This window comes from Arthrobacter sp. ov118 (genome assembly GCF_900116495.1).
In the GTDB taxonomy this organism is placed as follows: Bacteria; Actinomycetota; Actinomycetes; order Actinomycetales; family Micrococcaceae; genus Arthrobacter.
This window is the reverse complement of the sequence record NZ_FPAY01000004.1, coordinates 1-54,684: the sequence shown is the minus strand read 5'-3', so window position 1 is coordinate 54,684 and position 54,684 is coordinate 1. Positions and strand designations below refer to the sequence as shown.

Sequence of the window (54,684 nt, the reverse complement as noted above, 5' to 3'; positions counted from 1 at the left end):
GAACTGCGTGCCGACATGGCCGGGACCGTGGTGAAGTGGCTGGTCGAGCCGGGGGCGGAGGTCTCGGCCGGGGATCCGGTCCTGGTTCTTGAAGCCATGAAGATGGAAACCCAGGTCGCGGCGCACCGGAAGGGCACTGTCACGGACGTCCGCGCGGAGGCCGGGGGAGTGGTGGCCGCCGGGACGGTGCTGGCGCTGATCGGCTAGGCGCACAAACGCCCGCCCGGGTTACCCGGGCGGGCATCTACTTCTCCGCAGCCTGTGAACAACGGCTACAGCAGGCTGGTTCCGATGTCCTTTCCGATCCGGCGGAGCAGGGCCGCGGAAAGTTCGGGGTCCTTGGACGAGTCCCGGTCCGTGTACTCGGCCAGCGTGTAGACGCGGGTGAGGTCCATTTCGGACCACCGTGCCTGCGGCAGCAGCGAGCGGCCGGCGACGGCGATGATCGTACGGGATCCGGACCGCCGGGCAGTTTGCCGCCAAGCGTCTGCTCGTCCAGGCTGCCCTCGCCGGTGATCACGACGTCGCAGCTGTCCTTGCGGGCATCGAAGCCCAGCAGGTCCAGGAAGTAATCGGCGCCGGAGACCTGCTTTGCCCCCAGGAGCAGGCACGCGTAGCCAAGTCCTCCGGCGCTTCCTGCGCCTTCATGCCCGGCCAGCCGCGCCGCGTCGGAGAACCCTGCCGCCGTCATCTTGGCAACGAAATGTTCGAGGCCCTTGTCGAGGGTTGCGATCTCCTGGGGGCCGGCACCCTTTTGGGGGCCGAAGACCGCCGGAGCGCCCTGGGTGCCGAGCAGCGGGTTGTGGACGTCGCTGGCGACGACGAGCTCGGTGTCGGCCAGTTCGGGGAGGGCAGTCCGCTGGACGCTGCTGATCTGCGCCAGTGCCCCGCCGCTGCCGTAGAGCTGGCGGCCTTCGGCGTCGCGGAAGACGTAGCCGAGGGCTGTCAGCATTCCCATGCCGCCGTCGGTGCTGGCGCTTCCGCCCAGGGCCAGAACGATCCTGGCCGGCTTCAGGCTGAGCGCGAACAGCACTGCTTCGCCGAATCCGCGGCTGGAAGCGCTCAGCGGCTCCAGCGTTCCACCCGGCAGGAGCCCGAGGCCGCAGGTGTTGGCCACCTCCACGACAGCCGTGACCCCGTCGAACGCGATGCTGGCCTGGACCGGCTGGCCCGTGGGCCCTGCGACGGTGTAGCTGCGCCGGCTGAAGCCGGAGGCGACGGCGGCGTCAACGCTGCCGTCCCCTCCGTCCGCCAGGGGAAGCAGCTCGCAGTGGACCGTCCCGGACCTGCCGGTGGAAGATGCGCTCCGGAGCCCTGCTGCCAGGGCGTCAGCTACCTCTCCGGCCGTGAGGCTGCCTTTGAACTTGTCGGGGGCGATGAGGGTTCGGATGCGTTTCGGGGCGGTGGCAGGCATTTCAGACGCTTTTCGAGTAGGCAGGGTGGCGGTCCTCGCTGGACGCCAGGTCGACGGCGGCCGGTTCTGCGTGGGTGGCGTCGGTGGCCCCGGGTGTGTGGTGGTGCTCGGTCAGGTCGGCAGCGATGTCCGTGAACTCGTCGAGCGGTGTTGGATCCTCGCTGGGCAGCGGTTCCACGGCTTCGCCGTTGAAGACGCGGCGGACACGGTCCGCGTCCAGCGTCCGGCCCCCCAAGCGATAAACAGGGTGGCGACGGCGTTGCCGGTGAAGTTCACCAGGGCCCGGCATTCGGACATGAACTTGTCGATGCCGAAGATCAGCATGATGCCGGCGGCCGGGATGGTGCCGATGGTGGCCAGGGTGGCGGTCAGGGCAATGAAGCCGCCGCCCGCGACGCCGGCTGCACCCTTGGAGGTGAGCAGCATGACGGCGATGAGGCCCAGCTGCTGGGTGATGGACAGCTCGGTGTTGGTGGCCTGGGCGATGTAGACGGCGGCGAGCGAAAGGTAGATGGCGGCGCCGTCGAGGTTGAAGCTGTAGCCGGTGGGGACGACGAGACCGACCGTTTCCTTTTTGACGCCAGCGTGCTCGAGCTTGCGCATCAGGCCCGGCAGTGCGGGTTCGGCGGTGGAGGTGCCCAGGATGAGCAGGTATTCCTCTTTGAGGTGGCGGATCATCTTGAAGATGTTCAGCCTCAGGAAGGCCATGACGGTTCCAAGGACCACGACGACGAAGAGGATCGACGTGGCGTAGAAGAGGGCTATCAGGCCGCCCATGCTGGAAAGGGATGAGACACCGTACTTGCCGACGGCGAAGGCCATCGCGCCGAACGCGCCCAGGGGAGCGGCCTTCATGATGAAGCCCAGGATCTTGAACATGACCCCGGTGAGGCGCTGGACCCCGTCCAGGACGGGCGCCCCGACTTTGCCCATGGCGTTCAGCGCGATGCCGAAGATCACGGCGATGAAGATGATCTGGAGGATGTCACCCTCCACGAAGGGCCCGGCGATGCTGGTGGGGATGATGTGGGTCAGGAACTGCCACCACTCCTGGTGGGCGCCGGTCTCGATGAGCTTGGCCGCGGAGTCCGTGGTCTTGATGGTGCTGGCGTCGGCGTTGACGCCCTCGCCGAGGCGGAAGATGTTGATGGCGACGAGGCCAAAGAGCAGGGCGAAGATGGTCCCGATCTGGAAGTACGTCAGGGCCTTCAGGCCGGTCATGCCGACCTTTTTCAGGTCCGCGACGCTGGCGATGCCGCCGACGATGGTCAGGAACACGATCGGACCGATCAGCATTCTCATGGCGTTGACGAAGGTGGTGCCGATCGGTTCCAGGGCGATGCCGGCGGCCGGCGCAAGCCAGCCCACGAGAATGCCGAGGACGATGCCGGTCAATACCCAGAAGTACAGCTGCCGGTACCAGCGTGACTTGGGGGCCGCGTTCTTAGCTGCCGCGGCTGTGACCGCGGGGGTGATGTGTCCCATGATTCCTACCTCATTGTGGAATGTGAATGGAGTGCTGCTTGAAAAATGTCAGAACTGAGTCGGGGCGGGCAGCGGCGTTACGCGGCGCCACCCGCCCCTAGCATGGTCGGGCTAGACGGCAGCCAGTGCGTGGCTCAGGGCCTTGATGATGGCGTCGGTGACCTCATCGGTGTCGGCTTCGCCGCCGACGTCGCGCGTCAGGTGGCCAGCGGCGGTGGTCTGCTCGATGGCGGCCTCGACCAGGCGTGCTTCCTCGTGCAGGCCGAAGTGGTCCAGCATCAGGGCGGCGCTGGCGATCGCTCCGATCGGATTGCTGATGCCCTTGCCGGCGATGTCCGGGGCGGAGCCGTGGACCGGTTCGAACATGGACGGGAAGCGGCGTTCCGGGTTCAGGTTGGCGCTGGCTGCCAGGCCGAGGCTTCCGGCCAGGGCCGAGCCGAGGTCCGAGAGGATGTCCGCGTTCAGGTTGGAGGCGACGACGACGGAGAGGTCTTCCGGGTGCAGGATGAATTTGGCGCTCATCGCATCGACTAGGACGCTTTCGGTGGCAACGTCCGGGTAGTCCAGGGCCACTCGGCCGAAGGTCTCGTCCCAGAGGACCATGCCGTACTGCTGGGCGTTGGACTTGGTGACCGAGGAGACCTTCTTCACCGTGCGGGTGCGGGCGAGGTCGAAGGCGAAGCGCATGATCCGCTCACAGCCCTTTTCGGTGAACAGGGCGGTCTGCAGGGCCACTTCGTTGCCGGGGCCGCGGCCGCTGAGGTTCCGTCCGCCCAGGCCGGCATACTCGCCCTCGCTATTTTCGCGGACAACGATCCAATCGAGTTCCGTGTGGTCCGCCTTGCGCAGCGGGGACTGAATGCCGGGGAGGAACTTCACCGGGCGGATGTTGGCCCACTGGTCAAAGTTCTGCGTGATGTTCAGGCGAAGTCCCCAGAGGCTGATGTGGTCCGGGACGTTCTCCCAGCCGACGGCGCCGAAGTAGATGGCGTCAAAGTCCTTCAATGCCTCCAGGCCCTTGGGGTCCATCATCTGCCCGGTTTTTTCGTAGTAGCCGCAGCCCCAAGGGAACTCGGTCCACTCGAAGGCGAACTTGCCGAGGGAATTCCGTGCCAGCGCATCAAGGACGCGCTGCCCGGCAGAGACAACCTCCTTGCCGACCCCGTCCGCGGGAATCGAAGCGATGGTGAATGTCTGGGTGGTGCTCATGTGCTGTCTCCTCGTTGAGTGTGTAAGCAGCGTCACACTGCTTGTCCTCTTCAAGTAGACGGTCCGGCGTCGGCCTGCGTCCAAGACCAAGATCCAATTCCGTAGATAGGTTGCGCCTATTGATCGGTCTGCCAGCCGGGCGTTTCTGAATGTGCGCTCCCGTCCGCGGGTCCCATGGCGACGTGCAATTGCGCCACTTTCAGGAAGGCTTGGGCGGCGGGAGTGAGGCCCTCCCGACGGCTCAGGACGGCGACGTCCAGATGGGACACCGGTTCAATCAGGAGGGTCCGCAGGCCGGCCTTGTGGGCGGTCTGTGCCCAAGCGGACGACATGACCGCGTGGCCGACGCCGGCCAAGACCAGCGGCAGGATTGAGGTCCGATGGGCGACCTCGACGACGATTTCGGTGTTGACGCCCTGAGCCAGCGCATCATCGACCAGCCAGCGCATAAGGGATCCTCGCTGGCTTGCGATCAGCCGGTGCCCGCCCAAGTCCTCGCGTTGAATGGCCGGGCCGGCGGTGAAGGTGTCGGCCTGGGGATTGACGATGAGGATCAGCGGTTGGCGCTCCAGCTCCAGGACCTGGACTCCCGGAACCCGGATCGGTGTGGGGGATCCGGCGAGGCCGATCTCCGTGCTGCCGCTGCGCACGGATTCAATGACTTCTTCCGGCGTGAATGCGGCGCTGACGTTGAGCCGGACCGACGGATGTGCACGGGTGAACCCGGCGATCATGGACGTGAGCGGCTCGATTCCAGGTGAGGGCATGGTGATGATGTCCAGTCGCCCGCTGCGCACCCCACGCAAGGCTTTGACGGCAGACTGCGCGGCGTCAAGGTCCCGCATCACGAGCCGTGCCGGTCCCACGAGCTCTTTGCCGGCTTCATTGAGGACTGCGCGGCGGCCGATACGGTGAAAGAGCGGGACGCCGAGGTCCTTCTCCAGGGAGGCGATGGTCTGAGAGAGGGACGGCTGAGCGATGAGCAGATGCTCCGCAGCCCGGTTGAATCCGTCGTGGTCAACGACCGCCAGGAAATACTTCAGCTTTCGCGTGTCCACGCCTGCTCCTTAACCTCTCCCGTCCATGGGCTTACGGCGCGGCAATAGTCGGCCCTCGGGGTGGAAAAGCGCGCGGCGCTCAAGCATAAATAGCCTACGCCTCTCAGCCGCTGGTCATCCCAGCGCGAGGGGGAGGATCACAATGCTGCCGACGGCGCGTTCGCGACGGGTCCGGCGTAGGTGACGGCGTCGGCCGCATCCAGCACCTCGAGTGCGGTGAGGTGTGCCGCTTCGGCCACATCCTTGATGGATTTGCCGTGCGTGACGGCGGTGGCCACGGCAGATTGCAGGCGGGCCGCTTTCTCCTCGCTGTTCTCCTCGCCGGCGTGTGATGATTCGAGCCGCGCGGCGGCCGCTTCCACAGCCAGGATTTCACTATCGATCACGGGGTGGTCCTCCAGTTCCGTCTCTGCTTCATTGCAGTTAAGCCGGGAAGCGTTTTGGCGCCCGATAACGGGCCGCACCCGGCGGTCACCCAAAATAATATCGAAGGACCGACCAGTCTGTCTCGCCCCCATGGAACTCGCGCACTTACCGGATAGCATCTTCCCTGTCCGCTGCGCTCAGCGGGAGGGGCAGGCTGGCGGTGCGGAGGAGCGTTCCAAGCAGGGAGCGGGCGTCGCCCAGCAGGGCGCTCACCCCGGGGCAGGCAAGCTCGTAAAACAGCCGCCCGTCCCGCCGTGCCGGGACAATCAGGCGCTGGCGGCGCAACACGCCGAGATGCTGGGAGAGATTGGAAGGCTCCAGTCCGGTGTTCTGGCGCAGCGTGCTCACGGCGACGGGGCCGTCGGCAAGCATTTCCAAGAGCTGGATCCGTGCAGGGTGGCCCATTGCCTTGAATAGTTCGGCTTTCACATCGCTCATGACAAGACCTGCGGGCACGTCATCCGTCATGGGCCTCTCCTTCGCATTCGATATTCCTCACCCAGGACCTGTGCCCAACCCGTCCGAGGAAACTTGCGCGAGCGAGACAGAAAAGTCTGTCTCCCCGGCTGTCCAGCCCACCCTCGGCCACCTACATCCTAACGCGGGACGTCCTTCCTGTCGCCGATGGCGGCATGACGGGGGGCCACCCCTTGCGCAGACAGCGACCGTAGTTCAGACTTTCATGAATTCATCAATTGGATTCCGCCCTGCGAATGGCCGGCATCTTGCAGATGGATTCAGGCTGCCCGGTGACAACGGCGTCACCGGAGCAGAATGATTCTCGTCCGGTTGCGGAGGAACCCCCGGGCATTGGGAGACTGGGGGTTCTTCCTTGGACACAAAGCCTGCTGCCGCGGGGCAGGTGTAAAATTTCTCTTACGATGACCGCCAACGAAGCTGCCAGTCCCACGTTGTTGCCCGCCGCGGCAATGGCTGGCCGCGATGATCCAGCAGACCGCATTCTCGCCACAGCGTACGAGTTGTTCTCGCGCCGTGGTATCCGCAGTGTCGGTGTCAATGAGCTGATCGACAGCTCGGGAGTCTCCAAAGCGACTTTCTACCGGCACTTTCCGTCGAAAAATGCGCTGGTGCTTGCCTTCCTGGATCTGCGCGACCAGGTCTGGACTGTGGATCTCATCGTCTCCGAGGCCAGACGCCGCGGCGACACAGCCGAGGAACAGCTACTCGCGATCTTCGATGTTTTCGGGGACTGGTTCCAGCGTGATGACTTCGAGGCGTGCACCTTTATCAACGTCCTGCTGGAGATGGGTCCGGAACACCCCTTGGGGCAGGCCAGCATCGGATACCTCAGCAGGATCAGGGGCCACATCCAAGCACTGGCCGAGGAAGCCAGGCTGAACCGCCCCGAGGAATTTGCACGCTCCTGGCACATCCTGATGAAGGGCTCCATCATCTCGGCGAGCGAAGGCGATCTCCTCGCATCCAAGCGCGCCCAGCAGATGGCCCGCTGGCTGATCGAGCATCACCGGAGCTTATAGGGCCGAGGTTTCGGTTGTCCCTGGCCTCCGACGGACTTGAAACCAAATAGGGTCTTTAGTCCCTACTCACGGTCCTCGCCACGGAATGGACTTAAATGGTGCTCCGAGCAACTATTCCGGAGAGACATCGGCTCATACGACCCGGGCTGGCCGCTACTTCCGGCTAGAGATCTCGGTGAGATAACTCCACGATTTACAACGTCTGCTTCCCGGCCCTGCGCCGGCGACCTCGACAACAGATCCCGAAAACCGGCCACGGCGCCGTGCCTGCCTGTGTTTGTCGGCGAGGAATTAGGAGCGGGCTTCTTAGGCTTCTGTTAAGGAAACAAGATCATGAATAAGGCTCTTCGCATTATCGCAACTTCTGCCATGACGGCGGCTTTGGGTATGGGTGCCGGTGCCCTGCCGGCCAGCGCGGCCGTCCCTGCCTCCACTGCCACCACCAGCTCATTTGATCAGTCCTCGTTCCAGCACCGGCACCAGATGAGGGACTCCACCCGTCATGACACGGTGCACGGCTGGTTTGACCAGGAAAGCCGATGGCACAACCGGGCCGACGGCAATGGCTGGCGAGATGACCATGGCAACTGGCGCAGCGATAATGACCACCGCGGCACCTGGACGGGCCGAGACGGCTGCAGGCACGACAAGGACGGGTTCTGGGATCACCACGGCCACCGGCATAATCACCACAAGGGCCATCATCATGGCGGGAAGTGGTGACCGGCCGCAACCAGACGCGCCAGCGCCTCAGGATCTGACGGCGGCCGCCTGGGTCAACGCCGTGTCGTTGGGCACGGCGTTGACGCTTGCTTGCGCCCCGGCGGCAGCGCCGTGTGCGGGCCGCGCTGGTGTTGACGCAAAAAGGGTGGCGCGGAGCTGTCCGCGCGGACGTATGCTTTTTCTATCGGTTCAGCAGTGAGCTACGTGCTTTGATCTCGAGCGTGGAACATGACCCAAGAAGCTGCAACAGACCGCAGGCCCGAGCCGCGGGCTGCCTTCTGGGACACGCATTTCAACGACCCGGTCGTCGGTGCGTTCCTCAGCGAGCTGGTCAGTGAGCTCGTCGACGAGATCGGCGGTCCCAGCCGGGCGATCAGCTGGGCGATCACCATTCTGAGGTCCGGGGAGACCTCCACCCTTGTCGCGGGTAGCGCGCCCTCGCGCGCCGCGGACGAAGCGCAGCGTTCCTTCGACGACGGGCCGGCACGCACGGTAGTTCGTAGCGGGGAGTTTGTGTCCGTCGGGGACACGTCTCTGGACCGCCGCTGGCCCGGGTATGCCAGCGCCGTCGCTGCCGAGGGAGTCCGGTCGCTCTTATCGGTACCGCTGGTCCCCGCAGATGTTTTCTGTGCTGCAGTGAACCTGTATGCGCCGTGGCCGCACGTCTTCACCAGCGCGGACATCACCGCAGCGGCGCGGCTGGCCCGCCAGGTGTCCAGTGCGCTGCGCCTGGTCCAGGAGTGGGCGCTCAGGTACGGCGGGACTGCCGATCTCTCCTCGGCCCAGCTGCTTCGGGTGCTGGCCGGCCTGGCACTGAGGACGCTGGTGCGCGACTACGGGTTCACCGAAGCGGGAGCCCTTGACTATCTTCGGAAAGTCGCGGGCGGCCCTGCGCCGCAATTGGCCGGTACAGCCGATACCACGGTCCCCGTGCTCGTCCCCGTTGCGGGACTGGGCCAGGAAGAGCCAGAGTCCAGTCCTCCCGCCCCGGCACCACACGCCGCTGACTCTCCCCCCGTCCGCCGACGGCGGCGGAAGGTGGAGAGCCCCGCCTAGCACAGCATGACTGACTGCCTGGCCCCGGCGCGGATCAGGCAGCCATGCCGGGTTCGTGTCCGTGGGATTGGTCGGGGCGAAGGACCTTCAGGGCGCCGGCCCACGCGATCACCTGGTCAAACAGGGTCTGCAGATTCATCTCCGCGGCCGCCGTCGGTACGAAAGTGCGGTAGTTTTCGAACTCCGTAGCAAGGGGCAGCGCCACCTGCGCCCGGACGCCCGCCAGCTGTAGCTCCCCGGCCACTGCCCGGAAGTGTTCGACGGCGCGGATGCCGCCGCTGCTTCCGTAGCTGACGAACCCCGCCGCCTTGTTGTTCCACTCCTTGTACAGGTAGTCCAGAGCGTTTTTCAGTGCCCCGGGGATCGAATGGTTGTACTCCCCGGTGACGAAGATATAGCCGTCGAATCGGTCAACAGCCTCGGACCAGGCTTTGGTGTGCGGCTGGCTGTACCGGCCCAAGGAGGGCGGCAGCGGCTCGTCGAGGATCGGGAGCCCGAAGTCTTCGACGTCGAGTACGTCGAAGGTGGCATCGCCGCGTTCTGTTGCCCGTGAATACGCCCAATCGGCAACGGCCTTTCCGAGGCGTCCTGGCCGTGTACTGCCGAGCACGATAGCGATGCGAATCATGGCGGGCTCCTTTCCGGAGACTTTTCCTACTCACTCAGAACAACAACCCGGACCGCGCGATACTTCCGCGGGGGCTGGGCAGGGACGGAGATAGTAAGTAGGCTTTCATTGCGGGGTCTGATATGGCCACCGCAGGGCACATCCGCCCTAGTCAAGCCCGGCCGGTGCCTTGCCATGGCGGCAAGGCGACCGCGGAATCGCAAGGAGAAACGTCATGGCAGGGAACCTTATTGCCCGATCCGTTCACGACCTGACTGCCGCCGCGTGGTTCGGCGGCTCCCTAATGGGTGCCATCGGCCTCAACGGTGCCGCCGCCGCGGCGAAAGACCCGGCCGAGCGTACCCGCCTGTCCAGCCTAGGATGGGGACGCTGGGCGCCCGTGCAGGCCGGCGCGTTCGCCGCCCACATCCTCGCCGGCGTGGCCATCATTGCCGAAAACAAAGAGCGGATGGCAAGCCAACACGGAGTCAACCGGCTGACCGTGTACAAGACGGCAGTGACTGTCCTGGGCGCGGCGGCCACCCTGTACGCGGGCATCCTGGGAAAGAAGGTCGACGAGTTGGCCGAGGCCGGCGCCGAGGGTGCCACCGAACCCAGGGCCGATGCACCGGCGGCGCTGCAGTCGGCCCAGAAGCAGCTCAAGGTCCTGCAGTGGAGCATCCCCGCCTTCGCCGGGACCGTGATCGTGCTGGGAGCCAAACACGGCGAGATGCAGCGTCCGGCTAACGTCTACAAGGGGCTCCTGAGGAAACAGAGCTAGTCACAAGAAGTGCATGGCGACCACCGGCCGTCCGGCCCCGGCAAACCGGGGCCGGACGGCCGGACAGGTCACGGACTTCGTGTCTCCGCGGCGGGTGCGAACGCCCGGTTGTGGTCAGGTGCACCCCTTACAGCGACTGCGGGGACTCCGGGGACTGCGGTGGCTCCGGCGGGCGGTAGCCGCCCCGGGAGACCCTGATCTTCGTGGCGGCTGGTCCGGGCTGGTCTGGAACCTGAACCCGGATTTCCAGGACGCCGTCGACGTAGCTGGCTTCCACGCCTTCCGGGACGGCCCCGCGGGGCAGCGGCACGGTGCGGGAGAAGACCCCGTATCGGAGCTCGCTGCGGTACCCGGGCTGATCCCGGTGGCCGGGGTCCTCGCGCCGGGCCTCGATGTGCAGGGCGTCGTCGGCGACGGTGATGTCGACGTCGTTCTCGGGATCGATGCCGGGCAGATCGGTTCTGACCACCAGCGTGGTCCCGTCCCGGTATTCCTCGATCCGGAGGCCTGTCTCCGACTCGCCCTGCAAGAAGCGGCGGACCTGCTCGGGGACTTCGAAACCGGTGCGCGTGAAGATGTTATCCATGCCTGCCTCCTATGTCGGCTCGGTTATCCATAAGGACACGTTACGACGAAACCCACCGAGATTTGAGGGGGTCTGGCATAACCCGTTTCAGCAGAGCCCTCGCTAGGTTTGCCAACAGCCGGTTTCATAGAGATAGGTTCCAACAAACCTAACCACCGAAACAGGAGAACGATGACTACCGTCAACGCCTACGCTTCCCCGTCCGCCACCGAGGACCTTGTCCCCACCACCATCGAACGCCGGGACGTCGGCCCGCACGACGTCCTGATCGAGATCAAGTACGCCGGCATCTGCCACTCCGACATCCACACCGTCCGTGGCGACTGGGGCCCCCAGTCCTACCCTCTGGTTCCCGGCCACGAAATCGCCGGCATCGTCACCGAGATCGGCTCCGCCGTGACAAAGCACGCCGTCGGCGACCGGGTCGGCGTCGGCTGCATGGTCAACTCCTGCGGCGAGTGCGCCAACTGCCAGAAGGGCGACGAACAGTACTGCCTGAAGGGAATGACCGGTACTTACGGCGCCGTCGACCGCGACGGAACTGTCACCCAGGGCGGCTACTCCACCCACGTCGTCGTTACCGAGGACTTCGTGGTCACCATCCCCGAGGGCATCGAGCTCGACGTCGCCGCACCGCTGCTGTGCGCCGGCATCACCACGTATTCGCCGCTGCGCCGGTGGGGCGCCGGCCCCGGCAAGAAGGTCGCCGTCGTCGGGCTCGGAGGGCTTGGCCACATGGCCGTCAAGCTCGCCTCCGCCATGGGCGCGGACGTGACCGTGCTGTCGCAGTCGCTGAAGAAGCAGGAGGACGGCCTGCGCCTGGGCGCGAACAGCTACTACGCCACCAGCGATCCGGGCACGTTCGAACAGCTCGCTGGCAGCTTCGACCTGATCATCAACACGGTCAGCGCTTCGATCGACATCAGCTCCTACCTGCAACTGCTGTCCCTCGACGGCGCACTGGTCAATGTCGGTGCCCCCGCGGAGCCGCTCCCCGTTAACGCGTTTGCGCTGATCGGCGGCCGCCGGTCCTTCGCCGGTTCCATGATCGGCGGGATTCCCGAAACTCAGGAGATGCTCAACTTCTGCGCCGAGCACGGCCTCGGCGCCGAGATCGAGGTCATCCCCGCCGACAAGATCAACGAGGCCTATGAGCGCGTCCTGGCGTCGGACGTGCGGTACCGCTTCGTGATCGACACTGCCACCCTCTAAACGCCGCGTCTTCGCCAGGAGGCCCTGTCGGAAACCCTTTCCGGCAGGGCCTCACCTGTGGCGTGGCAGGAGGGCGATACTGGGCAGGGAGCGGCCGCTCCCAGCGACCGCTTCCAGCGGCCGCAACGAGTACGACAACCACGACGGGGGTTAGCAGACATGGTGCGCGTTCTGGTCACGGGTTCCACTGATGGGCTTGGTCTCGCTACGGCGGAAACGCTGCTCGGCGACGGTCATGACGTGATCGTGCACGCCCGATCCCGTCAGAGGATGGCGGCGGTGAAGCACCTCATGGACCGGGGCGCGCACTGTCTCGTGGCGGAGCTCGCCGATCCCGTGGACGTCCGGCAGATGGCCGAGCAAGCGAACCAGATCGGCGCGATTGACGCGGTCATCCACAACGCGGGCGTGCTGAACGGATCTGCGGTGTTGCCAGTCAACGTTGTGGCCCCGTACGTGCTGACGGCGCTGATCCAGGGGCCGCGGCGACTGATCTACCTGAGCAGCGGCATGCACCGCGGCGGCGACACCGGGTTCAGTGGTCTGGACTGGACAGGGCGTTCCGCGACGGCGTCCTACTCAACGAGCAAGCTGCATGTCACCGCGCTGTCGGCAGCGGTGGCGCGCCTGGCGCCGCGCATTGTCAGCAGCGCCGTAGACCCCGGGTGGGTGCCCACCCGGATGGGAGGGCGGTCAGCGCCCGACGACCTGCGGCTTGGACATCGCACCCAGGAGTGGTTGGCAACCAGCAATGACCCTGCCGCGTTGAGCACCGGGGGCTACTGGTATCACCAGCGCACCCATACCCCGCACCCGGCCGTTCGGGATCAGCGGTACCAGGAGGCACTGCTGGCGCAGTTGGCGGAGCACACGGGCGTCACGCTCGAGGCGCTGGCCTAACGGCGGAACATCAGCGGACATTCCCGCGGGAGGCCCGGTGCGGGTAATGCCCCCGTGCGTGCGGCATGTCAGCGCGCGCTGACCGCCTGGGTGGCCCGCTCCACGACGTGTTCGGTTGCCGCCCAGGATGCGAGCAGCTTCAGGGCCTGTTCTGTGGGGCTGCCGGGCACGGCCGGGTAGACCGTGAGGGACTGGCCGGAATCTTCCTCCAGTTCGAGCTGCTGATAGATCAGCTCGAGCGGACCCACCACGGGATGGTGAAAGGACTTCGTCCCCGAATAGTGACGGCGAACATTGTGCGCCGCCCACCGGGTGCGGAACTCATCGCTGCGCATGGACAGCTCGCCCACCAGTTCCGCAATGCCTTTGTCATGCGGGAAACGGCCGGCCTGGCGGCGCAGGATCGCCACGTTGATGTTGGCGGCCCCCTCCCAGTCGGGATAGAAATCGCGGGCCCGGGGGTCAAGGAAAATGTACCGCGAGTGGTTCGCGGGCTGTGACGTGCCACGGTACATGTCGAAGTACATCGCAAATCCCAGCGCGTTCGCGGCGATGATGTCCATCCGGTTGTTCGTGATGAACGCCGGTGCTTCCGTGATCGCGTCAAGAAAATATTGCAGGGCTGGCGGCACGGTGTTCGCCGGCGGCTTGGACCTCACGCGGGGGGCCTTGTTGGCCGTGCGGGCGAGGTCGTGGAGGTGGTCGTGTTCGGCGCGGTCGAGTTCGAGCGCGCGCGCAATAGCGTCCAGCACACTGTCGGACGCGCCGGACAGGTTCCCGCGCTCCAGACGGGTGTAGTAATCGACACTGACCCCGGCGAGGCGGGCGACTTCGTCGCGGCGCAGTCCCGCGACGCGGCGCCGCGTCCCGACCGGGTCGATCCCTGCCTGTTCAGGGGTGATCCGCGCCCTGCGGGAGATGAGGAATTCCCGCACCTCGGCGCGATTGTTCATGGTCATGATCACTACGTTACGTCGTTCTTCCGGGAAACTTGAGAGGTTCTGCTGGACCCCGTTTCACCAGACCTCCCCCTACCTGCCCTCGCTCCCGTGGACTGGGCATGCCCACGGTCACACGGGATGCCGACACACTGGACCGAATCCCGTATGGCGGCTGCCAGAGCGTCGTCAAGGGCCCACCGGATTTCAATGTGATGCTTGACATGCCTCCGCAGCCGCCCCTAATGTGTTGCCAAGTCGATTTGGCAAAACGGTTTTTCACCGAGAGACTTAAGTTCCCGAGCCCCATCCCATCCGTAGATTCCGTCCAAATGAAAGGGAGTCGACAGTGATGTCCTCTCGAACCACGATTTTCCGGATCGCCGCTCTTGGCGGGCTGTCCACCGCGGTGCTTCTGGCAGCAACCGCCTGCGGCGCGGGGGGCCCGGCTGCGACGTCGGGTAGCGCCGCGAGCACCGTCAACGTCCTCGTCGAGGCCGGTGGCCACGCCGAACTGACAGGCGTCGCCGAACAGTGCAAGAAAGATACAGGCATCACCGCCAACTTCGTCGAACTGCCTTACGACGGCATGTTCAACAGGCTCTCCAGCGAGTTCTCCTCCGGCAACGTCTCCTTCGACGTCGCCGCGCTGGACTCCGTCTGGCTTCCCAGCTTCAAGGACGCGGTCCAGCCCCTCGACGAGCTCTTCACCGACGAGGCGAAGAAGGACATCTTCCCCGCGCTCGTAAAGGAAGCCAATGTTGACGGGCACTTTATCGGCATGCCGGCCTGGACCAATGCCGAAATCATCCTGTACCGCAAGGATCTCTTCGAGGACGCCAAGAACAAGGCCGACTTCAAAGCCAAGTACGGTTACGATCTCGCTGCTCCGACCACGTGGAAGCAGTACCAGGACATCTCCGGATTCTTTACGAAGGACGGCATGTACGGCACTGACGTGAAGGGCGGGGTGGAAACCGAATGGCTGGCCCATGTCCTCCAAGCCGGTTCCCCGATGGTCCTCGATGAGAACAACAACGTGGTGATCGACAACGCAGCGCACAAGGACGCGCTCGACTTCTACACCAGCCTGGTCAAGTCCGCCCCTCCGGGTGCCGCGCAAGTGGACTGGGCCGCTGCGCAGAACCTGTTCAACCAGGGCAAGACCGCGATGACCCGGTTCTGGGCCCACGCCTACCGCCAGATCCCCAAGGATTCCCCGGTCGTGGGCAAGGTCGCCGCCGCTCCGATGATCGGTGGCTCCGCCGGTGTTGCCGGTGTTCCCGGCCCTTGGTACCTCTCCGTGCCCAAGGCAACCAAGAACAGCGACGCTGCCAAGAAGTTCGTCAAGTGCGCCTATGACCATAACGACCTGGGCATCGAATCCAGCCTCGGCCTGGCCTCGCGCATCTCGGCCTTCGAGAAGTACCAGGACAAGGCGGGCTACGGGAGCTTCAAGCCGCTTATCGAGACCCTCAAGGGCCAGGCAACGGCCACGCGCCCTGCCACTGCCAAGTGGCAGCAGATCGTCGATACCGTCCTGGTGCCCCTGCTGCAGAAGGCCGTCGCCGGTGGTGACTCCGCCACTCTCCTGGCTGAGGCCAAGAAGCAGATCCAGGACCTCCTCAAGTAAGACTCCGCGGCCGGCACCGAACCACTAGTGCCGGCGCGGCCCCAACCATCGGAAGAGAAAACCGTGCGTATCTCCGATCGCCGCTTCGCCCTGTACCTCATGGCGCCGGCGGCCCTGTTCCTGGCAGCATTTGTGGCCTACCCGCTGTTCCGCCTCATGGCAGACAGCCTCTTCAAGATCTCCCCGATCGCCGGGGGCCCCCGCGACTTCGTCGGCCTGGACAACTACGTCCGCGCCTTCGCCTCCGAAGCATTCATGGGCGGGGGCTGGCGCACCCTGGCCTACACCCTCGTGGTGGTCGCCCTTGAGTTCGCCCTTGGGCTTGGAATGGCCCTTCTGTTCACGGCCCTTGGCCGGAAATCCGAGGTCTGGCGGACGGTGTTCCTCTACCCGCTAATGATCGCGCCCATCGTCGCCGGCCTGCTGTGGAAATTCCTGATGATCGACAACTTCGGGCTCATCGGCACCCTCCTGCACCAGGCGGGAATCCTGCAGAACCCCAACCAGATCGGCTGGCTCTCCAACCCGGACATCGTGCTGTTCTCCGTGGCCGTACCGGATATCTGGCTTACCACCTCCTTCATGTGCCTCGTCCTCTTCGCCGGCCTCCAGAACATCCCCGGCGACCTCATCGAGGCGGCCCGGCTCGACGGCGCCAAGGCCCCAACCCTCCTGTTCAGCATCATCCTGCCGCTCCTGCGCCCAGTCATCGCAGTGGCATTGGTTGTGCGCGGCATCGACGCAGCCAGGGCCTTTGACACCATCCTTATCCAGACCAACGGCGGCCCGCAGTCCGCCTCCGAAACCATGAGCCTGCTGATTTACCGCACCATGATCCGCTTCGGCGATCCAGGACTGGCCAGCGCCATGGGCACCATCTACCTGCTGGCCATGCTCGGCGTCGCGTTCTTCGCCGTCGCGACCATCTGGCGCCCAGGGAAGGACAACTGATGAGTACCGCCGAAACCCCCATCAACGACCGTTTTGCCGCTGAAGCGCCGGCTTACCCCCGGCACGCGGGCCTCGCCGCGGCCATCCTGGCCACCGGCACCAAGGCGTCCGGTGCCACTGCCGGTGCTGCCCCCACCGGAGCCCTGACGGTCGAGCCGACAATGCCCACTCCGGCAGTCTCGGGCACGGGCCGTCCCCGCCGTAGGAATCACCACGCCGAAGGCCTGGAAGCCGGCAAACGCGGCACCCGCATCCTGCTGTGGATCGTCCTTGCAGCGGCGATGGTCCTGTACGGGTTCCCGTTCCTCTACCTGCTGTTCACTTCCTTCAAAACTCCGATCGACACCATCGCGGTGCCGCCCACCATCCTTCCCAAGGAGTGGACGCTGGAGAACTACGCCAATGCCCTGGGCCGCAGCGGAGTTCTGGCCTCGTTCATCAACAGCGCCCAGACGGCGGTCATCAGCACCCTGCTTTCCCTGGTCCTGGCGGTTCCCGCGGCGTATGGGATCACCCGCTACAAGACACCGAGTGGGCGGGTGTTCATCATGGCCGCACTGGTCACCCGCATGGTGCCGCCGGTAGCCATCGGCATTCCGTTGGCATCGATGATGTCCTCCGTGGGACTCGCGGACACTCCGATCGCCCTGTCCATCGCGCACACCACCATCTCGCTGCCACTGTCCATCTGGCTCATGTCCAGCTTCTTCGAAGCCGTTCCGAATGACCTTGAAGAGGCGGCCACTGTGGACGGGTGCAGCAGGCTCGGCGCCCTGTGGCGGGTCGTGATCCCGGTGGTTTCCGGTGGCATCGCAGTCACCGCGATCTTCGCCTTCCTGGCCTCCTGGAACGAGTTCCTCTTCGCCCTCCTGATGACCGCCATCCGTTCGCAGACCACCCCTGTGGTCATCGCGAATTTCCAGACTCAGTTCGGACTCGACTGGGGATCCATGACGGCACTGGCCGCCGTCTACTCGATCCCGGTCATCCTCCTCACACTTCTCTTGCAGCGCAAGATCGTCGCCGGCATGACGCTCGGCGCCGTCAAGGGCTGAGAAACCACAACACAAAGGGAAGAACCTATGTCAAGCAACAACTCCTACGACGTGACTACCTGGCCCGTTGGCGATCCGGCCAAGGACATCGGTGAAGTAATCAACAGCATCATCGCTGACATCAAGGACCGGCAAACGTTCACCGATGCGAACAATGGAGGGAAGCCAGGCGCGGTGATCTACATTCCGCCCGGGGACTATCACCTTCGTACGCAGGTGGTGATCGACATCAGCTTCCTCAGGATCCATGGCGCGGGACACGGCTTTACGTCCTCGAGCATCCGGTTCAACGTTCCCGAAGACGAATGGCCCGACTTGCATGAGCTGTGGCCCGGAGGGAGCCGCATTCTCGTCGACATTCTCCCCGGCGGAAACGGGGAGGAATCCACGGGAGCCGCCTTCTACGTTGAGCGAAGCGGGAGCCCGCGGATCAGCTCGGTCGAGTTCTCCAACTTTTGCATCGACGGGTTGCACTTCAACTCGGATGGCTCGGGGATGCATCCGGAGAACACCTACGTCAACGGCAAGACCGGTATCTATGTCGCGAACGCCAATGACTCATTCCGTGTAACCGGCATGGGGTTCGTCTACCTTCAGAACGCTCTCACTATCTACAACGCGGACGCGCTTTCCGTTCACAACAACTTCATCGCTGAATGCGGAAGCTGCATCGAGTTGCGCGGGTGGGGACAGGCATCAAAGATCACCGACAACTTGGTCGGAGCAGGCTTCAAGGGTCACTCGATCTACGCCCAGAACCATGGCGGGCTCCTGATAACCGCGAACAACGTCTTCCCCCGTGGTGCGAGCAGCGTCTATCTCGACGGCGTCACGCGATCAAGCGTCACGAACAACCGTTTGCATTCGTTCTACCCCGGGATGCTGATTCTCGCAGCGAATAGTTCGGAGAACCTCGTGGCCACGAATCACTTCTTACGTGACCATGAGCCCTGGACGCCCTTCCTGGGAGTCGACAACGGACTGAACGACCTCCACGGACTTCTCTGCGTCAGCGGCAGCAACAACTCTGTCATCGGCAACCACTTCTCCCAGATCATCGACTCACAGAGCATCCGGCCGACAGGTGCGACGCCAGTCATCATCCGGCTGATAGCGGGGGTCGGCAACTTCGTCTCCAACAACCACGTGGTGGCGATGGACGTTCACTCCAAGTCAAGTGACTCCTGCTTCGCGGCTCAGGTGGACGCTCTGCTGACGACCGAGGCTTCGGACGGCCTCGCCGTTACGGCCGTCATGGTCGATTCCGAATCAGCTCGGAACACGATCCTTGATTCCGGAAGTGACGCCCAAGTTACCGCAGATAGGGCTGTTAACGCCTTTAGGGCCACACCCACGGTCGGTTTCTAGGCGGCACATGCACTTGTGGCCAGTAACCCACTCAGTCCCGGCGAGACCCCGGGATCGCCATCATCGAGGGCCTCGGCGGCATACACGCGAAGAAGGTATGAAACGGCCTCTGGGACGAATAAAACGCACTCAGCTATTACCCGGACGTAGAATCAGCATCAACATAAGGACGTGGGAGACGAATGAACAAGTCGGTTGGCATCAAGGACGTGGCAGCCGCAGCCGGCGTCTCTGTCACGACGGTCTCCCACGTCCTCAATGACGTTGCCTACGCCCGGGTGGGCGTGGAGACGAGGGAACGGGTCCACGAAGCGGCGCAGCGGCTCGGATACGGCCCGAACCGGCTGGCACGGGCCCTTCGCACCCAACGTTCCGGCATGATCGGGTTCATCAGCGAAGAAATCGCCACCACACCCCACGCTGGCCGGATCATTTTGGGGGCCGAGGAGACGGCACGTGCTCGCGGGTACAACCTCATGATCATCAACTCCACCAGCAACAGCTCCCAGGATTCCAGGGAAAGTGATGTGGCGGATCTGCTGGACCGGCAGGTGGACGGCATCCTGTACGCCACCATGTATCACCGCAAACTGGCCGTCCCCCAGAACCTCGCCGGACTCCCCGCTGTCCTGGTCGACTCCGAGGACATCAGCCAAACTGTTTCCTGCGTCATCCCGGACGAAATCGGCGGTGCGCGGTCGGCGGTGCAAACCCTGATCGATGCCGGACACACCCGCATCGGCATGATCAACAACACCGACGACGTCCCGGCCACCCAATCCAGGCTGCAGGCCTTCAAAGAAACACTCGCGGACGCCGGGCTGCCCTTCCACGACGAGCTCGTACAGGCCGAGCACTCGGAAGTTCCCGGCGGTTACCAGGCGGCCCTGCGCCTGCTGAAACCCCAAAGCCGGCCCACGGCCGTGTTCTGCTACAACGACCGCATGGCCATGGGCGCATACCGGGCGGCGGCTGAACTGGGCCTGAAGATCCCGGACGATGTCTCCGTCGTCGGCTTCGACAACCAGCAGCTTATCGCCGAAAACCTCCACCCCGCCCTGACAACAGTGGCCCTGCCGCACTACGAAATGGGCGCGTGGGCCACCGAGAACCTCATTGACGCCATCGAGGGGAAGACCGATCTGAGGCTCTTCGCAGCCCATCCGACAGTCCTGGAATGTCCCTTGGTTGCACGGGATTCCGTCGCACCGCCTGCACCCTAAGACCTTCACCTTGCCCAGAGGTTCCCCGGCGGGGAACCCCTAGAATCCCGAGGACCTTCCTGATGCACACAACCCCAGCTACCGCACACCCTGAAACAGACGTCGTTGTCGTCGTCGGCGAGGCGCTCATCGACATCATTGAAACAGCTGCAGGGCCCGTCGAGTTCCCTGGCGGGTCAGGAATGAACGTCGCTTTCGGAGTGGGCCGGCTGGGCATCAGCACGACCCTGATCACGGCCCTCGGGAGCGACGAACGCGGCAAAACCATCCGCAACCACCTGCATTCAGCAGGAGTGCGCCTGCATGCCGGGGTCGAACACCTCAAGCGCACATCAACGGCCAGAGCTCTTCTGGATGGCAGCGGTTCGGCGGAGTACGCATTCGACCTCGAATGGAGCCTGCCCGACATCAGCCCCACCTTCCTGCCGAAAGTCCTGCATACCGGGTCGCTGGCGTCGTTTTTGGAACCGGGAGCGACCCAGGTCCGGTCCCTGCTCGAACTGTTCTCCGGCCATTGCCTGATCACCTATGACCCCAACATCCGCCAGGCGCTGCTCGGCAGTCACGCTGAAGCGCTCACGACTTTCGAACGCACCGTCCCCTTCGCCACGGTGGTGAAGCTCAGCGCTGAGGATGCGTGGTGGCTCTATCCCGGCAGGCAGCCCCGCGACATCGCTTCGCGGCTGCTCAAACTTGGGGCGGAACTGGCAATCATCACCGACGGCTCTGCCGGATCCTATCTACGGTCGAACACAGCAGAGACCGACGTGCCGGCACCACAAGTCGCCGTCAAAGACACTGTCGGCGCCGGGGACTCCTACATGGCCTCGCTCATCGCCGGCCTCCTCGACGAGCCCGAGGCCGATTTCGGCTACGGCCGGCTCGCCCGACTGGGAACCTCCGCCTCGCTGGCCGCAGCGATAACGGTCGGACGTCACGGCGCGAACCCGCCGACACGGGCAGAACTAAACGCGTCCCTGGAACTGGTCCAAACTTCCCGAAAGTGCTCCGATGACTAAAACAACAACGCACCCTGGCGGCCCCGCCGAAGTCACCGCCCCTAACCTCCGGCCGATACTTCACTACACAGCCAAGAACACTTGGCTGAACGACCCCAACGGACTCGTATGGCACCAGGGCCTCTACCATCTCTTCTACCAAAACAACCCCTTCGGCAACGTCTGGGGCAACATGTCCTGGGGACACGCCACCTCAACCGACCTTCTGCACTGGACCGAACACCCAGTTGCCATCGCCTGCGACGAGGAAGAAGACGTCTTTTCCGGCAGCATCGTGGTGGACCACGCCAATACGTCGGGATTCGGGACAGTGGAAGATCCGGCCTTGGTGGCCATCTACACGAGCGCCTTCAAGGAGGGTTCGGTGCACCAAGGGACACAAGCCCAGTCTCTGGCGTTCTCCACGGACGCCGGCATGACGTGGACCAAATATGCAGGCAACCCGGTGCTTGGCCGGGGGTCGGCCCATTTCCGGGACCCCAAGGTGTTCCGCTACGAGGGACCGGAGGATTCCTGCTGGGTCATGGTGGCGGTGGAGGCCCAGCACCAGCAGGTTGTGCTGTACCGCTCGGCCGACCTCAAGGACTGGGAATACCTGAGCACCTTCGGCCCTGCAAACGCCACGGGAGGCGAATGGGAATGCCCTGATCTGTTCCCGCTCCCCGTCGACGGAGATCCGGAGAACGTTAAGTGGGTCCTGGTGGTCAATATAAACCCGGGTGCCGTGGCGGGCGGTTCCGGAGGGCAGTACTTCGTCGGCGACTTCGATGGCGTGCAGTTCACCGCCGACCTTGATTCGCTCGTTCCAGCGGATGCCGACGGCACCACCGATCTGCGGCAATGCCCGTGGCTCGACTGGGGGCGTGACTACTACGCCGCCGTCTCCTTCAACAATGCGCCGGAGAACCGCCGCATCATGATCGGCTGGATGAACAACTGGGACTATGCCAACTCCTTGCCCACGTCTCCGTGGCGTTCCGGGATGTCGCTTGCCCGCGAGGTCGAACTCGCGACGGTGAACGGGTTGCCACGCCTGGTGCAGCGCCCGGTGCTGCCCTTGGACTGTGGGGAGCCGGCCTGCACCATCCAGGACGTCGAACTTCACGACTCCCTGCTGCAACTCTCTGACGCTGTGTCCGGATCAGCCCAGCTGATCGAGGCCGAGATCCTGCCCGGCACGGCCCGGACCGTTGCTTTCAGGCTGCTCGGCGCCTCGGGCGGGAGCGCCGCAACGGTTCTCAGCTTCGATGCCGTTACAAGCCGACTCACCCTGGACCGCCGCAACTCCGGAAACACGACCTTCCACGGAAAGTTCGCGTCGGCTGAGTCGGCACCAGTGAAGCTCGACGGCGGCGTGCTCCGGCTCCGCGTAATCGTCGACCAGTGCTCGGTGGAGGTCTTCGCCCAAGGCGGCAGGGTTGTCCTGAGCGATCTGGTGTTCCCCGTGTTCGGGAACCTGGGCACCGAAGTGTATGTGGAGGGCGGCACGGCCATTGTGCGGCAACTGGCCGTCACGGCCTTGTCGTAGGGACTGCACCGCGTTACCGAGCCCCAGCAGAGACCGCTCGTCCCGCGATGCCGCCGTTGAGCGCGTAGGTCCTTCTAATCTGCCATTGCCGGCCTGGTGCCAAGGAGAACATTCAAGCCCCAGCCTGCGGCGGTGATGAGCAGGATGGCGCCTGCCATGGAAAGCAGTTGCGGGGGCGTGGTCAGGATTCCGAGGCTGACGATCAGCGTTGTCGCTCCGGCCGGCGGGTGCGGCTTCCGCAGCCAGGTCAGGAGCAGTGTGGTGAGCGCAACGGACAGGGACCCGGCAGCGACGTAGAGGCCGGTGAGCCCGCCGACCGGGGCTGGCGCGCTGTCCTGGAGGCCGAATGCGTACAGGCAGAGCACGCCCATCACTAGGCCGGTGAGGTGCCCGATCAGCGTGTTCGCGGGCCGGGCGGCGGGCTGCTCCGGGGATTCGAAGAACAGCATCACCGTGGGGCCCAGGCTGGGAAACAGCCAGGGGAGGTGCAAGGCCACGCCGACCACGCCGGCGAGGGCAAGAACGACGAGTGAGAGCACGGCGGCGTAAACGGCCGGACCCAGCGCACTGCGTCCTGAACTCACCCGCTTCAGCAGTGACGGCTTCAGGGGCATGGTCGGACGGCTTCCGAGAAGAATGGCACCAACGTGCGGCCGCCACCCGCGGGCTGCCTGCTCACCCTTGCCGCCAGTCGTTACTGGCAATGTGCGAGCCGGCCTGCGGGCCCATCTGGAGCATCCCGCCATCCACAGCCCAGGAGGCCCCGGTGACGTAGCTGGACGCTGGGGAGGCCAGGAACGCGATGACTTCGGCAACCTCGCGCGCATCCCCGGGCCTGCCGAGGGGAACACCGGGCCGCTCGACATCTTCCGGGTTCACATCGGTATTGCCTGTCATCGGTGTGGCGATTTCCCCCGGGGCAACGCTGTTGGCGGTGATCCCGAATTCCGCGAGTTCTAAGGCCATGGTTTTGATGAGCCCTCCCAGCGCGTGCTTGGAGGCGTCGTAGGCGGAGGCACCCACGCGCGGCTGGAACTCGTGGACGCTGGTCACCGCAATGATGCGGCCCCCACGGCCGGCGGCGACCATCCGCCGGGCCGCAGCCTGCATGCAGACGAAGGCGCCGTTGAGATTGGTGTCCAGCGTCGACATCCAGGTCTGGTAATCGAGATCCAGGAACCTCACGCCGTCCCCGGTACCGGCGTTGTTCACGAAGACGTCCACGCCGCCCAGTTCCGCAGCGAGTTGATCGATGCTGGCCGCCGCACCGGAAACATCCGTGGTGTCCAAGTGCCGCACTACAGCATTGCGGTGCAAACCCCGGACTTCTTCTGCCGTTTCCTCGGCTCCGCGCTGATCCGAATGCCAGGTAATTCCCACGTCCAGCCCGGCCCGGGCAAGCGCCACGGCTGTGGCGCGCCCGATCCCTGAATCCGATCCGGTGACAATAGCCGTCGTCGGGAGAAAATCTGCCCTGCGCTCCATGAATGCGCCTTCCGTGCCTAACTCTTGGATTCTTTGGGGTTGTCAGCCGCTTGGAGCTCGACCTCGGCCGTGGCTTGGATGAGCGCTAGAAGGTCAGCGTCCAGCCCAGGCGCATATTCCTCCCGGCGTTCCGGGGACAGTGCCATCGGGAAGCCCTCCGGCATCACCTCGGTGCTCAACTCGGTGCCGTCGTTGGAGGGGGAGGCCCCGCGGTACAGCTTGGACGCCTCGCTGGCGTTGTCCGCGCTGAACGTGTACTGGATGCTCTGGAGGCCCTGGTCAAGAAGCTTTTTCACTTCGGGGAACTGTTCGGCGTTGGTTTTGGGGATGGGCAGCACCTTGCCCCAGTTCACGCCGAGGCTCTCGAGGGCCTTGGCAAACGCATTTTCGTGTGCCTGGTCCCGGACGATCAGGTACGCAATGGTGGAACGGGCGGTCGCGTTCTCGGTCATTTCGTAGATCCGGCATTTTTGCAGCCTGCCGGTTGACTCCAGCATCAGGTTGTACAGCAGGTCCAGGACCAGGTTGCCGCTGTTGTAGACGTAGGAGCCGAGCCATGGATTGCCGGCGGCGTCCACCGGCAGGGCGCCCTGCGCGCCCACGAGGTAGTGGTGGATGTTGCTGGTGTCCAGGGCGATCTTCAGGGGTGTGGCGCCCTTTGCGCCAGGCTGGTCCACCGGATCAGTCTTTTTCCCCTGATATTCGGGGGAGCCGTCCAGGAGCTGTGCAATGGTGGTGCCGATCAGTTCGACGTGGCTGATCTCCTCGGTGCCCACGCCCTGGAGAAGGTCCTTGTACGGTTTGGAGGCGGCGTCCCCGCGGAAATTGATGCTTTGGAAGAGGTACTGCATCATGGTGCGCATTTCGCCGAACTGCCCGCCCAGCCCTTCCTGGAGCGCGTTGGCTGCCGCCGGATCCGGATCATCCACGGCGATTTCATTGATCAGTAGCTGGGTGTGCAAGTACATGGTTGCTCCTCAAATGATGATGGATTGGCCTGACGACTTCACTGCTGTCCACGATCGGGTGTCCGGTGTTCGTTGACCCCACGAACCGTTCGATTCGTACTGGTTCGGCTTTCCGAGATCCCGAGGAATTGCGCACCCAGCCGAATTACTAAGGTTGCTTATCATATGAGCGGCTGCGGATGCCGGTCAAGGGTTTGTGCCGCCCAGGCGTTAGTCGGGCTTTGAAGGGTGGGAAATCCGGCGCTTGCGCCAAAACAGGAACGCGGCTATCAGCGCCACCACGACGACCGCGCCGATGACGTAAGGGGCGTAATCCACCCGCGTTTCCTTCGCCTCACCGCTCTCGCCGGTGCCCGAGTCCACTGGGTTGCTTGACGACGGCGACGGCGAAGGGGATGAACCCGTGAGCGCCAGTCCCTCCGTGGGCTGCGCCGTGAAGGCTTGGCCGGCTATCTGGACATCTGCGCTCGCAGCGGGGCTGGCCATGGCAGGCGCGGCGGCTGCAAGAGCGCTCCCGGCCAAGAACAGGCCTAGGCAGATACGGATCAATTTCTGGGTCATGAGGTCCTCTTCCCTAGCTGCCGATGGGCGTCTTTTTCGGGCTGCGCAGCGTGGCTGATGACGAGCCGATCATGGTCGAGGTGCTGCCTTCTCCGTCGGTCAAAGTCATGTGGACCAACTTCCCCGCTCGTTCCGCCGTAGCTACCTCGAACACGAAGCCGCCCAGTTTGACCTGATCGCCGGGCCGGAGCTGGCTGATCTTCCTTTTTTCGAGCTTATTAGTCACTGCGCCTCCCCGCTCAGCTTCTCGGAACCCTGTTGGTCTTAGCCGCCGCCATCATAATCGAACGGCGCCTGCAGAAAATACTAAGTGTGCTTATTGATCGTGTCCAGACGCAGTCGAAGGATGCCGGCGCATGGTGTGCGGACAGCGGGAGGGGCATGATGGTTGGGATGCAAAAGAGGACGGCTGGCGGGCGCGCCTTTTCGGCTCGCTCCGGCGGCAGTCATGGCACACTTTCCAGTTTTGAGGAGGCACCTTGATCGCAGTCCTAGTAGTTGATATGCAAAACGCTTTCTTCGAAGATCCCGCCTTGGCATCACAGAGGGATGGGCTGGTGCAGAGGTGCAATGAGCTCGTGCGGGCCGCCGTCCGGTCCAACCTGCCGGTGCTGTTTGTCACCACACAGCATGAACGCGACAAGTCCACATGGTCGCTGAACATGCTCGAGGACAATCAGGGGTTTCTTTTCAGCGGCACGGACCAGGCCAAGCTGGTCCCCGGGCTGGATGCCGACGGTCTGCAGCGTATGACCAAGACACGCGACAGTGCTTTTCTTGGGACGGATCTTGTGCTTCGGCTCCGCAATCTGGGCGTGGACACCGTCGTGCTCGCCGGAGTGTCCACGCATAACTGCGTGGCGCAAACAGCGGCCGACGCCTTCGCCTACAACTTCCGCGTCATCTACGCTGCAGATGCCACGGGCACAGAGGACTCCGAGGCGGCCGAAGCAGTGCTGGCCGTCCTCTGCCGGGAGTACCGGCAACGCAGTCTGACGGTCGAAGAAATCGTCAAACTCCTCCAAGGCGAAGAGGCTGCGCCGCAGCTCAGCCCGGGATGATGCGGGATGACGCGCCAGACTCCGCCGGCACGCCGCGGCCGGAACTGGGCGGGGAAGGCACAAAGGCACTCGATGCCCCGAGCGCCGCATTGTGCTTCCGGTCAGCCTTTCCGGCCTTCGGTGGCGACCCCTTCGATAAAGTGCCGTTGTCCGAAAGCGAAGAGAATGAGCATGGGCAAGGTTATGAGCAAGGTGGCGACCATGACGTATTGGTAGTCGCCCTGGCCTCCATTGGTGGGGCTGTATTTGGTCATGGCGTAGGCAATCCCAAGCGGCGCGGTGAAGCCTTCGACCGATCCGGCGTTGAGGTAGATCAGTGCGGACTGCAGGTTGTTCCAGCTTGCCTGGAACTCGAAGATGAAGATCACCACCAGGGATGGGATGGACAACGGCAGGGCGATCCGGCGAAAAAGCCCGAAGTAGCTGGCGCCATCGATCCGCGCGGCCTCGAACAGCTCCCGGGGGAGGCCAAGGAAGAACTGCCGTTGCAGGAAGATGTAGAAGGCCGAGCCGAAGAGGTTCATCCCAAAAAGCGGAATCCAGGTGCCGAGGACGCCAAGGTTTTTCCAAATCAGGTACTGCGGCACCATGGTCACCGCGCCCGGGAGCATCATTGTGGCCAGGACGAGGCCGAAGAGTAAGTTACGGCCCGGGAACCGGAAATAGGCGAAACCGAAGGCGATCATGGCGCTGGAGAAGGTCACCAGCGTGGCAGCCAGGATGGCGATCACGAAACTGTTAGCCACCCAGTGTCCCAGTGGGAGCTGGTCCCAGACCTGAACATAGTTTTCCGGTGAGAACGTGCGGGGAATCAGCGCGTTGTCGAACACTTCGGCGCGGGGTTTGAGGCTGGCGGCGATGAGCCACACCAGCGGGTACAGGAACGCGGCGCTGACCACGACCAGCAGTGCCCAAAGCAGCAACCGCGCCGCCTGGGCCCGCGGAGGGCGCGTTTTCCGGCGGCTTCTAGTGCGTCCGACGTCGGTCGCCGCCTCGGGCGCGGGGGTGGGGCTGGAAAGCTCTGTGCCGGCCGGCTGGGCCCGTGTGGTTGCCATCAGCGTTTCTCGCCTTCGTAGTAGACGAACCTGTTCCCGATTCTCACCTGCACGAGGCTGATGAGCAGGATTAGAACGAAAAGTACCCAGGCCATCGCCGAGGCGAAGCCGAAATTGAATTCACGGAACGCCTGCTGGAAGAGGTAAATCCCGTAGAAAAGTGATGCCTCCGGGGACGAACTGGTCTGGTCCCTCCAGAAAAGGAGGTAGGCCTGGTCGAAGACCTGCAGGGCCGCGATCGTCAGGACAATTACGTTGAAGAAGATTGCACCCGAGATCATGGGCACGGTGATGTAAAAGAACTTGCGGACAGGGCCGGCGCCGTCCAGGTCGGCCACTTCGTAGAGATCCTTCGGGACGCTCTTCAGGGCCGCAAGGAAAATGACCATCGTGCCGCTGACGCCCCACAGCGTCATCAGCACAATCGAAGGCTTCACCCAGGCCGGATCGATAAGCCACTGCGGACCCGAGATTCCAACAAAGCCAAGCGCCTGGTTGATGGCCCCGGTGTTTCCGTTCAGCAGGAGCAGGAACACCGCAGCGGTGGCGACGGACGGAGTCATCTTCGGAAGGTAGTACACGGTGCGGAAGAAGCCCGCGCCGCGCCCGACCCGGTTCAGCAGAAGGGCAAGCCCAAGTGCGACGCAGATTTCCAGCGGCACGGCCATGATCGCGTAAAACAAAGTGTTGGCCAGTGACGTGGCCACCTTTGGGTCGTCAAAGAGTCGAGCGTAGTTGGAGGTGCCTGCCGGTCTCGCAACGTTGGTGGCGAGGTTGTAGCGGCTGAAGGAGATCACCAGGCTGTAGGCCATGGCGCCGAGCATGAACACGACGAAGCCGACGATCCAGGGCGAAATGAACAGGTACCCTGCCAGGGCTTCCCGGCGGTTGTACTTGATCCTTGCCGGACGCGGCTTGCGGGCGGGCCTGCGCGCCGCAACGTTCACGGATGATCTTTCTCCCACCATTGGCCCCCAGTTCCGCGCTTGCGCGCTCATTCAGCTTCGGCTAGCTTTCCAAATAGCAAGCTTACTTACAGTCTGACAGTTAAACCGGGTTTACCGAAAGAATACCCGGCCGCGCTGACAGTGAAATTCGGGAGGATGCAGATGGGTGTTCGGGAAAAGAGTGTGGCGGTTCTCGCCCTGGCGGTGTTAGGTCTGACGGCGTGCGGCGGGGACAACGGGTCCCCGGCCGGGACTGCAGATTTCAAAAAGGAGGCCTCCGGGTCGCTGAGTGCCTGGGCTTTCGATAACGCCGACGACGTCGGCAAGGCCCGGATGCAGCACGCGGTTACACAGCTGCCTGATGTCAAGATCACCATGGACCAGACGCCTTTTGACGCGCAGAAATTCACTACGCGCGCTGCCAGTGGCGACGTGCCGGACGTGGTGCAGATGGACCGGGCGTTCGTCGCCACCTATGCCGCCCAGGGACTAATCAAACCCCTTGACGGGTGCTTCAGTGCACACGGCATGGACCCCAAGAAGCAGTTTTATCCCGCCGTCACCGAGCAGGTCACCTACCAGGACAAGATCTGGGCGGTGCCCCAGTTCTACCAGCCGGCTGCCATCATCCTCAATCAGGATGTACTCAAGGCTGGAGGCGTATCTCCAAGCGACATCGACACTTCGGATAAGACAAAGCTGCTGGACGCGGTCGCTAAGACTTACAAGTCCAGCGGAAGTAACCCCTCAACTCTGGGTTTTGACCCGGTTGCCGGTGGCCAGGCGGAACTGTGGATTCTGGGGCAGGGCGGCAGGCTCATGGACGACAAAGGCACCCCGGCTTTGGATGACCCGGCGAATATCGCGGCCCTGACCCTCCTGAAGGAGATTTACGACGCCCAAGGCGGATACGCGAAGGCCAAGAGCTTCAGTGATTCGTTCGACACCTTCGGCAAGGACAACCAGTTCGTCAAGGACCAGGTGGGCGCGCAGGTCAATGCCCAGTGGTACGTCAACGTCCTCGCATCCTATGCACAATCGCTGAAGATCTCCGCTGTCCCGTTCAAGGACAAGGACGGCAAGCCCTTCACGGTGGCCGGCGGGACATCGTTCGTCATCCCTGCCGGAGCCAAGAACGCCGATGCAGCATGCGCCTGGATGACATCGCTGGTCACTGATGACGCCTGGTCAGCCGCCGGTGCGGCCAGGGCCGAGAAAATTGCCTCCACCCCCGGGGCCATTAACACCGGCCTCTTCACCGGCTCTCCCTCGGCTGACAAGCTGATCCGGGACAAATTCGTCAAGGCCAGCGGTAATGCCGGATTCGACGAAGCCATCGCAACGTACTACGACGTCCTGCCGACCGGAAAATCGCTGGGGGCCTCGCCCGCCGGCCAAACCATCAAAACTGAACTCAACAACGCCATCGCCTCGGCCCTCCTCGGCACGAAGACTCCCGACAAAGCCCTCGCCGATGCCCAGGCCGCGGCCAAGCGCGCCGCGGACCAGGTCGGCTCCTGAGGGGTGGTGATGAGTTAGCGCCGCTTTGCTGCCGCGCGGAGCTGGAGGATCCGCGCGGCCCCGGCCACGGCCACCAGCACGCCTCCGGCCACCGCGGCGATGAACAGGGCCACACCGAGTGCGACCGTGCCCTCCAGGCCGAAGAACTTTACCTGCACCGCCTCCTGGTTCTGGAGGATGAAAACGATAAGCAGTACCAGGACAACCAGTGCTGTGGCTACGGCAACCCAGATCATGCTTGCCCGCGTCACCCGCGGCTCAGCAGGTTTCCGGGTGCCCGAAGCGGTCCCGGTGCCGTTTGTCCTGGCGGAGGCAACCGCACCCTCCGAGGCGGGCGGCGTGGCCGGTGGGTACGTCCCCGGCGTGTCCTGGGCCTGGGGTTCCGGGGATGGGTTCTGGGTCATGTCGGGGCTCCTCTGATCGGGACCCGCCGGGGCGGGAAGTCTGGGCGGGGCGGCGGTTTCAGCTAGATTAGCCGGCGTCCCATCGCCATCATAGGTAGTTTTGAGCAAGATTAGTAAGCATACTTGCGAAGTTGGCGGTGGGGCGCGGTGACGGCGCGCAGCTACGACTTGGTGCGGCGCCGCGGTCCGCATGAGGGCAAGGGCGTTGTTCGCCGGGGGCTCTGTCACGACCGGGTGCTCCCGGGCCGGCCCTGCCCGGGGAAAAGCTGGCGGGAACCTACTCTTGGGTGGGCGTTTGCTCCGGCGTCTGCTCGGCCGCCTCCTGGTGATGCCGTGCCTGCTCCAGGTGGCGGGCCAGCTTCTCCTCGGCGTCGTGGCGCCGCTGCCCGATGGTACGCATCTGTCGGGTGCTGACATTCTCGCGATGCGGCCGGGGGCCGCCGGGGACGGTTCCCTCCGTGCTCTCAGCCGGTGGCCCCATTGGAACCGGCTCAGTGGTCTCGCTCATGTGCGTATTATCCCACTGCGCACTCAATCGAAGAAGGATATGCGGCATTTTGCTCGGGTCCCGGCTGGTGCGGTGACAGATCCTGTTGAAACTTTTTGCGCCGTCGCAGTGTGCCGCTGGTCGGTGCCGTGCAAGACTGTTCAAAGGTTGTCCGACCCGAGCCCGGAGGTCTATTGATGTCGCTATATCAGCCGGAACCTGTCGAGATCTCCACGCGGATGCGGCCCGGGGAATGGACGGAGAACAGTCTCGAGGCGTTGATCGCAAGTTATCGCGACAAGCTGCAGCGGATGGGCGCCGCGGCGTCCGAAATTGACGTCGTGACCGATCGCGACGACGGCGGCGGCGTCAGCGTGGTGGCGACCTGGCTCAAGCCCGCCGTGGCGGAGGAACTCAGCGAAGAAGCGGACGGGTCCGGTCTACTGGCGATGAAACCCGATGACGAGCCGCTCAGGCGGAGCACGCCGGGGGAGTCGCTGCATCCGAGGGCCGCCGAGGAACTCGTCGCGGACGACTCCACCCCCGACAAGTCCGCCCCGTAGGCGGGCCGGGTCCGGCCCTGCCCCGGCTGCACGTCTCGTGGTCCACGCGGATGTCCGTGCCCTTATGGCCAGGAATTCTCCCCTTCGTGGCAGATAAGCATCTCCCGGACCTCGCAGCCGACCGGCTGGGACAGGACGAACAGGATGGCACGGGCCACGTTCGCGGGGTCGTTTAGCCGCGAATCATCCGAGGGCTTGTACTGCTCCGGCCGGTCGTCGAAGAATTTTGTTTTCATGCCGCCGGGGATCATCGCCGTCACGCCGATTTCTCCCGCTGTTTCGGCAGCGAGGGCGTGGGTGAAGCCGAGCACGCCGAACTTGGACGCGCAATATGCGCTTGCCTCGGGCAGTGCCCGCTTCGCCAGCGTGGATGCGACCGTGACAACCCTGCCGCGGGATTCCTTCAGGTAGGGCAGGGCCGCCCTGACCGTGGACACCGTGCCGAGGAGATTGACGGCAATGACCTTTTCCCAGTCGTCGGCGGACACCGACTCGAGTTTGCCGCAGCGGTCGATTCCCGCCGCGGTGACCACCGCGTCGAGCCCGTTCAGGCTGACAGCCGCTTCCCGGACGGCTTCTTCGACCGCTTCCCGGTCGCTGACATCGACCTGGAAGGCTTTCGAAGCGGTGGCGGCGGTGATGTCCCGGTCCAGGACCACCGGCACGCCGCCCGCTTGCAGGACGGCGTCCACGATGGCGGCGCCAAGACCCGAGGCCCCGCCGGTTACCAGGACCCGGCCGGGCCATAATGCTTTTTCACTCATGATCGTTTCCTTTCGCGGATGGGAGGCAATGATTCCCCGGGACATGTCCGGGAAAAGTCAGCTGACGCGCGCCAGGGAGCGGGCGAGTCCGGTCGTGGAGCGGGCGGGGTGGTAGGGGACGATGGCGCAACGGCCGCCCCAGCTTTCCACCAGGGCCGCCTCCGGCAGGCTGGCGGGATCGTAGTCGCCGCCCTTGACCCAGATGTCCGGGCGGAGTTGAGCGAGGCAGGCCTCCGGAGTGTCTTCCTCGAACACCACGACGGCGTCGACGGCGCCGAGGGACTCCAGTAGCTCCTTGCGGTCCGCCTGGTTCAAAATGGGACGGTCCGGGCCTTTGAGCCGGCGGACCGAGGCGTCGGAATTCAGGCACACGATGAGGCAGTCACCAAGTTTCGCGGCGGTGGCGAGTGTCCGGGCGTGGCCGGCATGCAAGAGATCGAAGCAGCCTCCGGTCGCCACGACGGTGCCCCCTCGGGCCTGGACGCGGCGGGCGAGACTGACAGGATCGGCGGCAGCCGGGCCGCCCGGTTCCGGATGCCGCCTGCCCAGCTCGGGAGCATGACTGCCAAGCGTTTCGACGCCCCCGCGGCCCAGGAAGGCCGCCGCGTCCCGGACCGCCAGGGCGGCCGCATCCTCCACCCCTTGCCCACGCGCCCGGTGCAGCGCCAGGGTTGCAGCGAGCCTGTCACCGGCGCCGCAGGGATCGGAGACGTCCACGCGGGGGGCAGCGACGCGGTGACCCGGCATCCCGGCCACAGCGAGCTCCGCCCCGATTTCGCCGAGGGTCACCAGGACCGCTCTAGACCCCCACCGCTGGCGAAGGAGCCGGGCGAGGGTCGCCGGACTTTCGGCGCCGGACCCCGCGAAGCCGTCCAGCCCCGCCGCTTCTGCCAGGAAGCCCCGGGCCTCGGCCAGGTTCGGCGTCACGACGTCGACCCCGGGAACCGGCACGGCACCCTTCGGATGCGGGTCCCAGATCGCCGGGACCCGGGAAGCGGCCGTCTCCAGGGCGGCTCGGAGTTCGGCGTTGCTGGTCAGGCCCCGGCCGTAGTCGGACACCACGATCACCGCGGCGTCCCGGATAGCGTCGAGCATGGCGCCCGTGACCTCCGGCACGCGGACTTCGCCGCAACCCTCGTCGTACCGGACCACGGAACGGCCAGCTGCCCGCACGCGTGTCTTGACGGGCGTGGGCAGCCCGGACATTCCCGCGACGAGGGCGACGGCGCCCAGGCAGGAGTTCAAGGTGCGGCCGGCCTCGTCGTCCGAAAGGACAGTGACCAGACTGACGTCATGGCCGTCGTCCGCCAGCATGCTTGCCACCAGGCCCGCTCCGCCCGCGCGGCGGCGGACGGCGGCGACGTCCACCACCGGGACGGGGGCGTCTGGGCAGAGCCGGGTGGTCTCGCCGTCAATGTCGACGTCGAGCAGAACGTCGCCCACTACGGTGATCTTCATGACCGTCGCTCGCTGATCGATCCCGGGGCGAGCCGGGCAAGCTGGGCGTCAAAAGCCCGGCACACGGCATGGATGGCGATCAGATGGCACTCCTGGGCGCTCGCAGGTCCGGCGTCGATCGCGACCGCCTCCCCGCATAGTGCGGCGAGGGGATTGGGGGCGCGCCCCGTCAGTGCCCACGTCGCGATATGGAGTCCGCTTGCGGCCTCGGCGGCGCGGGCCAGGTTGGGGCTGCGGCCCGACGTCGAAAGGAGCAGCAGGATGTCTCCGGCGCGGCCGTGGGCGCGGACCTGACGGGCGAAGACCTCCTCGAAACCGTAGTCGTTGGCGATCGCGGACATCGCCGAACTCTCGGCGTGCAGCGCGAGTGCCGAGAACGGCACCCGCTCGCCGTCGAAACGCCCCACCAGTTCGGCCGTCAAGTGCTGCGCCTCAGCAGCGGACCCGCCGTTGCCGGCGACGAGGAGGCGGTGGCCGCCTAGGAGGCGCCGGGCGAGCTCCTCGCCCCACGCGGTGAGCCGGCCGGCCTGGCCACGGAGCGAGGCCAGTGCCGGCAGCACGTCGTCCAGGTGGGATTCGACAGCGGCCAAACTGCCGTCGGCGGTCGATGCCGGACCCTGCGTCGTGGTCAGAGCCTGCGTCGTCCTGGGCGGCGGCGCTGATTCCGGCGGGCGCGTCGGGGGTGCCGACGTCGGAGGCGCAGGTGCCGGGGGCGCGTCGGTGCGGGTCCAAGAGATGCTCACAGCGCTGCCCCTTTCAAAGCCGCCGCGCTGCTGCCTGCAGCGCGCGCCGCCAACGTCAGCCGGTACGCCTTCTCCGAGTCCGCGGCAACCCGGTCCCAGGAATAGCGCGCCGCCGCCCTGGTCCTGCCGGCGGCGCCAAATTCCTGGCGGAGCTGGGGACTGGACAGCAGCATGGCCAGGGCGTCCGCGGTGGCCTCCGGCGCGCGGGGCGGCACGTGGATGCCGGTGGCGTTGTCGAGGACCGTGTCCGCGAGGCCCCCCACTGCGGCCGCCACGACGGGAATGCCGCAGGCCATGGCTTCCAGCGGCACGATGCCGAAGGGTTCGTACCACGGGGTGCAGACCACGGCGTCGGCGCTGCGGAAGATTCCGGGCATGTCTTCCCGCGGAACCTGGCCCTGAAACGTCACGTGCTCGCCGAGGCCGAGTTCCGCTGCCAGTAGCGCCAGCCGCCTGGCTTCAGGATCGGCGTCGGATCCGGTGTTTCCCTTTCCTCCAACGATCAGCAGCTCGGTATCAGGGAAGCCCTTGTCCCGCAGCAGAGCAAGGGCCTGGATCACTGTGTCGACGCCCTTGCGGGGGACCAGCCTGCCTACCGAAAGAATCCTGTGGCGCCGTTTTCCTGTCGCCGCCGTACCAACGGGTGTGAAGAACTCCAGAGCCACGCCGCAGGGAGCGATCGACACTTTGGCAACGTCGATGCCCATGGCTTTGAGTTCGAAGACCTCGTCCGAGCATGTGGCGATGATGCGGTCCGCGGAACGGCCGACGGCAGGTTCGAGCCAGCGGCGCTCCTCGGGGCTGGTGTCTGCCAGCCCCTGGTGCCGCCGCTTGACGGTGCCCAGTGCGTGAAAGGTTTGGACCACAGGGACCCGTGGGCCGGTGCCGGCCGATGCCGCCTCGAGTGCTGCCAGCCCCGACATCCAGAAGTGCGCGTGGACGATGTCCGGTGCCACCGTCTCAAAATCCCTGCCGATCCCGGTCGCGAGATCCCCGATAAAGGGCAGGAGCTCATCCTTGGGCACCTCACATGGCGGTCCGGCATTGACGTGGACCACCTCAAGCCGCGGTTGTACCCGGACACGTTCCGGCAGTGCGGGATCGTCCCGGCGGGTGTAGACCCGGATGTCGTGACCCCGGCGCGCCAAGGCTGCGGACAGCGCGGCAACGTGGACGTTTTGTCCGCCGGCGTCCACCCCGCCCAAGGCGGCGAGCGGACTGGCATGTTCTGAAACCATGGCTATTCTCACCTGGTGCTCCTCTCTCCGGCCTGTCTGAGGCTCCGCTCGGTTCGGTGCGGGTGCCGGGGCAGCTCGCTCAGCAGCGAGTCCCAGTCGTTGAGGAAGCGGGCCAGCCCGTAGCGGGACAGGGCGGCTTCGCGTGCCCGGAGGCCGCGTTGCCGGGCCTCCTCCGGATGCCGGAGCAGGAACCGCGCGGCGCTGACCAGTTCGTCGACGTTTGTTGAAATGGCACCGGCGTCCGGGGGGACGGCCCGGCTGGCCTCTGTCGTGGCCAAGGCCAGCACAGGCGCGCCGAGGTGCATGGCTTCCAGCAGCGCCAAACCCAGCGACGTCCAGCGCAGCGGATGCACGTAGGCCCGGCACCGGGCGACGGCGGCGTGGAGCTGGGGGGCCGGCAGATCGCCGCCGATCCGCAGCCGGGACGCAGGTATTCCTGTGGCGTCCGGCAGTTCCGCTCCTCCCATGCCGAAAACCTGGAGCGGGGCCGCCGCGGCGAAGCGTGAGAGCAGGTCCGTGCCCGTCACGCGTCCCCTGCGCACCGGCTCGTTCACCACCACTGCCAGCTCCGGCGTCTGGCCCGTATAGAGGTACCCGGGATCGTTTATGCCGTGCTCAATGACCACCACCGGTGCGGAGCCGTTGTCCCAGATCAGGGCGTTGAAGTGCGTGACGTGAACCAGCGGAATGGTGCGCTGTTCCGCCAGCGGATGGACCGTGGCAGGAATGTGGCCCTTGGGCGTGTTGTGCTCCACGTACACCGCGGGCAGGTCACGGCCGGGTCTGCGGTGCAGGGTGCGGGCCACTTCGTCGATTTCCTCCGGCCGCTGGAGGACCACGGCGTCAACGCTGTCTGGATCAAGGCTGCGGAGGTCGACGTCCTGTACTGACGCGGGCCATGGGCGGCCCGCACGCCCGAGGCCCCACGGACCCCCCTCCGGCAGGGACGGGAGCAGGTAGCAGTGCGGCCCGCGGACGAAGGCGTCGGTCCAGGACCCATGGACATGCCAGAGCAGAATCCTCATGGGCGGACCTTTCGCCGTGTGGCCAGCGATGAAACGCCGCTGATCAGCCGCTCCACTGCCTCCATGACCTGTTCCGGGGAGACAGAACTCAGGCACGGGTGGCCGGGCACGGGGCAGTCCCGGGCGCGGGTCTGCCGGCACGGCGCGTTCTGGTCACCCAGCAGCTCCAACGGCACGCCGTAGGGAGCCCAACGTACCGCGGGAACGACGGGGGAGAACAGGCAGGCCACCGGCGTTCCCACGGCGGCGGCCAGATGGGCGGGCCCGGTGTTTCCGGTGACCAGCACATCGGCACCGGCAATGACCCCGGCGAGTGCCTTCAGGTCCGTGCGGCCGCCAAGGTCCAGCGCTGCCGGCCCCGCGACGGTCGCGGTCAAGGCCGTCTCGCTGGGCTGTCCGGTCACGACCACCCGGTGTCCGGCGCCCTCGAGCAGTTCCACGGCAGCGGCATGGTGCAGCGGCGGCCAGACGCGCGACGGCGCCGACGCTCCGGGATGCACCACGACATATGGCCCCTCACCGGCGAGGCCATGGACGTCGGGAACTTCCGAAATCCTCAGTCGGCCGTCGTCGCCGCGGGGAAGGCTGTAGCCGGCGGCCCGGGCGATGCCCAGCGCTCGCTCGGCCTCGGGCTGGTCTTCGGGAAAATCCTCTCCGGGACGCAGCCTGATGTCCAGGAGCGAACCGGGGTAGTCCGTCGACGCAGCCACGGTCCGGGAGACGCCGGCCAACCGCAAAAGCTGTGCCAGCGGCAGCGGCGACTGGTGGAACGACGTCAGGATCACGGCCTCTGTGATGCGCGAGTTCCGGACGAAGTCCACGAACTGCTCGAGGTGCTCACGCGTCACCGGGGGAGGCGGGTTGGCGATCCACGGGCAGTTCCACACGAAAATCTCCGTGACGCCGGGGAGCAGCGCCGCGGCGGCTTCGCCCTGCGGGCCGCAGACGAAGACGACCTCATTGGGTGATCTCCCGTCCGGGTCCGCGCCGTTGGCCGCGGCACGCACGGCGGGCCCGGCGAGAAGAACGTCGCCGATGCTGTCCAGCCGGGCCACGAGCACCCGGCTCACTGCCGGTCCTCCTGCCCGATCGCCGCCACGATCAGCTCGAAGACGCCCTCCAGGTCCGGGGCCACCGTGGCTGCCGCCGCGATCTCACCTTCCAGCGTCACGGCCGTGGGTACCATGATCCCCCAAGACCCCGCCCGCGCGGCGGCCTCGACGTCGGTACCGATGTCGCCGATATACGCCGTCTGGCCAGGTTCGACGCCGAGTCGGCGGCACGCATTCAGAATCATGCCGGGGGCGGGTTTGCGGCACAGGCAGGAGTCATCGGGGCCGTGGAAGCAGACCTCCCAGACGTCGAACGGCCCGAGCAGTTCCTCGACACGCCCGTTGACTGCGTCAACCTGGGCTGGTGTCAGGAGACCGCGGGATACGCCGGACTGGTTCGTCAAAATTCCGGTGCGCAGACCCAGGCCGCGCAGCCGCCGGAGCACATCCCCGGCACGCGGCATCGCCCGCACCAGGTCAGGATCGCCGTTGTACGGCACGTCACGGACCAAGGTGCCGTCCCTGTCGAACAGTGCCGCCAGCAGCCGGAGCCTCCGAGGACTTTCCATATTGTCCCCGTTCCCCGAAACAGGCGCGGCTAAACCCCGTCCCGCCGACAAACGACGGTCCCGCGTACTAGACTCCCCGCACCGGCCAAGGCCGCCAAAGACCAGACCGGACCGGGGACCAGTCCGAAGGACCGGAGATCAGGAGGTTCAGCGGGTGAGCGAGGGCAGTCGGGACGCCGGAGGGCCAATGCTGCGTCTTCCAGAGGCAACAGTCCTCGCAGGAGGCCTCAGCCTGGCGGGATTCGCCGACATCGTCGCAGACGCGCGGCTCGTCGTCTCGGCGGACACCGGCGCCGCACATCTTGCCTCGGCCTACCGCCGGCCCTCGGTGGTGCTGTTCGGTCCGGCGGCGCCGGAGGAGTGGGGGCCACCTCCGGGGCCTCACATTGTGCTTGAACGCCCGGAACTGAGGCGGGGAGATCCTTTCGCATCCGATCCTGACCCGGCCCTTCTCGGCGTCACAGTAGGGGAGGTGCTGGACGCCGTCGGGAGGCTTGAACTCCCTGCGTCCGGCTCCAGCAGCCGGCGCTGAAGGGCCACGAGCACCCGGGCCAGACGCCGCGATACCTGCATCTGCGACACGCCGAACCGCTTACCGAGATCCGCCTGGCTGTCCTCGCAGAAATACCGGCGGTACAGTAGCTCCCGATCCTCGGCCGCGAGCTCGCCGATCGCCTGCCGCAGGCACAGCAGCTGGTCCAAACGCTCCCACGGTTCTTCTCGAAGCGTCGCCGGGAGGTCCGAACGCGCCCCCTGCCCCTGCTGGTCCGCCGCATCGAGGGAATCAGGGCGCATGCTGGCCGCCGCGGCGTGGGCTTCCCGCACAGCGGCCGCGTCCGTCCCCAGCTCAGCCGCCAGCTCGCCGTCCGTGGGCCTGCGCCCCAGCCGTTGCGTCATTTCCGGTTCTGTCCACAGGATCTCTGACCGCAGGTCCTGGACCGGCCTTGGCGGACGCACCATCCAGCAACGATCCCGGAGATAGCGTTTGAGCTCGCCCCTGATCGTGGGCGCAGCATAGGCCGGGAACCCCCCGCCGCGTTCCGAGTCGAAGCCCCGGGCCGCCTTGACCAGGCCGAGGTAGGCGACCTGAAGCAGGTCGGCATGTTCCCTCCCCGGCGCGACGTAGCGGCGGGCAAGGGCCTCGGCCAGATCCATGTGTTCGAATACCAAATCATCGAGGAGGGCTCGGCGGAGCTGGCTTGCGCCCGCTCGTCGGGCCGCCGCGGGTTTATGCGTCATCTCGTCGTCCCCGGTCCGGAGCGGTCGAAAAAGCCCGTGGCTAGGCTCAGCAGTAGCAGACCATAAGGCTGCTTATTAAGCAATGCTTGAATCCGGGCGGCGGCCCTGTTAGGCCGGCCCGTAGCGAGCTACCGAAACGGCCGGTCATGCGGAAGGCCAATGGCAAGGCGGGGTCGTAGCGGCCCGTCTCTACCGGCGTGCGGGCCGGCGGGCTGCTGTGTACGAGGGTTCGCGCAGCCGGGCGGTCCAGGCGTAGGTGCCTGTGCCCGGGAGTGTGTTCAGCACCGGGTCGAACCGTTCCGATGTGTCGGCCGGGCCACCGGCTTCAAGGGTGAGCGTTCCGAACCGGACCCAGCGCCCCATCGGGCGGGCGTGGTAGAGGCCCAGGATCCACGCGTCCTGACCGAGGTCAGCGCGGAAAGTCTGCGGCTCTGCCCGGAGTCGCCCAGGTGCCGACACTGTGCGGGCGGCCAGCAGGAGGGGTCCGGACGCAGTCTTGTACGGCATGAGGGAGCTGAACACGCCCGCGGCAGCGTTCCGCCTGAGGGTGAGGGCGAACCGTCCGGCACGCGATGCCCCGGTGGAGGCCAGCAGGACGTCTGAGGGGGTGCCGTCATTGGCCACACGCAGCGCCAGGCCCAGGATGTCGGGGAACCGGCCGGGCAGGCCGAGGGAGCGGGATAGCCGGGCTGTCACCAAGTCTGTGCCGGCGGTATCGACCCACTCCGTGCCCGAGGCGGAGCCGTGCCGTTCGAGGGTTCCCGTCAGGCGGACCCCCTGGGGGTGGATGGGCCGGTCGGGCCGCACTGCTTTGATCGTGCGGAAAACCCCGGCGAAGCAGGAGCCAAGCGCCCTGCTGATCCTTCGACGCACACTTGCCTTCCTAGCCGTCCGCTGCGGTCAGTGACCGTCAGGGCGGTCCATTGTCGAGGCCTGCTGGTCCTGGGCCGGGCGGGTGGGCACACGTTCGGCATCGGGATGGGGCGGCTTGACCTGAGCCAACCACCGCGTGGTGTGCCCTTGCCCGGGCGGGGAGGCCGGAGGCTGTGCCCTCTCGGGCGTGCTTTCCAGTAGCTGACGGCTGGAACGTGCACGGGCCTGTTCGACCGGCTGCGGAGCCTGGAACGAGGCGATGAATTTGGTCAGTTGTTCCTGCAAGGCATCCCAGCCGTCGTCGTCCCTGGCGACCGGAAACGCGTCGACCTCCGCTTGCCGGGCCGCGTTGAGGGCGGCCTTGCCCGCTTGGGTCAGTTTCACTTGGAGCTGGCGCCGGTCGGCGGCATTCCGGGTTCTTGTGACAAGACCCTGGGATTCCAGCCGCGCCAAGACCCGGCCGAGCGTTTGGCCCTGTACATGGACTTTTGCGGCAAGCTGTTCCTGGTTCATGGGACGGGACGCAACGGCTTCGAGGGCGATGACGGCGGCTCGCGTCAGGCCCAAGGGTGCCAGCGCCTGTTCCTGACGGCGCTGGATTAGTCGGGCCGCCGTCGTAAGTAGCTTGTAGCTGTCCCGCAGATGCGGCCGTTCAGAATCGCGGCTCATCGGTGAGGCCCTTCCGGTAGAGGATCATGCTGAGCCAACGTGAACGAGACAGCCAGGGCCAGGGGATTGGCCTGGCCCTGGCTGCACGCTCAGTTCCTACCGGCGTGTGTCGTCGACGTCATCGGTTTCGATGCGTTCCTTGCGGACTTGCTCATCGACGGTGACTTCATCGGTCACGGTTTCCTTGTCGAGCCGGACCCGTTCAACGGGGACGGCCTCCTTCTCAACGACGGGACGCTCCTCGTGGAGGGTGATTTCGTGTTCCTCATCGCTGATGTCCGGACCGGACAGGGCTTCGGCCCGGTTGGCGTCCGTGATGGGCTCACGCTCGATCCGGACTTCTTCGCGTTGCACCGGAACGGTCTGGGTGACGTTCTCAGTGGTGACGTATTTGCGCAGCCGCACCCGCCCGGTGGCCTGCCGTTCGGTGCCTACATTGAGGCGTTCCTCGGAACGGGTCATGGCATCGTCCGTGGTGGGTCCCGAAGTGTCACGTCCCACGGTCTCGCGGTCGGAAAGCCCGTCCCCTGCCGTTGCGAAGCCGGCAGCCCGGTCGGTTCCGGCGTCGTTTGCGTATTGGCCGGTGGTTGCGTCGGTGTAGGTCTGGCTCAGGCCGCCGAGGCCGTAGTGGTCATACAGGCGGTCCTCCTCTGCCGGGTCGAGGTGGCCATCGGACTCCACGCGGGGCGCGTCCTTGATCTGGGCCTTGGTGTGAGGGACGACGATGTCATCCCCTTCCAGGCGCGCATTTTGGAGCGGAACGAAGGACTCCGACGTGCCGAACAGGCCCGTCTTGACGGTGACCCATGTGGGCTGGCCGTCGGCATCGTCCGCGTACACCTGCCCGATTGAACCGAGCTTGTCCCCATCGGTGGAGAGTACGTTTCCGTTGCGCTTGAGCAGTTCGTCCATGTGTTCCTTGGTGAGCATGATGTCTCCTTGGATCTCGGGTGTGTGGTGTGTGGTCTAAGAGTGGCAACGCCGCGCTGCAGGACACTGCACTTAACCACAATAAGCATGCTTAGTAACTGCTTGGCAAGCGTGTCCAAAAATTTCTTGTCCTTGAGAAAAGTCAGGCGCATTGCGTCTTGCGCATCGGGTAGCAAGCGTGCTTACTATCTACTTAGTAACATTGCTTACTGTTTGATCCAGCACTGCTGGTTCTTGATCGCCAGCTAACCTTTCTGAAAGAGAGCAATGATGACAGAGAACCAATGGCCGCAGACGCCTGAGCCGTATTCCGAGCCCGACGTTTACGCCGGAACCGCTGAAACAACCCCGCTGTCTACCACGCAGGGCGCCTCCACCAAGAAGGACGCTGCTAAGGAAGAAGCTTCGAACGTCGCTGGCCAGGCCGCCGGTGCAGCCCAGAACGTGGCGGGCACCGCGAAGGCCGAGGCCGCGAATGTGGCTTCGGAAGCGAAGACCAGTGCCAAGGATCTTCTTCACCAGGCGAAGTCCGACCTGACAAGTCAGGCAGGCGCCCAGCAGCAAAAGGCTGCTGAAGGTATCCGCACGATTTCCTCGCAGCTGCACTCCATGGCCGATGCCCCGGACCAGCAGGGCGTTGCCTCGGACCTCATCCGTCAGGCCGCGCAACGCTCCGAATCCGTGGCCACCTGGCTGGACAACAGGGACCCAGGATCACTGCTGGACGAGGTGAAATCCTTTGCCCGCCAGCGCCCGGGAACGTTCCTGCTGCTGGCCGCCGGCGCGGGGGTACTCGCGGGACGCCTTGGCAGGAGCCTTCAGGCCGGAGCCCCCGCCACCTCCTCGACAGCTCGGACGGCCCTGCCGCCCCAGCCAGTCCAGCCGCCGATCGCCGAAGGTGTTGCCGGCGTGGGAGAGCCCTTCTACGACGAGACGACTGCGGGAGCACCTGTGTACGGCGGGACCGGCTACGGCGAGCCGGCACGGACGGGCACCGGTCCGGCCTCGGCGCAGACCCTCCCTGGCGGAACCGCCGCAGAGATTCCGTTGCGCGATGTGGAGGACCCCCTCGCCGAAGGTGAAGGGCGTCACCTGTGAGCAGCCAGATACCGGAGACTCCTCCCACAGCTGCCCATGCCAAAGCGGACGCTAATTCCCTAGGAGACCTCCTCGGTGATGTCACCCGGGATCTCTCCACTCTGATGCGCCAGGAAGTGGAACTCGCCAAAGCGGAGGCCAAACAGTCCGCCACGAAGGCGGGCAAGGGCGCCGGCATGCTCGCCGGAGCGGGCGTGGCTGGCCACTTTGTGCTCCTGTTCCTGTCAATTGCCTTGTGGTACGCCCTCGGTTTGCTGATGGGCTTGGGCTGGTCCGCCGTCGTCGTTGCGGTCATCTGGGGCATCATCGCCGCCATCCTGGCCTCAATCGGACGCAAGGAACTCAAGGCGATCAAGGGCATGCCCCAGACCGCTGAAACCATGCAGGAAATTCCACCGACCCTGAAACCCAATGGAGACCAACGATGAGTGAAAACCCGGACGCCATCCGCGCCGACATTGAAGCTACCCGTGCACGCCTCGGCACCAACGTTGACGCGGTCGCCGACAAAGTAACGCCGTCCAACATCGTCCACCGGCAGACCGACAAGGTCAAAGACGCCGTCTTCGGAGTGAAGGAGAAAGTCATGGGCGCAGCCGATCACACCACTGACAAGACTCACAGGGTAACGGACAAAGCAGGAGCCGCAGTGGGCGACGCCGGCTCGGCCGTCAGTTCCACACTGCACGACGCCGGCAGCGCCGTCGCCGACGCTCCGCATAAGGCCGCGGTGAAAACCCAGGGCAACCCGCTGGCGGCAGGGCTCATCGCCTTCGGCGCCGGCCTGCTGGTCTCCTCGCTGATTCCGCCGAGCGAGAAGGAACGTGAGGCGGCAGACGCGCTCAAGAACGCCGCCGAACCGGTCACCACCCAGCTCACCGACGCCGCGAAGGATATGGCCCAGGGGCTGAAGGAACCGGCCCAGGAAGCGGTGGAAAACGTGAAAGCCACGGCCGCCGACGCTGCTGACCACGTCAAGGGAGAAGGCCAGGCGGCCGTCTCCGACGTCAAGGCCACCGCCGCCGACGCCAAGGACCACGTCCAGAACACGTAAGGCCTGCGCTTAAGTTGTGGGCCGGGCCGCACCCCCAGCAGGGGGTGCGGCCCGGGCTATATCACCCTGAAAGGACGGCCACATGGCTACGAATGAAGCTCCGGAAACCAGCACGGCCAAGGCGTCAACGGCGCCCGCGCCGGACGACTCGAGTAAGCCCGACAGCCCCACCGATGTCACCAAGCCGTCCTGGAAGTACATCGCCCGCAAGACGCTGCGCGAGTTCACAAAGGACCAGTGCCCGGACCTGGCCGCGGGCCTAACCTACTACGCCGTCCTTTCGCTTTTCCCGGCCCTGCTGGCCCTGGTGTCGCTCCTGGGGATTTTCGGCGATGCGGAAAAGACCACCACCGCACTGCTGGACATCGCTAAGGGCATCGCGCCCGGCTCCACCCTGGACACCATCAGCGGACCGATCCGCGAACTGACCTCCTCCCCGGCAGCGGGCTTCACGCTGGTCATCGGCCTGGCAACGGCCCTCTGGTCCGCGTCCGGTTACGTCAACGCGTTCGGGCGGGCCATGAACCGGATCTACGAAATCGATGAAGGCCGCGGCTTCGTCAAGCTCCGCGGAACGATGCTGGCTGTCACGGTCCTTTGCGTGGTCATAGTCGCGCTGCTCGCCGCGATGCTGGTGCTCAGCGGCCCGGTCGCCGAAGCGGTGGGCGGGGTCCTCGGCCTCGGGGGCGCCTTCCTGAGCGTTTGGAACATCCTCAAGTGGCCGGTGATCGTGCTGCTGGTGATAGTGGTCATCGCGATCCTGTATTACGCCACCCCGAACGTCAAGCAGCCGAAGATCCGCTGGATGAGCATTGGCTCCTTGATCGCCCTGGTGGCCTTCCTGGTCGCTTCGCTGGGTTTCGGATTTTACGTGGCCAACTTCGCGAACTACAACAAGACCTATGGGGCCATCGGCGGCGTGATTATCATGCTCCTGTGGCTCTGGATCCTGAACATGTCGCTGCTGTTCGGCGCGGAGTTCGACGCCGAGATGGAACGCGGCCGGCAGCTCCAGGCCGGCATTGAAGCCGAGGAGACCATCCAACTGCCGCCCCGGGACACGAAGAAGAGTGACAAACTGCAGGCGAAGGAGGACGAGGACATCCGGAAAGGCCGCGAACTCCGGGAGCAATCCGAGCGCGAAGGGAACGGCCAGAACGGCAGCGGGGACGGCGGCGGGGAAAACTCCAACCGGGAGGGCTCCCACCGCGAAACCCACAGCTGACCCAGGCCGGCTCCGCCGGCCAAACGGTACCGCAGTCCGGGGTACCGCAGGCGGGGCCGGGGTCAGGCGGGGGCGTCGAGGAGTTCGCCGCCGCGCAGGACGCGCAGTAGTTCGAAATGCGGGCTGACGGCGACGACGTCGGCCCGCATTTTCGTCCGGAGGGCTCCAATCTGGGTTTCCAGGCCCAGGACTCGTGCCGGGACCAGCGTTGCCGCCAGAACGGCATCGGCGGCACTCACTCCGGCCGCCAGGGTGGTACGGACAACCTCCAGGAGGGTCGCCGTGCCACCCGCGAGGGCGCCGTTGCTCCTGAGGGTGGCCACGCGGTGGTGCACCGACACCTCGGAGCTGCCCAGTTCGTAGTCGCCGTCCGGCAGGCCGGTCGCGGCCATCGAGTCAGTCACCAGGGCGATGTTCCCGGCTCCCACCAGCTCAAACACCATCCGGACCATCTCAGGGTCGAGGTGGACCCCGTCGCCGATGAGCTCGACGGCAACCGTTCCCCTGGCCGCCAGCCGCAGGCTCGCCGTGACCGGCCCGGGGCTCCGGTGGTGCATCGGAGGCATGCCATTGAACAGGTGTGTCACGGTGGGTCGGGCACGCGGACCGAAGCCCGCGCCCGCTGCCGCACCGCCGATGAGCTCGGCGGCTTCCGCCAGCGAGGCAGCGGCCAGCCCGCAATCGGCATCGGTGTGGCCCAGCGACGGCGTGACGCCATGGGTCGTGAGCATCCGGAGCAGGTCCCCGGCGCCGGGCAGCTCGGGCGCGTAAGTCATGGTGCGCAGGGTTCCGCCGGCGGCCGCCAACATTTTCCGGAGCAGTTCAGGGTCGGGGTCCACCAGCCAGCGCGGATTCTGCGCGCCGCACCGGGAGCGGGCGAGGAACGGGCCCTCCGAGTGGACGCCCGCGATCAGCCCCTCGGCCGCAAGGACCCTTAGTATGCCGAGCGCCCGCACCAGCTCGTCGCTGGAGGCCGCCACGAGGCTGGCCAGCAGGCTGGTGGTCCCGCTGCGGTGCAGGAAGTCCACGGCTTCCCGACAGGCCCGGTCACTTCCGTTCGGGAATCCGCCGCCCGCCGCGCCGTGGCAGTGGAGGTCCACCAGCCCGGGAAGGAGCGAGGCGCCGTCTGGAAGCGGGAGCTCCTGCGCCTCCGGGAGCTGGGCGGGGTCATAGCCGCGGCCGGGCCCCGCGTAGGCGATCCGGTCTCCGGCCACGGCCACCACCCCTTCGTGCGTAATCGCACCTGCACTCACGAGGGTGCCCCTTAGGACGTAAGCCGGCGCGGCTTCGTGGACGTTCATAGTGCCTGGTTTCTGTGCGGCCCGGTCGTAAGCAGGCGGGGACTGTCACTTGAAGACTAGTCGCCCTGCCCCACGCTGGCTGCCGAGCCTTCCCGCGTCGCTCCCGACCGTGCGATATGCCCAACCCGTCGTTCGCAGTGGTCGACGCATCGCGGACCAAGAATGCAACCAGGTCCCGTCGCATGCAACTTCTTCCCCCGGCCCCTTAGGTGCGTCTTTCACCCGCGTGCCTGCCGACGTCGTCCTTCAAGAGCGGCGGCCTGCAGGGGCCGGGCTATTGACCGTGTCGGGCATCACAGCCTACTCTAATGCAACAGCGTTGCGCTGAATGCAACTAATGCGGCAGAAAGGCACCACCACCATGACCATCACCTCCGACAACGCTTCGTCCATCGCCGAACTGGAGCGTCTGAAAGTCCTGCACAACGGCCAGAAGGAAAAGCTGACCTTTTCCAACGCCGAGTTTGAGCGCCGGCTCGGCGGACTGCGCCGGATCATGGCAGAGAAGGACCTGGACGCCGTCGTCCTGACCAGCTACCACTCCATCAAGTACTACTCCGACTTCCTCTTCACCTACTTCGGCCGCTCCTACGCCATGGTGGTCACCCGGGACGACACCGTCACGGTCACGGCCAACATCGACGCCGGCATGCCGTGGCGGCGCAGCTACGGCGACAACGTGGTCTACACGGACTGGCGCAGGGACAACTACATCTTCGCCATCCAGGAGGCGCTCCGGACCCGCGGCATCAACCCCCGCCGGCTCGGCGTGGAAGACGATTCGCTCCCGCTGGACAACCGAAACAAGATTCAGGCGGCCTTCGAGAACGCCACCCTGGTGGACGTGGCCCAGGCGGCCATGCGTCAGCGGATGATCAAGTCTGCCGAAGAGATCGAGGTGATCAAGCATGGGGCCCGGATCGGCGACCTGGGCGGCGAGGCCATCCGCAACGCCATCACCGCCGGCATCACCGAATATGAGGTCGCCCTCATCGGTACCGAAGCCATGGTCCACGAAATTGCCCGGACCTTCCCGGATTCGGAAATCCGCGACACATGGGTGTGGTTCCAGTCCGGAATCAACACCGACGGCGCCCACAACTGGGCCACCACGCGGAAGATCCAGGAACACGACATCCTGTCCCTGAACTGCTTCCCGATGACCTCCGGCTACTACACCGCCCTGGAGCGGACCCTGTTCTATGGCGAACCGGATGCCCGCTCCCTCGAGCTGTGGAACATCAACGTCGAAGTCCACAGGCGGGGCCTCGAACTCATTAAGCCCGGAGCTGTCTGCAAGGACATTGCCGCCGAGCTAAACGAGATCTACGTTGGCCGCGGACTCCTTGCCAACCGGACGTTCGGCTATGGACACTCCTTCGGCGTCCTGAGCCACTACTACGGCCGGGAAGCCGGACTGGAACTCCGCGAGGACATCGACACGGTTCTCGAGCCCGGCATGGTGGTCTCCATGGAACCCATGATCACGGTCCTGGACGGCCAGCCCGGTGCCGGCGGCTACCGTGAGCACGACATCCTGGTGGTCGGCGATGAGGGGGCCGAGAACATCACGAAGTTCCCCTTCGGCCCCGAACACAACATCGTGGGCGCCTGACCGGCCCACGCCCCCTGCAAAGACCCCGCAACGAAGCGGCGCCACGTCCGAGACGTGGCGCCGCTTTCCGGCCCTCATAAGCAATGATGGTAAACACCATGACCCCAGCAGAATCTCCCGAGGCCAGCGCAAACGGCGACACGAAGGGCGCATCCGTCATAGTCAACGCCATCGCCGTGCTGAGAACGTTCACCGCCGATGAGCCACTGCTCGGAGTCACCGAGATCGCCAACCGGGTGGGGCTGCACAAGAGCACCGTTTCGCGCATCCTGGCCACCTTTGAACAGGAACGGCTGGTGGAACGTGACCCGGAAACTCGCCGCTTCCGGCTGGGACTGGGGCTGATCGCCGTCGCCGGGCCGCTGCTGGCCGAACTGGAAGAACGGCGCGTGGCCTACCCGGTCCTGCAGGAACTCGCCGAACAGACCGGCGAAACCAGTGCCCTCATGGTCTGGAACGGCGCCGAGTCAATGTGTGTGGAGCAGATCGCCAGCCACCACCAGATCAAGCACACCACTCCGCTGGGTGCGCGCTACAAGGACGCCATGAGCGCCTCCGTGCAGGTCTTCCTGGCCGCCGAGCAGGCCGAACGTGTCCGTGCACTGCTGCGTAGCGGGGAGATCAGCTATCCGGGACTCGATGATGCCGGCCTGGACGGCTACCAGGCCAGGCTTAAGGAGGTGGCCGAGCGGGGCTGGGCCGTCAACTACGGCGAATCCTCCGTCGACGAAGTGGGCGTGTCCGCCCCCGTCTACGACCACCGAGGCGACGTCGCGGCGGCCGTCCTGATTCCGGCGCCGCGGTTCCGCGTCTCCCCGGAGCGGCTGCAAAGCCTGGGCGAAGCCTGCACAGCCGCGGCCCACAAAGTCACCACACGCCTGGGCGGCCGCGCGCCCCGGGCCAAAGGCTGACGCGGGCAGCCCTGCCCGGTCATAACCCTGCCGGGTCTCAACCCTGTCCCTCTCAATCGAGCCGGACCAGCCGCGTGGCCAGGTGCAGTGCCGCGAGCCGGCCGGTGCGCCGGGGGTCGCCGTCGCACAATTCGAAGATCCGCTGCAGCCGCTGATGCATCGACTGCCGCTCCACGTGCAGTTCCCTGGCCGCCTGGGCGGTGTTGCAACCGGAGTCCAGCCAGGTGGCCAGGGTGCCCACCAGCCGTGAATTACGTTGCGCGTCATGATCCAGAAGCGCGCCCAGCTGCTGGCGCACAAAGTTCCGCCGCTGGTCAGCGCCCAGGCTGCCCATAGCGAGGCGTTCGATGGCGAATTCCTCACAATCGATCACGGGACTGCGCGGACCGTGGGTTCCGGTGTGTGAGTGTCCCAGCGCGTGTGCCAAATCCAGGGTGAGCCTGGCTTCCGACAGCGACCAGGGGGCTTCCGAAATTTCGGCGGCCAGCGGGCCAACGGCGAGGCGCGTATCCGACGGGGCCGAAAGTGCCCGCAATCCGGCCAGCAGAGCGTGCCGGCTTTCGCCCGGAGCATCTCCAGCGACCACTGCCACTGCCAGGAGCTCAGCGTTATCGACATAGGTGGCGCTGGGCTGCCCCGCCCGGGCCAGGAGGTGCTCCACGGACCCTCGGAGATGCTGGAGCATGCCGGACCGGATCACGATGGCTACAAGTGGGGCAGTCGATGGGATCCCGGCTGCCGAAGCCAGCTGCTGGAGCCGCCAGGCCTGGCTGCCTGAATCAACAGCGCGAAGCAGCGCCGCCGCGGCGACTTCCTTCAGCCCGGGAGACATCCGCTGCAGCAGTGCCAGGGCCAGGATGTCCACCGAGCGGTTTCCGGCTGTGCGGGCCAGGTTCTGGTCCTCGTCCGCCGGGACCCGGAGCAACAGCTGCGCTGCAAGGATGCCACGGATCGGCACATCGATGTGGATTAGGCGTCCTTGCTCCTGCGGCCGTCCTTGCTCCTGCGGTTCCAAGGAGGAGGCGTCGGCGTCGTCCGCATCGGCAGCGTTGGCCGACGCCGGGCTGGCGCTGGCCAGGGTCGCACCCGATACGGACGTCAAGGTCACCTCGGCATGGGAAATGCCGGCCAGAACTGCCAGAATCCGGTCGAGGCCACCGCCGTGTGCCAGTTCGACGGCCATCGCGTGACTGGCCTCCTCGGCCCGCCGCAAATGCGATACCGAATCACTGACCAGCATGGAGTTGATGGCCTGCGTGACCCCGACGAACGGCACCACCGCACGAAGTTCAATCAGTGGCAGGCCGGCTGCTTCGGCGGCGGACACCATGGAGGACGGCAGGGTCGGAAGGGCATCCCCGGTTTCGATGGCTACGGCCGCAACGCCCCGTTCTGCAAGTTGGTGGATGTAGTTGACCTGCCGCTCCTCAGACGCGAGGGCGAGGGCTTCTCCGCCCGTCAGCAAAAGCTCCCCGCCAGCCAGCAGGGGTGCAATGTCAATAATTTCACTGGAGTGAATCCACCGAAGCTGCGCCCGGGCGGCAGCCTTGGCCCCTGCTCGGATGATGGGATCGGCCGCAGCCAGGGTCGGATGCTTCAAGGCATCTTCAAGACGTATGGACATTACACTCCGTCGCATTGCTCTACGTTTATTCAGACACATTGTATATAGTCGGATGTGGCGTGTGACACATAACCTTGAGGAATCCCACACACCCTCGGAGGCTCCAAATGCGTCAAAAATCCCCTGCGGTCCCTGCTGGCGCCGCGCCGGAGGCGAGCGTAGACCACGAAGCGTGGCTTCAGCCCATCCCCGAATCACAGCGGACCCGCAAGGTCTCAGGCCAATTCTGGATCTGGGCCGGTGCCAACCTCGCCCCGATCAACTGGGTGCTTGGAGCGCTGGGCATCCAACTCGGCCTGGGCTTCGCGGACACCGTCACGGTGCTGGTTCTTGGAAACCTCATCGGGATGCTGCTCTTCGGGTGCTTTGTCCTGCTGGGCCAAAAGACAGGAGCGACCGGCATGGTGCTGGCCCGGGCCGCCTTCGGTCGGCGTGGCAACTACCTGCCCGCCGGCATCCAAGCTCTTCTGGTGATCGGCTGGTGTGCAGTCAACACCTGGATCATTCTGGACCTGGTCATGGCCCTGTTCGGAACCCTCGGCTGGGTTGACCCGGAGGCCAAGAACTACGCCTGGAAAATTGGCATCGCCACCTTCATCATGGCTGTACAGGTAGCCATCGCCTGGTTCGGTTACAAAGCCATTGCTGCCTTCGAGAAGTGGACCGTGCCGCCCACCATCATCATCCTGACCGTGATGTCGGCAGTGGCCTGGTTCGGCATGAAGATCAACTGGACCTACGCCGGCCCTGCCGGCCACATCCTGGAAGGCTCCGAACGCATCGCTGCGATGAGCGCAGTCATGACGGCCATCGGCATCGGCTGGGGCATCACCTGGTTCACCTACGCCGCGGATTACTCCCGCTTTGTCAGCACTTCGGTGCCCAAGCGCAAGGTCTACCTCGCCTCGGTGCTGGGCCAGTTCATCCCGGTCGTCTGGCTGGGCATCCTGGGGGCCAGCCTGGCGACCAACACCGGTGAAATTGATCCGGGCAAACTCATCGTCCAGAACTTCGGCGCGCTGGCCCTCCCGGTGCTGCTCATGGTGCTGCACGGCCCGATCGCGACCAACATCTTGAACATCTACACCTTTTCCGTCGCCACGCAGGCCCTGGACATCTCCATCAGCCGGCGCAAGTTGAACCTGTTTGTCGGCGTCTTCTCCCTCGCGGCCGTGATCTTCTTCATCTTCCAGGAGGATTTCGCCTCCGTGCTGGATGCCTGGCTGATTGGGCTGGTCGCCTGGGTGGCTGCCTGGGGCGGAGTCATGCTGGTCCACTACTTCTGGATCGAGAAGCGCTGGCCCGCCGACACCGCCAGGCTCTTCGACCCCGTCGGCACCAAGCGCCTTCCGGCGCTGAACCCGGCCGGCATCGCCTCCCTGCTCATCGGCATCTTCGCCACCTGGCTGTTCATGTACGGACTGGTGCCGGTCATGCAGGGACCCATCGCCGTCGCCCTGGGCGGATGGGACCTGTCCTGGCTCGCCGGGGGACTCGCCAGCGCAGCGTCCTACGCCGTGCTGGGGCCGCGGTTCCACCGGAAGTTCCTTCCCGGACACAACGCCAGCGAACAGACCGCAGATGCACCTGACGCAACCGGCCTTCCGGTCACATCAACCACCCCCGCCGCTCTTTAGCAGGAGACCAACCCGTGAACTTCTTCCCCGCCTTCGCTGACACCGCCCATCCCATCACCTGGCCGGAAGGCCATCGCGCCGCAGCGTCCTTCACCTTCGACGTCGACGCCGAATCCTGCACCATCGCCCATGACCCGCAGAGCACCAGGCGCATGTCACTCATGACGCACCAGTCCTACGGACCCAAGGTCGCCGTCCCACGGCTCCTGCAGATCCTCGAGCGACAGGAGATCCAGGCGACGTTCTTTGTTCCGGGTTTCACGGCCGAATGCTACCCGGATGTGGTCCGCCGGATCGCGGACGGCGGCCACGAGATCGCCCACCACGGATATCTGCACGAACCGATGCAGGGCATCGACGCCGCAACCGAGGCACGGTACCTGGACCGGGGCCTGGACGCACTGGCCAAGGCCGCCGGTGTCCGGCCCACGGGCTACCGTGCACCGTGGTGGGAGCTCAACTGGCATTCCGCAACGCTCCTCGCCGACCGCGGGTTCCTCTACGACTCAAGCCTGCTCGACGGCGACGCACCCTACCGCTTCAGCGTGGCCGAGGGCGACCCTCGCGATCTCGTGGAGATTCCCGTCGACTGGGCCCTGGACGACTGGGAACAGTACGCCTTCTACCCCGGGGTCACCGGAAGCGGGGTCATCGAAAGCCCGGCCAAGGTCCTCGAAATGTGGACGCTGGAGGCCGAAGCCCACCATGCCGCCGGGACATGCTTCGTCCTGACTAACCACCCTTTCATCTCCGGCCGGCCGTCCAAGGCCGTGGCCCTGGAAAAGTTGATCGACCGAGTCAAGTCCATGGACGGCATGTGGGTCACCACCATGGAAAAGATCGCCCAGCACACCCGCGAGTCTGTCCAGGAAATCCACAGCCACGCACGCATCGAGGTCCCCGCGTTCCCGGATACCGGCGCGCGCTTCACCCCGGCGGCTATCCGGCAGCCGCAGGGAGCCCCGGCACGGCGGGGGGCCGGAATCTAGGCACAGTTTCGCCCCAGGAAGCACAGGTCCCCGGCACGGCCCCTCACCAGAAGGTGGCCGTACCGGGGACCTTCCGGTGTGCACGTCCGGCCATCGGTAGTCGGCGCGGCTAGCCGGTCTTGGCCATTGCGTAGGCGATGGTGGCGTAGGCCAGGGCGCCCGACATTTCCTGGAGCAGGTCCGGGTTGGTGTTGGCGATGGTGTCGCAGGCCTCGTGGTAGCACGGGTCAAGGTCCTTGCCGGCCGCACCGCCGTAGGCCTGCACCTGGGCCTGGGTCTTTCTCTTCTCGTCGCCGGTGAAGAGCCCGCCGCCGGGAATGCCCGCCGAGAGGAACGCGTCGTAGTCGGACCCGCCGTCAAAGGGCGTGGTCTCGGCGGGAAGCGAGTTCTCCTCGAAGAAGCGGAAGAGGATGTCCTCGACCGCCTTCGACCCGTCCGGCCCGGCGTGGCCGAAGTCCGTGCCGTCCCCGTCGTGGACGGACCGCACCCCGTTGGGCGAGGCCGCCATGTCCACGTTCAGATTCGCCGTGGTCTGGCCCTTCTCGGCCGCGCTGAGTTCGTCGACGTAATGCTGGGACCCGTAGAGCCCGTCCTCTTCGCCGCCCCAGAACGCAAACCGGACCCGGTTGGCCGGCGCGATCCCGGCCTCCTTCATCCACCGGGCGGTCTCCAGGACCGCCGCGACGCCGCTGGCATTGTCATTGATCCCCGGCCCCTCACGTACCGAATCCAGGTGCGCGCCCACCACCACCGTGTGCCCGGCGCTGCCCCCGGTGTCGGCCAGGATGTTGAACGACTCCACCTGCTGCCGGCGCCGGCCCTCCCGTTCAAAGCTGAAGGTCTGCCGGACCGGCGAGTACCCGGCCGCACGCAGCTGCTCCTCGACGTAGCGGGCCGACTCCTCATACCCGGACGTGCCCGAAGCCCGGTTCCCGTCATTGGCATCG

The 54,684-nt window shown here is 65.5% G+C and carries 58 protein-coding genes and 1 pseudogene (1 of these 59 only partly in view); 25 read left to right on the top strand and 34 right to left on the bottom strand.

Features of this window, described 5'->3' with window-relative positions:
* Positions 1–207 carry the end of an acetyl/propionyl/methylcrotonyl-CoA carboxylase subunit alpha gene (locus BM372_RS09910; protein ID WP_090954701.1) on the top strand. It extends 1,542 nt beyond the left edge of the window, so 207 of the gene's 1,749 nt are visible here — the last part of the coding sequence; its start codon lies off the left edge, out of view; the stop codon is at positions 205–207.
* Positions 208–244: 37 nt separating this feature from the next.
* On the opposite strand, the gene BM372_RS09905 is transcribed toward BM372_RS09910, so the two are convergent.
* The 7 genes from BM372_RS09905 to BM372_RS09880 all read right to left on the bottom strand — a co-directional run bounded on the left by BM372_RS09905 (position 245) and on the right by BM372_RS09880 (position 6,060).
* Positions 245–1,414, bottom strand: coding sequence for a glycerate kinase (locus BM372_RS09905; RefSeq protein ID WP_256214167.1), 1,170 nt, complete (start codon positions 1,412–1,414; stop codon positions 245–247).
* 1 nt (position 1,415) lies between these two features.
* Entirely contained in the window at positions 1,416–1,592 is a 177-nt protein-coding gene (locus tag BM372_RS21040) for a hypothetical protein (RefSeq protein WP_256214166.1), read from the bottom strand.
* Positions 1,526–2,899 (bottom strand): C4-dicarboxylate transporter DctA, encoded by a 1,374-nt coding sequence (dctA, locus tag BM372_RS09900; RefSeq protein WP_256214165.1) that lies wholly within the window; start codon positions 2,897–2,899, stop codon positions 1,526–1,528. The genes BM372_RS21040 and dctA overlap by 67 nt, the downstream gene beginning before the upstream one ends.
* A 111-nt stretch (positions 2,900–3,010) precedes the next feature.
* Positions 3,011–4,108: a tartrate dehydrogenase gene (locus BM372_RS09895; RefSeq protein WP_090954698.1), complete on the bottom strand. Its 1,098-nt coding sequence runs from the start codon at positions 4,106–4,108 to the stop codon at positions 3,011–3,013.
* A 116-nt stretch (positions 4,109–4,224) separates the two neighbouring features.
* Positions 4,225–5,166: a LysR family transcriptional regulator gene (locus BM372_RS09890; protein WP_256214164.1), complete on the bottom strand. Its 942-nt coding sequence runs from the start codon at positions 5,164–5,166 to the stop codon at positions 4,225–4,227.
* A gap of 137 nt (positions 5,167–5,303) precedes the next feature.
* Positions 5,304–5,552: a hypothetical protein gene (locus BM372_RS09885; protein ID WP_090954696.1), complete on the bottom strand. Its 249-nt coding sequence runs from the start codon at positions 5,550–5,552 to the stop codon at positions 5,304–5,306.
* Positions 5,553–5,697: 145 nt separating this feature from the next.
* The gene (locus BM372_RS09880; RefSeq protein WP_090954694.1) at positions 5,698–6,060 is read right to left on the bottom strand and encodes an ArsR/SmtB family transcription factor; all 363 of its coding nucleotides are present in this window, start codon (positions 6,058–6,060) and stop codon (positions 5,698–5,700) included.
* 413 nt (positions 6,061–6,473) lie between these two features.
* Between BM372_RS09880 and BM372_RS09875 the strand changes: the two genes are divergently transcribed.
* Positions 6,474–7,091 (top strand): TetR/AcrR family transcriptional regulator, encoded by a 618-nt coding sequence (locus BM372_RS09875; RefSeq protein ID WP_090954692.1) that lies wholly within the window; start codon positions 6,474–6,476, stop codon positions 7,089–7,091.
* Positions 7,092–7,538: 447 nt separating this feature from the next.
* Here the strand turns inward: BM372_RS09875 and BM372_RS09870 are convergent, their stop codons facing one another.
* Positions 7,539–7,799, bottom strand: coding sequence for a hypothetical protein (locus BM372_RS09870; protein ID WP_090954690.1), 261 nt, complete (start codon positions 7,797–7,799; stop codon positions 7,539–7,541).
* Between the two features lie 243 nt (positions 7,800–8,042).
* Between BM372_RS09870 and BM372_RS09865 the strand changes: the two genes are divergently transcribed.
* Positions 8,043–8,870 (top strand): GAF domain-containing protein, encoded by an 828-nt coding sequence (locus BM372_RS09865; RefSeq protein ID WP_090954688.1) that lies wholly within the window; start codon positions 8,043–8,045, stop codon positions 8,868–8,870.
* Positions 8,871–8,904: 34 nt separating this feature from the next.
* Here BM372_RS09865 and BM372_RS09860 read toward each other — a convergent pair whose 3' ends face one another.
* Positions 8,905–9,498: an NADPH-dependent FMN reductase gene (locus tag BM372_RS09860; RefSeq protein ID WP_090954686.1), complete on the bottom strand. Its 594-nt coding sequence runs from the start codon at positions 9,496–9,498 to the stop codon at positions 8,905–8,907.
* A gap of 214 nt (positions 9,499–9,712) precedes the next feature.
* Here BM372_RS09860 and BM372_RS09855 point away from each other — a divergent pair, with 214 nt between their 5' ends.
* Positions 9,713–10,258 carry a hypothetical protein gene (locus BM372_RS09855; RefSeq protein ID WP_090954684.1) on the top strand — a complete coding sequence of 182 codons (546 nt, stop codon included), beginning with the start codon at positions 9,713–9,715 and terminating at the stop codon, positions 10,256–10,258.
* A gap of 127 nt (positions 10,259–10,385) precedes the next feature.
* Here the strand turns inward: BM372_RS09855 and BM372_RS09850 are convergent, their stop codons facing one another.
* Positions 10,386–10,844, bottom strand: coding sequence for an Hsp20/alpha crystallin family protein (locus BM372_RS09850; protein WP_090954682.1), 459 nt, complete (start codon positions 10,842–10,844; stop codon positions 10,386–10,388).
* A 171-nt stretch (positions 10,845–11,015) separates the two neighbouring features.
* Here BM372_RS09850 and BM372_RS09845 point away from each other — a divergent pair, with 171 nt between their 5' ends.
* Together BM372_RS09845 and BM372_RS09840 are read left to right on the top strand one after the other, a co-directional pair.
* Positions 11,016–12,056 (top strand): NAD(P)-dependent alcohol dehydrogenase, encoded by a 1,041-nt coding sequence (locus BM372_RS09845; protein ID WP_090954679.1) that lies wholly within the window; start codon positions 11,016–11,018, stop codon positions 12,054–12,056.
* Between the two features lie 159 nt (positions 12,057–12,215).
* The gene (locus BM372_RS09840) at positions 12,216–12,956 is read left to right on the top strand and encodes an SDR family NAD(P)-dependent oxidoreductase (RefSeq protein WP_090954678.1); all 741 of its coding nucleotides are present in this window, start codon (positions 12,216–12,218) and stop codon (positions 12,954–12,956) included.
* 68 nt (positions 12,957–13,024) lie between these two features.
* Here BM372_RS09840 and BM372_RS09835 read toward each other — a convergent pair whose 3' ends face one another.
* Positions 13,025–13,909 (bottom strand): helix-turn-helix transcriptional regulator, encoded by an 885-nt coding sequence (locus BM372_RS09835; protein WP_090955088.1) that lies wholly within the window; start codon positions 13,907–13,909, stop codon positions 13,025–13,027.
* A gap of 337 nt (positions 13,910–14,246) precedes the next feature.
* Between BM372_RS09835 and BM372_RS09830 the strand changes: the two genes are divergently transcribed.
* The 7 genes from BM372_RS09830 (at position 14,247) to BM372_RS09800 (ending at position 22,671) form a co-directional block, all read left to right on the top strand.
* The gene (locus BM372_RS09830; RefSeq protein ID WP_090954676.1) at positions 14,247–15,527 is read left to right on the top strand and encodes an ABC transporter substrate-binding protein; all 1,281 of its coding nucleotides are present in this window, start codon (positions 14,247–14,249) and stop codon (positions 15,525–15,527) included.
* A gap of 63 nt (positions 15,528–15,590) precedes the next feature.
* Positions 15,591–16,478, top strand: a complete 888-nt coding sequence (locus BM372_RS09825; protein ID WP_090954674.1) for a carbohydrate ABC transporter permease — start codon at positions 15,591–15,593, stop codon at positions 16,476–16,478.
* Positions 16,479–16,639: 161 nt separating this feature from the next.
* A complete protein-coding gene (locus BM372_RS09820) occupies positions 16,640–17,533 on the top strand; it encodes a carbohydrate ABC transporter permease (protein WP_090955086.1) in 894 nt (297 codons plus the stop codon).
* Positions 17,534–17,560: 27 nt separating this feature from the next.
* Positions 17,561–18,901: a right-handed parallel beta-helix repeat-containing protein gene (locus BM372_RS09815; protein WP_090954672.1), complete on the top strand. Its 1,341-nt coding sequence runs from the start codon at positions 17,561–17,563 to the stop codon at positions 18,899–18,901.
* A gap of 182 nt (positions 18,902–19,083) precedes the next feature.
* The gene (locus tag BM372_RS09810) at positions 19,084–20,124 is read left to right on the top strand and encodes a LacI family DNA-binding transcriptional regulator (protein ID WP_090954670.1); all 1,041 of its coding nucleotides are present in this window, start codon (positions 19,084–19,086) and stop codon (positions 20,122–20,124) included.
* Between the two features lie 62 nt (positions 20,125–20,186).
* Entirely contained in the window at positions 20,187–21,143 is a 957-nt protein-coding gene (locus tag BM372_RS09805; RefSeq protein WP_090954668.1) for a carbohydrate kinase family protein, read from the top strand.
* A complete protein-coding gene (locus BM372_RS09800) occupies positions 21,136–22,671 on the top strand; it encodes a glycoside hydrolase family 32 protein (protein WP_090954665.1) in 1,536 nt (511 codons plus the stop codon). The genes BM372_RS09805 and BM372_RS09800 overlap by 8 nt, the downstream gene beginning before the upstream one ends.
* Before the next feature lie 74 nt (positions 22,672–22,745).
* Here BM372_RS09800 and BM372_RS09795 read toward each other — a convergent pair whose 3' ends face one another.
* The 5 genes from BM372_RS09795 to BM372_RS09775 form a co-directional block, all read right to left on the bottom strand.
* Positions 22,746–23,285 (bottom strand): HPP family protein, encoded by a 540-nt coding sequence (locus tag BM372_RS09795; protein ID WP_090954663.1) that lies wholly within the window; start codon positions 23,283–23,285, stop codon positions 22,746–22,748.
* A gap of 61 nt (positions 23,286–23,346) precedes the next feature.
* Positions 23,347–24,156, bottom strand: a complete 810-nt coding sequence (locus BM372_RS09790; protein ID WP_090954661.1) for an SDR family oxidoreductase — start codon at positions 24,154–24,156, stop codon at positions 23,347–23,349.
* Between the two features lie 17 nt (positions 24,157–24,173).
* The gene (locus BM372_RS09785) at positions 24,174–25,124 is read right to left on the bottom strand and encodes a manganese catalase family protein (RefSeq protein WP_090954658.1); all 951 of its coding nucleotides are present in this window, start codon (positions 25,122–25,124) and stop codon (positions 24,174–24,176) included.
* A 210-nt stretch (positions 25,125–25,334) separates the two neighbouring features.
* Positions 25,335–25,685, bottom strand: coding sequence for a hypothetical protein (locus tag BM372_RS09780; protein WP_090954656.1), 351 nt, complete (start codon positions 25,683–25,685; stop codon positions 25,335–25,337).
* Positions 25,686–25,698: 13 nt separating this feature from the next.
* Positions 25,699–25,911, bottom strand: coding sequence for a hypothetical protein (locus BM372_RS09775; protein ID WP_090954654.1), 213 nt, complete (start codon positions 25,909–25,911; stop codon positions 25,699–25,701).
* Positions 25,912–26,164: 253 nt separating this feature from the next.
* Between BM372_RS09775 and BM372_RS09770 the strand changes: the two genes are divergently transcribed.
* Positions 26,165–26,746 (top strand): cysteine hydrolase family protein, encoded by a 582-nt coding sequence (locus tag BM372_RS09770; protein WP_090954652.1) that lies wholly within the window; start codon positions 26,165–26,167, stop codon positions 26,744–26,746.
* 101 nt (positions 26,747–26,847) lie between these two features.
* Here BM372_RS09770 and BM372_RS09765 read toward each other — a convergent pair whose 3' ends face one another.
* A complete protein-coding gene (locus BM372_RS09765) occupies positions 26,848–27,801 on the bottom strand; it encodes a carbohydrate ABC transporter permease (protein WP_090954649.1) in 954 nt (317 codons plus the stop codon).
* Positions 27,801–28,769: a carbohydrate ABC transporter permease gene (locus BM372_RS09760; RefSeq protein ID WP_090954645.1), complete on the bottom strand. Its 969-nt coding sequence runs from the start codon at positions 28,767–28,769 to the stop codon at positions 27,801–27,803. The genes BM372_RS09765 and BM372_RS09760 overlap by 1 nt, the downstream gene beginning before the upstream one ends.
* Before the next feature lie 141 nt (positions 28,770–28,910).
* Between BM372_RS09760 and BM372_RS09755 the strand changes: the two genes are divergently transcribed.
* Complete coding sequence (locus BM372_RS09755) at positions 28,911–30,269, top strand: ABC transporter substrate-binding protein (RefSeq protein ID WP_090955084.1); 1,359 nt, start codon at positions 28,911–28,913, stop codon at positions 30,267–30,269.
* A gap of 14 nt (positions 30,270–30,283) precedes the next feature.
* Here the strand turns inward: BM372_RS09755 and BM372_RS09750 are convergent, their stop codons facing one another.
* Entirely contained in the window at positions 30,284–30,673 is a 390-nt protein-coding gene (locus tag BM372_RS09750) for a LapA family protein (protein WP_090954643.1), read from the bottom strand.
* A gap of 277 nt (positions 30,674–30,950) precedes the next feature.
* The gene (locus BM372_RS21035; protein ID WP_256214162.1) at positions 30,951–31,073 is read right to left on the bottom strand and encodes a hypothetical protein; all 123 of its coding nucleotides are present in this window, start codon (positions 31,071–31,073) and stop codon (positions 30,951–30,953) included.
* Between the two features lie 284 nt (positions 31,074–31,357).
* On the opposite strand from BM372_RS21035, the gene BM372_RS21030 reads away from it, so the two are divergent.
* Positions 31,358–31,723: a hypothetical protein gene (locus tag BM372_RS21030; protein ID WP_256214161.1), complete on the top strand. Its 366-nt coding sequence runs from the start codon at positions 31,358–31,360 to the stop codon at positions 31,721–31,723.
* Between the two features lie 62 nt (positions 31,724–31,785).
* Here BM372_RS21030 and BM372_RS09735 read toward each other — a convergent pair whose 3' ends face one another.
* From BM372_RS09735 to BM372_RS09705, 7 genes are all read right to left on the bottom strand, one after another.
* Positions 31,786–32,487 carry an SDR family oxidoreductase gene (locus BM372_RS09735; RefSeq protein ID WP_090954639.1) on the bottom strand — a complete coding sequence of 234 codons (702 nt, stop codon included), beginning with the start codon at positions 32,485–32,487 and terminating at the stop codon, positions 31,786–31,788.
* Between the two features lie 57 nt (positions 32,488–32,544).
* Positions 32,545–33,945 carry a PfkB family carbohydrate kinase gene (locus BM372_RS09730; RefSeq protein ID WP_090954637.1) on the bottom strand — a complete coding sequence of 467 codons (1,401 nt, stop codon included), beginning with the start codon at positions 33,943–33,945 and terminating at the stop codon, positions 32,545–32,547.
* Positions 33,942–34,577, bottom strand: a complete 636-nt coding sequence (locus BM372_RS09725) for a D-sedoheptulose-7-phosphate isomerase (protein WP_090955082.1) — start codon at positions 34,575–34,577, stop codon at positions 33,942–33,944. Before BM372_RS09725 ends, BM372_RS09730 begins: the two co-directional genes overlap by 4 nt.
* Before the next feature lie 107 nt (positions 34,578–34,684).
* A complete protein-coding gene (locus BM372_RS09720) occupies positions 34,685–35,938 on the bottom strand; it encodes a glycosyltransferase (protein WP_090954634.1) in 1,254 nt (417 codons plus the stop codon).
* Positions 35,935–36,951 carry a glycosyltransferase gene (locus BM372_RS09715; RefSeq protein ID WP_090954632.1) on the bottom strand — a complete coding sequence of 339 codons (1,017 nt, stop codon included), beginning with the start codon at positions 36,949–36,951 and terminating at the stop codon, positions 35,935–35,937. Before BM372_RS09715 ends, BM372_RS09720 begins: the two co-directional genes overlap by 4 nt.
* Complete coding sequence (locus BM372_RS09710) at positions 36,948–38,021, bottom strand: glycosyltransferase family 9 protein (protein WP_090954630.1); 1,074 nt, start codon at positions 38,019–38,021, stop codon at positions 36,948–36,950. Before BM372_RS09710 ends, BM372_RS09715 begins: the two co-directional genes overlap by 4 nt.
* Positions 38,018–38,572: a D-glycero-alpha-D-manno-heptose-1,7-bisphosphate 7-phosphatase gene (locus BM372_RS09705; protein ID WP_090954628.1), complete on the bottom strand. Its 555-nt coding sequence runs from the start codon at positions 38,570–38,572 to the stop codon at positions 38,018–38,020. The genes BM372_RS09710 and BM372_RS09705 overlap by 4 nt, the downstream gene beginning before the upstream one ends.
* A gap of 211 nt (positions 38,573–38,783) precedes the next feature.
* Between BM372_RS09705 and BM372_RS09700 the strand changes: the two are divergent.
* Positions 38,784–39,068: pseudogene (locus BM372_RS09700) on the top strand (glycosyltransferase family 9 protein); the annotation flags it as partial.
* On the opposite strand, the gene BM372_RS09695 reads toward BM372_RS09700, so the two are convergent.
* The 4 genes from BM372_RS09695 to BM372_RS09680 form a co-directional block, all read right to left on the bottom strand.
* Positions 38,954–39,811 (bottom strand): sigma-70 family RNA polymerase sigma factor, encoded by an 858-nt coding sequence (locus BM372_RS09695; RefSeq protein ID WP_090954625.1) that lies wholly within the window; start codon positions 39,809–39,811, stop codon positions 38,954–38,956. The pseudogene BM372_RS09700 and the gene BM372_RS09695 sit on opposite strands and share 115 nt — an antisense overlap.
* A 189-nt stretch (positions 39,812–40,000) precedes the next feature.
* Entirely contained in the window at positions 40,001–40,684 is a 684-nt protein-coding gene (locus BM372_RS09690; protein WP_090954622.1) for a hypothetical protein, read from the bottom strand.
* A 27-nt stretch (positions 40,685–40,711) separates the two neighbouring features.
* Positions 40,712–41,353, bottom strand: a complete 642-nt coding sequence (locus BM372_RS09685; RefSeq protein WP_090954620.1) for a MarR family winged helix-turn-helix transcriptional regulator — start codon at positions 41,351–41,353, stop codon at positions 40,712–40,714.
* Between the two features lie 96 nt (positions 41,354–41,449).
* Complete coding sequence (locus tag BM372_RS09680) at positions 41,450–42,283, bottom strand: DUF2382 domain-containing protein (RefSeq protein WP_090954618.1); 834 nt, start codon at positions 42,281–42,283, stop codon at positions 41,450–41,452.
* Positions 42,284–42,553: 270 nt separating this feature from the next.
* On the opposite strand from BM372_RS09680, the gene BM372_RS09675 reads away from it, so the two are divergent.
* From BM372_RS09675 to BM372_RS09660, 4 genes are all read left to right on the top strand, one after another.
* Positions 42,554–43,381, top strand: coding sequence for a hypothetical protein (locus tag BM372_RS09675; protein ID WP_090955080.1), 828 nt, complete (start codon positions 42,554–42,556; stop codon positions 43,379–43,381).
* Positions 43,378–43,809, top strand: a complete 432-nt coding sequence (locus BM372_RS09670) for a phage holin family protein (protein WP_090954616.1) — start codon at positions 43,378–43,380, stop codon at positions 43,807–43,809. Before BM372_RS09675 ends, BM372_RS09670 begins: the two co-directional genes overlap by 4 nt.
* Positions 43,806–44,435 (top strand): DUF3618 domain-containing protein, encoded by a 630-nt coding sequence (locus tag BM372_RS09665; RefSeq protein ID WP_090954614.1) that lies wholly within the window; start codon positions 43,806–43,808, stop codon positions 44,433–44,435. Before BM372_RS09670 ends, BM372_RS09665 begins: the two co-directional genes overlap by 4 nt.
* An 82-nt stretch (positions 44,436–44,517) precedes the next feature.
* Positions 44,518–45,660 (top strand): YihY/virulence factor BrkB family protein, encoded by a 1,143-nt coding sequence (locus BM372_RS09660; protein ID WP_090954613.1) that lies wholly within the window; start codon positions 44,518–44,520, stop codon positions 45,658–45,660.
* Between the two features lie 62 nt (positions 45,661–45,722).
* Here BM372_RS09660 and BM372_RS09655 read toward each other — a convergent pair whose 3' ends face one another.
* A complete protein-coding gene (locus tag BM372_RS09655; protein ID WP_090954611.1) occupies positions 45,723–46,961 on the bottom strand; it encodes an N-acetylglucosamine-6-phosphate deacetylase in 1,239 nt (412 codons plus the stop codon).
* Between the two features lie 361 nt (positions 46,962–47,322).
* Here BM372_RS09655 and BM372_RS09650 point away from each other — a divergent pair, with 361 nt between their 5' ends.
* Together BM372_RS09650 and BM372_RS09645 are read left to right on the top strand one after the other, a co-directional pair.
* On the top strand, positions 47,323–48,576 hold the full coding sequence (locus tag BM372_RS09650; RefSeq protein WP_090955078.1) for an aminopeptidase P family protein: 1,254 nt from the start codon (positions 47,323–47,325) through the stop codon (positions 48,574–48,576).
* Between the two features lie 98 nt (positions 48,577–48,674).
* On the top strand, positions 48,675–49,487 hold the full coding sequence (locus BM372_RS09645; protein WP_256214158.1) for an IclR family transcriptional regulator: 813 nt from the start codon (positions 48,675–48,677) through the stop codon (positions 49,485–49,487).
* Between the two features lie 52 nt (positions 49,488–49,539).
* Here BM372_RS09645 and BM372_RS09640 read toward each other — a convergent pair whose 3' ends face one another.
* Positions 49,540–51,111, bottom strand: a complete 1,572-nt coding sequence (locus tag BM372_RS09640) for a PucR family transcriptional regulator (protein WP_090954607.1) — start codon at positions 51,109–51,111, stop codon at positions 49,540–49,542.
* Between the two features lie 107 nt (positions 51,112–51,218).
* Between BM372_RS09640 and BM372_RS09635 the strand changes: the two genes are divergently transcribed.
* Both BM372_RS09635 and BM372_RS09630 read left to right on the top strand, forming a co-directional pair.
* Positions 51,219–52,748 (top strand): purine-cytosine permease family protein, encoded by a 1,530-nt coding sequence (locus BM372_RS09635; RefSeq protein ID WP_090954605.1) that lies wholly within the window; start codon positions 51,219–51,221, stop codon positions 52,746–52,748.
* Between the two features lie 14 nt (positions 52,749–52,762).
* Positions 52,763–53,737 carry a polysaccharide deacetylase family protein gene (locus BM372_RS09630; protein ID WP_090954603.1) on the top strand — a complete coding sequence of 325 codons (975 nt, stop codon included), beginning with the start codon at positions 52,763–52,765 and terminating at the stop codon, positions 53,735–53,737.
* 109 nt (positions 53,738–53,846) lie between these two features.
* On the opposite strand, the gene BM372_RS09625 is transcribed toward BM372_RS09630, so the two are convergent.
* The coding region (locus tag BM372_RS09625; protein WP_143111454.1) for a M20/M25/M40 family metallo-hydrolase at positions 53,847–54,684 on the bottom strand (838 nt) is incomplete at its 5' end.

What these genes read in the sequence shown, in the direction of transcription:
- BM372_RS09765 (WP_090954649.1), bottom strand. Translation starts at nt 27,801, where the DNA reads ATGGCAACCACACGGGCCCAGCCGGCCGGCACAGAGCTTTCCAGCCCC.
- BM372_RS09905 (WP_256214167.1), bottom strand. Translation starts at nt 1,414, where the DNA reads ATGCCTGCCACCGCCCCGAAACGCATCCGAACCCTCATCGCCCCCGAC.
- BM372_RS09730 (WP_090954637.1), bottom strand. Translation starts at nt 33,945, where the DNA reads ATGAAGATCACCGTAGTGGGCGACGTTCTGCTCGACGTCGACATTGAC.
- BM372_RS09805 (WP_090954668.1), top strand. Translation starts at nt 20,187, where the DNA reads ATGCACACAACCCCAGCTACCGCACACCCTGAAACAGACGTCGTTGTC.
- BM372_RS21035 (WP_256214162.1), bottom strand. Translation starts at nt 31,073, where the DNA reads ATGCGTACCATCGGGCAGCGGCGCCACGACGCCGAGGAGAAGCTGGCC.
- BM372_RS09875 (WP_090954692.1), top strand. Translation starts at nt 6,474, where the DNA reads ATGACCGCCAACGAAGCTGCCAGTCCCACGTTGTTGCCCGCCGCGGCA.
- BM372_RS09675 (WP_090955080.1), top strand. Translation starts at nt 42,554, where the DNA reads ATGACAGAGAACCAATGGCCGCAGACGCCTGAGCCGTATTCCGAGCCC.
- BM372_RS09795 (WP_090954663.1), bottom strand. Translation starts at nt 23,285, where the DNA reads ATGCCCCTGAAGCCGTCACTGCTGAAGCGGGTGAGTTCAGGACGCAGT.
- BM372_RS09680 (WP_090954618.1), bottom strand. Translation starts at nt 42,283, where the DNA reads ATGCTCACCAAGGAACACATGGACGAACTGCTCAAGCGCAACGGAAAC.
- BM372_RS09655 (WP_090954611.1), bottom strand. Translation starts at nt 46,961, where the DNA reads ATGAACGTCCACGAAGCCGCGCCGGCTTACGTCCTAAGGGGCACCCTC.
- BM372_RS09820 (WP_090955086.1), top strand. Translation starts at nt 16,640, where the DNA reads ATGCCCACTCCGGCAGTCTCGGGCACGGGCCGTCCCCGCCGTAGGAAT.
- BM372_RS09865 (WP_090954688.1), top strand. Translation starts at nt 8,043, where the DNA reads ATGACCCAAGAAGCTGCAACAGACCGCAGGCCCGAGCCGCGGGCTGCC.
- BM372_RS09780 (WP_090954656.1), bottom strand. Translation starts at nt 25,685, where the DNA reads ATGACCCAGAAATTGATCCGTATCTGCCTAGGCCTGTTCTTGGCCGGG.
- BM372_RS09895 (WP_090954698.1), bottom strand. Translation starts at nt 4,108, where the DNA reads ATGAGCACCACCCAGACATTCACCATCGCTTCGATTCCCGCGGACGGG.
- BM372_RS09840 (WP_090954678.1), top strand. Translation starts at nt 12,216, where the DNA reads ATGGTGCGCGTTCTGGTCACGGGTTCCACTGATGGGCTTGGTCTCGCT.
- BM372_RS09635 (WP_090954605.1), top strand. Translation starts at nt 51,219, where the DNA reads ATGCGTCAAAAATCCCCTGCGGTCCCTGCTGGCGCCGCGCCGGAGGCG.
- BM372_RS09800 (WP_090954665.1), top strand. Translation starts at nt 21,136, where the DNA reads ATGACTAAAACAACAACGCACCCTGGCGGCCCCGCCGAAGTCACCGCC.
- BM372_RS09735 (WP_090954639.1), bottom strand. Translation starts at nt 32,487, where the DNA reads ATGAGTGAAAAAGCATTATGGCCCGGCCGGGTCCTGGTAACCGGCGGG.
- BM372_RS09645 (WP_256214158.1), top strand. Translation starts at nt 48,675, where the DNA reads ATGACCCCAGCAGAATCTCCCGAGGCCAGCGCAAACGGCGACACGAAG.
- BM372_RS09685 (WP_090954620.1), bottom strand. Translation starts at nt 41,353, where the DNA reads ATGAGCCGCGATTCTGAACGGCCGCATCTGCGGGACAGCTACAAGCTA.
- BM372_RS09705 (WP_090954628.1), bottom strand. Translation starts at nt 38,572, where the DNA reads ATGGAAAGTCCTCGGAGGCTCCGGCTGCTGGCGGCACTGTTCGACAGG.
- BM372_RS09715 (WP_090954632.1), bottom strand. Translation starts at nt 36,951, where the DNA reads ATGAGGATTCTGCTCTGGCATGTCCATGGGTCCTGGACCGACGCCTTC.
- BM372_RS09660 (WP_090954613.1), top strand. Translation starts at nt 44,518, where the DNA reads ATGGCTACGAATGAAGCTCCGGAAACCAGCACGGCCAAGGCGTCAACG.
- BM372_RS09810 (WP_090954670.1), top strand. Translation starts at nt 19,084, where the DNA reads ATGAACAAGTCGGTTGGCATCAAGGACGTGGCAGCCGCAGCCGGCGTC.
- BM372_RS09695 (WP_090954625.1), bottom strand. Translation starts at nt 39,811, where the DNA reads ATGACGCATAAACCCGCGGCGGCCCGACGAGCGGGCGCAAGCCAGCTC.
- BM372_RS09845 (WP_090954679.1), top strand. Translation starts at nt 11,016, where the DNA reads ATGACTACCGTCAACGCCTACGCTTCCCCGTCCGCCACCGAGGACCTT.
- BM372_RS09870 (WP_090954690.1), bottom strand. Translation starts at nt 7,799, where the DNA reads ATGATGATGGCCCTTGTGGTGATTATGCCGGTGGCCGTGGTGATCCCA.
- BM372_RS09790 (WP_090954661.1), bottom strand. Translation starts at nt 24,156, where the DNA reads ATGGAGCGCAGGGCAGATTTTCTCCCGACGACGGCTATTGTCACCGGA.
- dctA (WP_256214165.1), bottom strand. Translation starts at nt 2,899, where the DNA reads ATGGGACACATCACCCCCGCGGTCACAGCCGCGGCAGCTAAGAACGCG.
- BM372_RS09750 (WP_090954643.1), bottom strand. Translation starts at nt 30,673, where the DNA reads ATGACCCAGAACCCATCCCCGGAACCCCAGGCCCAGGACACGCCGGGG.
- BM372_RS09835 (WP_090955088.1), bottom strand. Translation starts at nt 13,909, where the DNA reads ATGAACAATCGCGCCGAGGTGCGGGAATTCCTCATCTCCCGCAGGGCG.
- BM372_RS09755 (WP_090955084.1), top strand. Translation starts at nt 28,911, where the DNA reads ATGGGTGTTCGGGAAAAGAGTGTGGCGGTTCTCGCCCTGGCGGTGTTA.
- BM372_RS09850 (WP_090954682.1), bottom strand. Translation starts at nt 10,844, where the DNA reads ATGGATAACATCTTCACGCGCACCGGTTTCGAAGTCCCCGAGCAGGTC.
- BM372_RS09860 (WP_090954686.1), bottom strand. Translation starts at nt 9,498, where the DNA reads ATGATTCGCATCGCTATCGTGCTCGGCAGTACACGGCCAGGACGCCTC.
- BM372_RS09650 (WP_090955078.1), top strand. Translation starts at nt 47,323, where the DNA reads ATGACCATCACCTCCGACAACGCTTCGTCCATCGCCGAACTGGAGCGT.
- BM372_RS09760 (WP_090954645.1), bottom strand. Translation starts at nt 28,769, where the DNA reads ATGGTGGGAGAAAGATCATCCGTGAACGTTGCGGCGCGCAGGCCCGCC.
- BM372_RS09785 (WP_090954658.1), bottom strand. Translation starts at nt 25,124, where the DNA reads ATGTACTTGCACACCCAGCTACTGATCAATGAAATCGCCGTGGATGAT.
- BM372_RS09855 (WP_090954684.1), top strand. Translation starts at nt 9,713, where the DNA reads ATGGCAGGGAACCTTATTGCCCGATCCGTTCACGACCTGACTGCCGCC.
- BM372_RS09830 (WP_090954676.1), top strand. Translation starts at nt 14,247, where the DNA reads ATGTCCTCTCGAACCACGATTTTCCGGATCGCCGCTCTTGGCGGGCTG.
- BM372_RS09640 (WP_090954607.1), bottom strand. Translation starts at nt 51,111, where the DNA reads ATGTCCATACGTCTTGAAGATGCCTTGAAGCATCCGACCCTGGCTGCG.
- BM372_RS09665 (WP_090954614.1), top strand. Translation starts at nt 43,806, where the DNA reads ATGAGTGAAAACCCGGACGCCATCCGCGCCGACATTGAAGCTACCCGT.
- BM372_RS21030 (WP_256214161.1), top strand. Translation starts at nt 31,358, where the DNA reads ATGTCGCTATATCAGCCGGAACCTGTCGAGATCTCCACGCGGATGCGG.
- BM372_RS09880 (WP_090954694.1), bottom strand. Translation starts at nt 6,060, where the DNA reads ATGACGGATGACGTGCCCGCAGGTCTTGTCATGAGCGATGTGAAAGCC.
- BM372_RS09815 (WP_090954672.1), top strand. Translation starts at nt 17,561, where the DNA reads ATGTCAAGCAACAACTCCTACGACGTGACTACCTGGCCCGTTGGCGAT.